The 56,326-nt window shown below is 62.0% G+C and carries 54 protein-coding genes (2 of these 54 only partly in view); 19 read left to right on the plus strand and 35 right to left on the minus strand.

Going from position 1 to position 56,326, the window contains the following annotated elements; genetic code table 11:
- The 12 genes from NRG23_RS26085 to NRG23_RS26140 form a co-directional block, all read right to left on the minus strand.
- On the minus strand, positions 1-51 hold the 5' portion of the coding sequence (locus tag NRG23_RS26085) for a hypothetical protein (RefSeq protein ID WP_009050571.1). The gene continues 870 nt to the left of window position 1, outside the view; only the first 51 of its 921 coding nucleotides appear in the window; its start codon is at positions 49-51; the stop codon falls past the left edge of the window.
- Positions 52-267: 216 nt separating this feature from the next.
- Positions 268-597, minus strand: a complete 330-nt coding sequence (locus tag NRG23_RS26090) for a GlpM family protein (protein WP_162096444.1) — start codon at positions 595-597, stop codon at positions 268-270.
- 30 nt (positions 598-627) lie between these two features.
- Positions 628-1,905: a sigma-54 dependent transcriptional regulator gene (locus NRG23_RS26095; RefSeq protein WP_231999343.1), complete on the minus strand. Its 1,278-nt coding sequence runs from the start codon at positions 1,903-1,905 to the stop codon at positions 628-630.
- A 44-nt stretch (positions 1,906-1,949) separates the two neighbouring features.
- Positions 1,950-3,851, minus strand: coding sequence for a sensor histidine kinase (locus tag NRG23_RS26100; protein ID WP_009050569.1), 1,902 nt, complete (start codon positions 3,849-3,851; stop codon positions 1,950-1,952).
- 177 nt (positions 3,852-4,028) lie between these two features.
- The gene (locus NRG23_RS26105; RefSeq protein ID WP_009050568.1) at positions 4,029-4,763 is read right to left on the minus strand and encodes an amino acid ABC transporter ATP-binding protein; all 735 of its coding nucleotides are present in this window, start codon (positions 4,761-4,763) and stop codon (positions 4,029-4,031) included.
- The gene (locus NRG23_RS26110; RefSeq protein ID WP_009050567.1) at positions 4,760-5,431 is read right to left on the minus strand and encodes an amino acid ABC transporter permease; all 672 of its coding nucleotides are present in this window, start codon (positions 5,429-5,431) and stop codon (positions 4,760-4,762) included. Before NRG23_RS26110 ends, NRG23_RS26105 begins: the two co-directional genes overlap by 4 nt.
- Positions 5,431-6,177 (minus strand): amino acid ABC transporter permease, encoded by a 747-nt coding sequence (locus NRG23_RS26115; protein WP_009050566.1) that lies wholly within the window; start codon positions 6,175-6,177, stop codon positions 5,431-5,433. Before NRG23_RS26115 ends, NRG23_RS26110 begins: the two co-directional genes overlap by 1 nt.
- 189 nt (positions 6,178-6,366) lie before the next feature.
- On the minus strand, positions 6,367-7,281 hold the full coding sequence (locus NRG23_RS26120; RefSeq protein ID WP_257372827.1) for a glutamate/aspartate ABC transporter substrate-binding protein: 915 nt from the start codon (positions 7,279-7,281) through the stop codon (positions 6,367-6,369).
- Positions 7,282-7,719: 438 nt separating this feature from the next.
- Complete coding sequence (glpD, locus tag NRG23_RS26125; RefSeq protein WP_016703438.1) at positions 7,720-9,258, minus strand: glycerol-3-phosphate dehydrogenase; 1,539 nt, start codon at positions 9,256-9,258, stop codon at positions 7,720-7,722.
- A gap of 411 nt (positions 9,259-9,669) precedes the next feature.
- The gene (locus NRG23_RS26130) at positions 9,670-10,425 is read right to left on the minus strand and encodes a DeoR/GlpR family transcriptional regulator (protein ID WP_009050563.1); all 756 of its coding nucleotides are present in this window, start codon (positions 10,423-10,425) and stop codon (positions 9,670-9,672) included.
- Positions 10,426-10,520: 95 nt separating this feature from the next.
- Complete coding sequence (gene glpK / locus NRG23_RS26135; RefSeq protein WP_009050562.1) at positions 10,521-12,026, minus strand: glycerol kinase GlpK; 1,506 nt, start codon at positions 12,024-12,026, stop codon at positions 10,521-10,523.
- Positions 12,027-12,104: 78 nt separating this feature from the next.
- Entirely contained in the window at positions 12,105-12,956 is an 852-nt protein-coding gene (locus NRG23_RS26140) for an MIP/aquaporin family protein (RefSeq protein WP_009050561.1), read from the minus strand.
- Between the two features lie 381 nt (positions 12,957-13,337).
- Here NRG23_RS26140 and ybaK point away from each other — a divergent pair, with 381 nt between their 5' ends.
- Complete coding sequence (gene ybaK, locus NRG23_RS26145; protein ID WP_016703437.1) at positions 13,338-13,808, plus strand: Cys-tRNA(Pro) deacylase; 471 nt, start codon at positions 13,338-13,340, stop codon at positions 13,806-13,808.
- A gap of 96 nt (positions 13,809-13,904) precedes the next feature.
- Here ybaK and NRG23_RS26150 read toward each other — a convergent pair whose 3' ends face one another.
- Both NRG23_RS26150 and argF read right to left on the minus strand, forming a co-directional pair.
- On the minus strand, positions 13,905-15,014 hold the full coding sequence (locus NRG23_RS26150) for an ABC transporter ATP-binding protein (protein WP_009050559.1): 1,110 nt from the start codon (positions 15,012-15,014) through the stop codon (positions 13,905-13,907).
- Positions 15,011-15,931: an ornithine carbamoyltransferase gene (gene argF / locus NRG23_RS26155; RefSeq protein ID WP_009050558.1), complete on the minus strand. Its 921-nt coding sequence runs from the start codon at positions 15,929-15,931 to the stop codon at positions 15,011-15,013. The genes NRG23_RS26150 and argF overlap by 4 nt, the downstream gene beginning before the upstream one ends.
- Positions 15,932-16,440: 509 nt before the next feature.
- Here argF and NRG23_RS26160 point away from each other — a divergent pair.
- The 4 genes from NRG23_RS26160 to NRG23_RS26175 all read left to right on the plus strand — a co-directional run bounded on the left by NRG23_RS26160 (position 16,441) and on the right by NRG23_RS26175 (position 20,804).
- Positions 16,441-16,731, plus strand: a complete 291-nt coding sequence (locus NRG23_RS26160) for a hypothetical protein (RefSeq protein WP_009050556.1) — start codon at positions 16,441-16,443, stop codon at positions 16,729-16,731.
- Positions 16,732-16,857: 126 nt separating this feature from the next.
- Entirely contained in the window at positions 16,858-18,966 is a 2,109-nt protein-coding gene (locus NRG23_RS26165; protein WP_257372828.1) for a molybdopterin oxidoreductase family protein, read from the plus strand.
- 96 nt (positions 18,967-19,062) lie between these two features.
- Positions 19,063-19,401, plus strand: a complete 339-nt coding sequence (gene grxD, locus NRG23_RS26170) for a Grx4 family monothiol glutaredoxin (protein WP_007922425.1) — start codon at positions 19,063-19,065, stop codon at positions 19,399-19,401.
- A 197-nt stretch (positions 19,402-19,598) separates the two neighbouring features.
- Positions 19,599-20,804 (plus strand): ISL3 family transposase, encoded by a 1,206-nt coding sequence (locus tag NRG23_RS26175; protein ID WP_257372830.1) that lies wholly within the window; start codon positions 19,599-19,601, stop codon positions 20,802-20,804.
- 34 nt (positions 20,805-20,838) lie between these two features.
- Here NRG23_RS26175 and bfr read toward each other — a convergent pair whose 3' ends face one another.
- Together bfr and NRG23_RS26185 are read right to left on the minus strand one after the other, a co-directional pair.
- The gene (gene bfr, locus NRG23_RS26180; RefSeq protein WP_009050554.1) at positions 20,839-21,312 is read right to left on the minus strand and encodes a bacterioferritin; all 474 of its coding nucleotides are present in this window, start codon (positions 21,310-21,312) and stop codon (positions 20,839-20,841) included.
- Between the two features lie 201 nt (positions 21,313-21,513).
- Positions 21,514-21,732 (minus strand): bacterioferritin-associated ferredoxin, encoded by a 219-nt coding sequence (locus NRG23_RS26185; protein ID WP_016703434.1) that lies wholly within the window; start codon positions 21,730-21,732, stop codon positions 21,514-21,516.
- A 326-nt stretch (positions 21,733-22,058) separates the two neighbouring features.
- Between NRG23_RS26185 and NRG23_RS26190 the strand changes: the two genes are divergently transcribed.
- Positions 22,059-22,661 (plus strand): peroxiredoxin, encoded by a 603-nt coding sequence (locus NRG23_RS26190; protein ID WP_007922432.1) that lies wholly within the window; start codon positions 22,059-22,061, stop codon positions 22,659-22,661.
- A 70-nt stretch (positions 22,662-22,731) separates the two neighbouring features.
- On the opposite strand, the gene rnt is transcribed toward NRG23_RS26190, so the two are convergent.
- Positions 22,732-23,406 (minus strand): ribonuclease T, encoded by a 675-nt coding sequence (gene rnt, locus NRG23_RS26195; RefSeq protein WP_009050553.1) that lies wholly within the window; start codon positions 23,404-23,406, stop codon positions 22,732-22,734.
- Positions 23,403-24,449: a dihydroorotase gene (gene pyrC / locus NRG23_RS26200; RefSeq protein ID WP_009050552.1), complete on the minus strand. Its 1,047-nt coding sequence runs from the start codon at positions 24,447-24,449 to the stop codon at positions 23,403-23,405. Before pyrC ends, rnt begins: the two co-directional genes overlap by 4 nt.
- Positions 24,450-24,605: 156 nt before the next feature.
- On the opposite strand from pyrC, the gene NRG23_RS26205 reads away from it, so the two are divergent.
- The 3 genes from NRG23_RS26205 (at position 24,606) to NRG23_RS26215 (ending at position 27,836) form a co-directional block, all read left to right on the plus strand.
- Entirely contained in the window at positions 24,606-25,514 is a 909-nt protein-coding gene (locus NRG23_RS26205) for an OmpA family protein (protein ID WP_009050551.1), read from the plus strand.
- A 129-nt stretch (positions 25,515-25,643) separates the two neighbouring features.
- Entirely contained in the window at positions 25,644-26,861 is a 1,218-nt protein-coding gene (locus NRG23_RS26210; RefSeq protein WP_009050550.1) for an argininosuccinate synthase, read from the plus strand.
- Positions 26,862-27,209: 348 nt separating this feature from the next.
- Entirely contained in the window at positions 27,210-27,836 is a 627-nt protein-coding gene (locus NRG23_RS26215; RefSeq protein WP_007922442.1) for a response regulator transcription factor, read from the plus strand.
- Between the two features lie 165 nt (positions 27,837-28,001).
- On the opposite strand, the gene NRG23_RS26220 is transcribed toward NRG23_RS26215, so the two are convergent.
- The 8 genes from NRG23_RS26220 to metG form a co-directional block, all read right to left on the minus strand.
- Complete coding sequence (locus NRG23_RS26220) at positions 28,002-28,181, minus strand: PA3496 family putative envelope integrity protein (protein WP_007922443.1); 180 nt, start codon at positions 28,179-28,181, stop codon at positions 28,002-28,004.
- A gap of 107 nt (positions 28,182-28,288) precedes the next feature.
- Positions 28,289-28,927 carry an endonuclease III gene (gene nth / locus NRG23_RS26225; protein ID WP_007922445.1) on the minus strand — a complete coding sequence of 213 codons (639 nt, stop codon included), beginning with the start codon at positions 28,925-28,927 and terminating at the stop codon, positions 28,289-28,291.
- 7 nt (positions 28,928-28,934) lie between these two features.
- Positions 28,935-29,531, minus strand: a complete 597-nt coding sequence (locus NRG23_RS26230; protein ID WP_124314288.1) for an Rnf-Nqr domain containing protein — start codon at positions 29,529-29,531, stop codon at positions 28,935-28,937.
- Entirely contained in the window at positions 29,524-30,135 is a 612-nt protein-coding gene (locus NRG23_RS26235; protein WP_009050548.1) for an RnfABCDGE type electron transport complex subunit G, read from the minus strand. Before NRG23_RS26235 ends, NRG23_RS26230 begins: the two co-directional genes overlap by 8 nt.
- Complete coding sequence (locus tag NRG23_RS26240; protein ID WP_257372838.1) at positions 30,132-31,127, minus strand: RnfABCDGE type electron transport complex subunit D; 996 nt, start codon at positions 31,125-31,127, stop codon at positions 30,132-30,134. The genes NRG23_RS26235 and NRG23_RS26240 overlap by 4 nt, the downstream gene beginning before the upstream one ends.
- Positions 31,114-32,334, minus strand: a complete 1,221-nt coding sequence (gene rsxB, locus NRG23_RS26245) for an electron transport complex subunit RsxB (RefSeq protein ID WP_103331141.1) — start codon at positions 32,332-32,334, stop codon at positions 31,114-31,116. The genes NRG23_RS26240 and rsxB overlap by 14 nt, the downstream gene beginning before the upstream one ends.
- Positions 32,331-32,918 (minus strand): Rnf-Nqr domain containing protein, encoded by a 588-nt coding sequence (locus tag NRG23_RS26250; RefSeq protein ID WP_103331140.1) that lies wholly within the window; start codon positions 32,916-32,918, stop codon positions 32,331-32,333. Before NRG23_RS26250 ends, rsxB begins: the two co-directional genes overlap by 4 nt.
- A 132-nt stretch (positions 32,919-33,050) precedes the next feature.
- On the minus strand, positions 33,051-35,102 hold the full coding sequence (gene metG, locus NRG23_RS26255) for a methionine--tRNA ligase (protein ID WP_103331139.1): 2,052 nt from the start codon (positions 35,100-35,102) through the stop codon (positions 33,051-33,053).
- A 195-nt stretch (positions 35,103-35,297) separates the two neighbouring features.
- Here metG and apbC point away from each other — a divergent pair, with 195 nt between their 5' ends.
- Entirely contained in the window at positions 35,298-36,392 is a 1,095-nt protein-coding gene (apbC, locus tag NRG23_RS26260) for an iron-sulfur cluster carrier protein ApbC (RefSeq protein ID WP_009050543.1), read from the plus strand.
- Between the two features lie 71 nt (positions 36,393-36,463).
- Here the strand turns inward: apbC and NRG23_RS26265 are convergent, their stop codons facing one another.
- Positions 36,464-37,222, minus strand: a complete 759-nt coding sequence (locus tag NRG23_RS26265; RefSeq protein WP_257372845.1) for an SDR family oxidoreductase — start codon at positions 37,220-37,222, stop codon at positions 36,464-36,466.
- A 163-nt stretch (positions 37,223-37,385) separates the two neighbouring features.
- Here NRG23_RS26265 and NRG23_RS26270 point away from each other — a divergent pair, with 163 nt between their 5' ends.
- From NRG23_RS26270 to groL, 4 genes are all read left to right on the plus strand, one after another.
- Positions 37,386-38,117: a HugZ family protein gene (locus tag NRG23_RS26270; RefSeq protein WP_016703426.1), complete on the plus strand. Its 732-nt coding sequence runs from the start codon at positions 37,386-37,388 to the stop codon at positions 38,115-38,117.
- Positions 38,118-38,183: 66 nt separating this feature from the next.
- The gene (locus tag NRG23_RS26275; RefSeq protein WP_007932702.1) at positions 38,184-38,660 is read left to right on the plus strand and encodes an FxsA family protein; all 477 of its coding nucleotides are present in this window, start codon (positions 38,184-38,186) and stop codon (positions 38,658-38,660) included.
- A 253-nt stretch (positions 38,661-38,913) separates the two neighbouring features.
- On the plus strand, positions 38,914-39,207 hold the full coding sequence (locus tag NRG23_RS26280; protein ID WP_009050540.1) for a co-chaperone GroES: 294 nt from the start codon (positions 38,914-38,916) through the stop codon (positions 39,205-39,207).
- Between the two features lie 49 nt (positions 39,208-39,256).
- Positions 39,257-40,900: a chaperonin GroEL gene (gene groL / locus NRG23_RS26285; protein WP_009050539.1), complete on the plus strand. Its 1,644-nt coding sequence runs from the start codon at positions 39,257-39,259 to the stop codon at positions 40,898-40,900.
- 159 nt (positions 40,901-41,059) lie between these two features.
- On the opposite strand, the gene NRG23_RS26290 is transcribed toward groL, so the two are convergent.
- Positions 41,060-41,803, minus strand: coding sequence for a phosphatase PAP2 family protein (locus NRG23_RS26290; protein WP_101283353.1), 744 nt, complete (start codon positions 41,801-41,803; stop codon positions 41,060-41,062).
- A gap of 219 nt (positions 41,804-42,022) precedes the next feature.
- On the opposite strand from NRG23_RS26290, the gene colR reads away from it, so the two are divergent.
- From colR to NRG23_RS26315, 5 genes are all read left to right on the plus strand, one after another.
- Positions 42,023-42,706: a two-component system response regulator ColR gene (colR, locus tag NRG23_RS26295; RefSeq protein ID WP_009050537.1), complete on the plus strand. Its 684-nt coding sequence runs from the start codon at positions 42,023-42,025 to the stop codon at positions 42,704-42,706.
- Positions 42,696-43,976 (plus strand): HAMP domain-containing sensor histidine kinase, encoded by a 1,281-nt coding sequence (locus NRG23_RS26300; RefSeq protein WP_257372851.1) that lies wholly within the window; start codon positions 42,696-42,698, stop codon positions 43,974-43,976. The genes colR and NRG23_RS26300 overlap by 11 nt, the downstream gene beginning before the upstream one ends.
- Positions 43,977-44,169: 193 nt before the next feature.
- Positions 44,170-44,850 carry a class I SAM-dependent methyltransferase gene (locus NRG23_RS26305; protein WP_009050535.1) on the plus strand — a complete coding sequence of 227 codons (681 nt, stop codon included), beginning with the start codon at positions 44,170-44,172 and terminating at the stop codon, positions 44,848-44,850.
- Between the two features lie 4 nt (positions 44,851-44,854).
- On the plus strand, positions 44,855-45,568 hold the full coding sequence (locus NRG23_RS26310) for a lipopolysaccharide kinase InaA family protein (protein ID WP_016703354.1): 714 nt from the start codon (positions 44,855-44,857) through the stop codon (positions 45,566-45,568).
- A gap of 2 nt (positions 45,569-45,570) precedes the next feature.
- Positions 45,571-45,798 (plus strand): hypothetical protein, encoded by a 228-nt coding sequence (locus tag NRG23_RS26315; protein WP_016703355.1) that lies wholly within the window; start codon positions 45,571-45,573, stop codon positions 45,796-45,798.
- 61 nt (positions 45,799-45,859) lie between these two features.
- Here the strand turns inward: NRG23_RS26315 and NRG23_RS26320 are convergent, their stop codons facing one another.
- From NRG23_RS26320 to NRG23_RS26350, 7 genes are all read right to left on the minus strand, one after another.
- A complete protein-coding gene (locus NRG23_RS26320) occupies positions 45,860-48,883 on the minus strand; it encodes a multidrug efflux RND transporter permease subunit (protein ID WP_009050532.1) in 3,024 nt (1,007 codons plus the stop codon).
- Between the two features lie 13 nt (positions 48,884-48,896).
- Positions 48,897-50,048, minus strand: a complete 1,152-nt coding sequence (locus tag NRG23_RS26325; RefSeq protein WP_009050531.1) for an efflux RND transporter periplasmic adaptor subunit — start codon at positions 50,046-50,048, stop codon at positions 48,897-48,899.
- Positions 50,049-50,183: 135 nt separating this feature from the next.
- Entirely contained in the window at positions 50,184-51,281 is a 1,098-nt protein-coding gene (locus NRG23_RS26330) for a DUF1513 domain-containing protein (protein ID WP_124355356.1), read from the minus strand.
- Positions 51,282-51,283: 2 nt separating this feature from the next.
- On the minus strand, positions 51,284-52,348 hold the full coding sequence (locus tag NRG23_RS26335; RefSeq protein ID WP_028683269.1) for an imelysin family protein: 1,065 nt from the start codon (positions 52,346-52,348) through the stop codon (positions 51,284-51,286).
- Positions 52,349-52,378: 30 nt separating this feature from the next.
- Entirely contained in the window at positions 52,379-53,806 is a 1,428-nt protein-coding gene (locus NRG23_RS26340; RefSeq protein WP_257372856.1) for a di-heme oxidoredictase family protein, read from the minus strand.
- A gap of 269 nt (positions 53,807-54,075) precedes the next feature.
- Positions 54,076-55,419, minus strand: coding sequence for an imelysin family protein (locus NRG23_RS26345; protein ID WP_009050527.1), 1,344 nt, complete (start codon positions 55,417-55,419; stop codon positions 54,076-54,078).
- Positions 55,420-55,582: 163 nt separating this feature from the next.
- Positions 55,583-56,326, minus strand: the end of a protein-coding gene (locus NRG23_RS26350; RefSeq protein WP_009050526.1) for a bifunctional diguanylate cyclase/phosphodiesterase. It continues 1,308 nt past the right edge of the window; only the last 744 of its 2,052 coding nucleotides appear in the window; the start codon falls outside the window, past its right edge — the gene reads right to left on this strand; the stop codon is at positions 55,583-55,585.

Raw genomic sequence — 56,326 nt, forward strand, 5'->3', positions numbered from 1 at the left:
CTGGACAGGCTCCTGGGCGGTCAGGCTGTGGTCGAGATCGAGAATGTTCAAAGCAGGATTTACCCATGGCAGCGCCCCTCGAAAAAGCCGGCGTCACAGGTCGCAAACGCAGGCAGAGCGGGCTTTACAGGGTAAATGCAAGGGACGGGCCAGCACCTCGGCGAGGCAGGTCGGACGTCATCGCGAGCAAGCTCGCTCCTACATGGACCCAGCGTCACCTGTAGGAGCGAGCTTGCTCGCGAAAAAAACGCATGGGCACCGCAGGCTTCAGGCGTGGACGCGGACCCAGACGCTGACCAGCACGGTGGCGGCCATCAGCCAGGCCACCGCGGCCACCGCCAGGGAGGCTTCCAGGCGCAGGCGGTCGACCATTACGTAGAGGGTTGCCAGGTACACGAAGTAGGGAATGATCGACCACATGCCGAAGACGATGGTGGTCTTCAGGTCGTCGATGGAACGGCCCTTGCCGACGATGTAGTGGGCGATCAGGGCGAAGGTCGGGAACAGCGGCACCAGGCCGGCGATGTAGTAGTTCCTGGTCTTGGCCAGGGCGGCGAGGATCACCACCACGGCGGCGCCCAGGCAGGCTTTCAGCAATAAATCCACGGTACTTCTCGCAGATGTCGGTTAGTGGCTCAGGCCGTATTTCTTGACCTTGTCGAACAGCGTGGTCTTGGCCATGCCCAGTTCCTGGCTGGCCTGGGTCAGGTTGCCGCCGCTGCGTTGCAGGGCGTCGTTGAGCAGGTTGCGCTCGAAGGCCTCGACCGCTTCGGCAAAGCCCAGGCCTTGCGCAGCGTTGCCGCTGGACTTCTTGAACGCCGGCAGGCCCAGGGCAAAACGTTCGGCGACGTTGCGCAGCTCGCGCACATTGCCCGGCCAGTCGTGGCTCATCAGGTTCGACAGGGTCTGGTTGTCCAGCTCCGGCGCGGCGCGGTCGAAACGCAGGGACGACTGCTGCAGGAAGTGCTCGAACAACTGCAGGATGTCCTCGCGCCGTTCGCGCAGCGGCGGCAGCTCCAGGGTCACCACGTTCAGGCGGTAATACAGGTCGCTGCGGAACTGGTTGGCGCGCCCCAGCTCGTCGAGGTCGGACTTGGTCGCCGCGATCACCCGGCAATCCACCGCCACGCTCTGGTTCGAGCCCAGGCGCTCCAGGGTGCGCTCCTGCAACACCCGCAGCAGTTTGATCTGCAGGTTCATCGGCATGCTTTCCACTTCGTCGAGGAACAGCGTGCCTTCGTGGGCATGCTCGATCTTGCCGATGCGCCGCTTGCCGGCGCCGGTGAAGGCGTTGGCCTCGTGGCCGAAGATCTCGCTTTCGAACAGGTTTTCCGGCAGGCCGCCGCAGTTGAGGGCGACGAACTGGTGGGTATGGCGGCGGCTGAAATCATGCAGGCAACGGGCGACCAGTTCCTTGCCGGTGCCGGTCTCGCCTTCGATCAGCACGTTGGCCGAAGTGTCGGCGACGTTGGCGATCAGCTCGCGCAGGTGCTGCATGGCCGGCGAGCGACCGATGATCCGTCCTTCGAGGGAGTCGCGCTCGGCCAGCTGGCGGCGCAGCGACGACACTTCCCGGGCCAGCCCGCGCTGCTCCAGGGCGCGCCGGGCGACCTCCACCAGGCGCTCGGGGGAGAAGGGCTTTTCCATGAAGTCATAGGCGCCTTTCTGCATCGCGCCGACGGCCATGGAGATATCGCCGTGACCGGTGATCAGCACCACCGGCAGGCTGCGGTCGCGGGCCTTGAGGCGGGTCAGCAGTTCCAGGCCGTCGATGCCCGGCAGGCGGATGTCGCTGATGACGATCCCGGCGAAGTTGTCGCCGACCCGCTCCAGGGCTTCTTCGGCGCTGCCGACGCCGACGCAGGGAATGTCTTCCAGGGCCAGGGCCTGCTGGCAGCCGAGCAGGACATGGGGGTCGTCTTCGACGATCAGGACGGTAAGGTCGTTGTTCATAGCGGCTCGGCTTGTGTAGGGCTGACCAGGGGCAGGCTGAGGACGAAGGCGGTGCCGCCGTCGGCCGGGTGCTCGACGCCCAGGTTGCCACCCGTGGCGGCGGCCAGGCTGGCGGACAGGGTCAGGCCGAGGCCCAGGCCCTGTTCGCCGGGTTTGGTGGTGAAGAAGGGTTCGAACAGATGCTTGCGCGCCTCGGCGTCGATGCCGTGGCCATTGTCGCGCACCCGCAGGCGGTATTTGCCTTCGACGCTTTCGCCTTCCAGCCACAGCTCCGGCCGCGGCTGCGCCTGCATGGCGTCCAGGGCGTTGCCGATCAGGTTGACCAGGATCTGCTCCAGGCGGGTCTGGTCGATCTTGACCTGGACCTCGCTGAAGTCGCGGTGCAATTGCAGCGGCAGGTTTTCCAGGCGTGCGTTGAGCAGTTGCAGGGCGGCGTCCACGGCCTTGCCGAGGCTGGCTTCGCCCTGATCTTCGCCGCGGCGGGCGAAGGAGCGCAGGCTGGCGGTGATGCGGCCCATGCGGTCGATCAGTTCGTTGATGGTCTTGAGGTTGGTGCTGGCGGTGTCCAGGGCGCCGCGCTCGAGGAAACGCACGGTATTGCCGGACAGGGTGCGCAGGGCGGCCAGCGGCTGGTTCAGTTCATGGGCGATGCTGGTGGACATCTGGCCGATGGCGGCGAGCTTGCCGGCCTGGACCAGTTCGTCCTGGGCGCGGCGCAGGGTTTCCTCGGCCTGGCGGCGCTCGCGGATCTGGCCCTTGAGCCGTTCGTTGCTGGCGCGCAGGTCGCTGGTGCGTTCGGCGATCCGCCGCTCCAGCTGGTTGTTGGCTTCCTGCAGGGCTTCGCGGGCGGCGAGGCGGGTGGCGATGACCTTGCGCCGCTCGTTCCAGGCGATCAGCAGGAAAGCCACCAGGGCGAAGGCCACGGCCACCAGGATGCCCTGGTTGATGGCTTCGCGGCGCAGGTCCTTGAGCGGGGTCAGCAGGGTGAAGTTCCAGGGCGTATCGCTCAGGGGCCGGGTCTGGGACAGGTAGCTGATTTCCTTGTCGTCGGACACCAGCTCGGTGTTGGCCGGGAAGGTCAGCTTCTCCACGCCTTCGGCCAGGCGCTCGCGGGCCAGCGGCTCCAGTTCGTTGAGGGTGAACCAGTAATATTGCAGGCTGCGCGCCAGGCGCTCCTTGGTGTCGTCGCTCAGCGGGCGTACCGACCGCAGGCGCCGGGCCGGATCGCTGGAGAGGATGATGATGCCGTTCTCGTCGCTGACGAAGCCTTCCAGGCGGGCGCGTTGCCAGCGCTCTTCCAGGGCCTCCAGGCGCACCTTGACCACTGCCACGCCGATGATCTTGCCCTGTTCTTCCAGGCCGTGGGCCAGGTAGTAGCCGGGTTCGCCGTTGGTACTGCCGATGCCGTAGAAGCGCCCGGGCTGGCCGCGCACGGCATTCTGGAAATAGGCCCGGAACGACAGGTCTTCACCCAGGTAGCTGTCGACGTCGCGCCAGTTGCTGGTGGCCAGCACGCGGCCGGTGGTGTCCATCACATAAATGGCCCGGCTGCGGCTGCGCCGGTTCAGGCCTTCGAGGTAATTGTTGACGGTCTGCCGGTGTTCCGGCGTCGGCTCGTTGAGCAGCAGCGAAACGCTGGATTCGAGTTCCAGCAGGCTGGGCAGGTAGGTGTATTTGCTGATCTCGCTTTCGACTGCGCGGGCGTGCAGTTCCAGCTGGCGTTCGCCGTTCTCGCTGAGGCTGCGGATGCCGTAGTGCTCGCTGACCCAGAAGCCGACGTAGCCCAGGCCGATCATCAGCAGGATGACCAGGGGCGGCAGGAACAGGTGACGGATCAGACGGGGTTTCACGGCGAGTGATGGCGGCGCGGCGCGATAGAGAGTGGGGTCGCATTTCATCACAGTGGTCCCGGGTGTACCAGTTGTCCGTCCATGGTGACGTCCCCGTGGTATTGCGAGCTGTAGCCGCTGCCGAAGGCTGCGATCGCCCACAAGGTGGGCGCCCGATCTTGAGATCGCTGAAGGCCTTCGGCCTTATCGCAGCCTGCGGCAGCGGCTACAGGGATTGCATGGTTTTTAGTGCTGCAGGATTTTCTCGAGGAAATGCTGCGCACGCTCGGAGCGGGCGTTGATGTCGCCGAAGAATTCCTCTTTCGGGCAGTCTTCGATGATTTTGCCGGCGTCCATGAAGATCACCCGGTCCGCGACCTTGCGGGCGAAGCCCATTTCGTGGGTCACGCACATCATGGTCATGCCTTCGTGAGCCAACTGCACCATCACGTCCAGCACTTCGTTGACCATTTCCGGGTCGAGCGCGGAAGTCGGTTCGTCGAACAGCATGACGATCGGGTCCATCGCCAGCGCGCGGGCGATCGCCACACGTTGTTGCTGGCCGCCGGACAACTGGCCCGGGTGCTTGTGGGCGTGGGCGGCCAGGCCGACCCGGTCGAGCAGTTGCAGGCCTTTCTTGGTGGCTTCTTCCTTGCTGCGGCCCAGCACCTTGATCTGCGCGATGGTCAGGTTCTCGGTGATGGTCAGGTGCGGGAACAGCTCGAAGTGCTGGAACACCATGCCCACGCGAGAGCGCAGTTTCGGCAGGTTGGTCTTCGGGTCGGCGATGGACGTGCCGTCGACCACGATGTCACCTTTCTGGAACGGCTCCAGGGCGTTGACGCATTTGATCAGGGTGGATTTGCCGGAGCCGGACGGTCCGCACACCACGATCACTTCGCCTTTCTTGACCTCGGTGCTGCAATCGGTCAGCACCTGGAAGTCCCCATACCACTTGTTGATGTTCTTGATAGAGATCATACGGCAAACCTTTTTTGCAGACGCTTGACCAGCACCGAGGCGGCAAAGCTGATTGTGAAGTACACCAGACCGGCAACGATCAGGAACTCATTGGAGCGGCCGATGATGTCGCCGCTGGAGCGCGAAGCATTGAGGAAGTCCACCAGGCCCACGGTGTATACCAGCGAGGTGTCCTGGAACAGGATGATGCTCTGCTGCAGCAGCAGCGGGGTCATCTTGCGGAACGCCTGGGGCAGGATGATCAGGCGCATCATCTGGCCATAGCTCATGCCCAATGCCTGGGCAGCGCCCATCTGGCCCTTGGGAATCGACTGCACGCCGGCGCGGACGATTTCGCAGAAGTACGCCGCTTCGAACATCATGAAGGCCACGATGCACGAGCCGAACGCACCGATCGGGGTGTCTTCGCCGGTGATCCAGCGCAGCACGAAGGGCACCGCCAGGTAGAACCAGGTGATCACCAGCAGCAGCGGGATGGAGCGGAAGTAGTTGACGTAGACGCCGGCGATGTTCGACAGCAGCTTGCTGTGGGACAAGCGCATCAACGCCAGGATGGTGCCGAGGATGATCCCGCCGACGACGCCCAGGGCCATCAGCTTGAGGGTCATCAGCATGCCGTTCCACAGGCCGGGAATGGCCGGGACGACGCCAGTGAAATCGAATTCCATTATTTGCCCCCCACGGAGATCAGGCCGGGCACTGCGACTTTCTTCTCGACCATGCGCATCAGCAGCATCAGGCTCATGTTCAGGGTGAAGTAGATCAGCGTGGCCAGGGTGAAGGCTTCAAACAGGTTGGCCGAGAACTCGGCGGTCTGCTTGGTCTGCGCCAGCAACTCCATCAGGCCGATCAGCGAGGCCACGGAGGAGTTCTTGAAGACGTTGAGGAATTCCGAGGTAAGCGGCGGAATGATGATCCGGTAGGCCTGGGGCAGCAGCACGTTCCAGTAGATCTGCGGCAGCGAAAAGCCCATGGCGCGGGCCGCGGATTCCTGGCCGCGTGGCAGCGCCTGGATGCCGGTGCGCACCTGTTCGCAGACGCGGGCGGCGGTGAACAGGCCCAGGCACACGACGACGCTCAGGTAGGCCGAGGTGGTCGGGTTGAGGTCCTGCTTGTACCAGTCCTGCAGGTTTTGCGGCAGCAGGTCCGGTACCAGGAAGTACCAGATGAACAGCTGAACCAGCAGCGGTACGTTACGGAAGATCTCCACGTAGACGGTGGCGATGCCCGACACCAGGCGGTTCGGCACGGTCCGCATGACGCCCAGGATCGAGCCCAGCAGCAGCGCGACGATCCAGGCCACCACGGCAATGGCGATGGTCCAGCCCAGGCCCGCGATGAACCAGTCGAGATAGGTCTCGCTGCCCACGCCGGTGGACTTGAAGAACACGCCCCAGTCCCAGTTGTAATTCATTAGGGTCTCCCCTCTGATCGATCGATGTACAAGCACCCGCTTGGGGAAATCCGTTCCCGCCTGGATGACGCCCAGGCACACGCGATCGGCTCGACAACCACCGGTTCGAGTGTTTCCAAAAAAAGCCAGCAGGTAGTGACAGGCTCCTGAAAGGGCCGGGCCCTTTCAGGAGACAAGGTTAGTCAGGAATCAGGACTTTTTATCGTCAGCCGCTTTGTCGGTCGGGTTGGCGATCAGGGCCTTGAGCTCGTCGCTCATCGGGAACATCAGGTTCAGGCCTTTTGGTGGAATCGGCGACTGGAACCATTTGTCGTAGATCTTGTTGATCTCGCCCGACTTGTAGGTCGCGATGATGGCGTCGTCCACGGCCTTCTTGAACGATGCGTCGCCCTTGCGGACCATGCAGCCGTAGATTTCGTAGGATTGCGCGGTACCGGTCACGGCCCAGTCGGTCGGTTTGCGGGCCTTGGCCATTTCACCGGCCAGCAGCGCGTCGTCCATCATGAAGGCGACGGCGCGGCCGCCTTCGAGCATGTTGAAGGACTCGCCGTGGTCCTTGGCGGAAATCACGTTCATGCCCATCTGTTTGTCGGCGTTCATCGCCTTGAGGATGCGCTCGGACGTGGTGCCGGCGGTGGTCACGACGTTCTTGCCTTTGAGGTCCGGGAAGTCCTTGTAAGGCGAATCTTTCTTGGACAGCAGGCGGGTGCCGATCTCGAAGATGCCGACGGAGAAGTCGACCTGCTGCTGGCGCTCGACGTTGTTGGTGGTGGAACCGCACTCGACGTCCACGGTGCCGTTCTGCACCAGCGGGATACGGGTCTGCGAGGTAACCAGGTTGTATTTGACCTTGAGATCCGGCATGTCGAGGTCTTTTTTCAGGGCTTCGACGATTTTCAGCTGGATGTCGTGGGAGTAGCCGACTGGAACGCCGGATGCATCCGCGATGTAGGAGAACGGAATGGAAGCGTCGCGATGTCCGAGGGTGATGGTGCCGGAGTCTTTGATTTTCTTCAGCGTGCCGGTGAGTTCGGCGGCGACCACTGGAGTGCTAATCAGAGCAGCAGCAATGGCTGCGCCCAACAGATGGGGAACGATGCGCATCAATATTTCCTCGACATTTGTTTTTTTTATGAAGCCAGTTCGACGGCTCTCTTATACAGCGAATGCCTTGACGGCTCCTGATGTGTGTTGGCGCATCAGGCATTCGTCGGAGAGTGTAGAGCATGAGTCGTGCCAGGCCAGCTGATCCGTATCAAGGCCTTGATTTGAAAGGCTATTAAATATTTATGGCGAATATTGTCGGCGGTCTTTATCCGGTTATCCGAATCGACCCGAAAGTCGCGTTCGGAAAACCGAATGTCCAGCAAAGCCGGGCCTACCCCCTGTAGGAGCGAGCTTGCTCGCGATAGCGATCCGACTGTCGACACCTATGTCGAATGTCACGCAGTCATCGCGAGCAAGCTCGCTCCTACATAAAGCGGTGGCCATGAAAAAGCCCCCGGGCCGTGCGACGCGGGGGCTTCTTTATAGAAGGGGCGATCAGGCGGCTTCGATCTTTGCCCGGTTCTGCTCGACCTTCTGCAGGTAGTGCTGCAGTTTTTCCTGCTCGGCCGGTGTGGTGAACAGGCCCAGCTTGCTGCGGCGCCAGAGGATGTCCTGGGCATTGACCGCCCATTCTTCGCTGCACAGGTAATCGACTTCACGGGTGTACAGGCCGCCGCCCAGGTGTTCGCCCAGGTCGTTCAGGCTGTGCACGCCTTCCAGCAGGCGCCAGGTGCGGCTGCCGTAGCTGGTGGCCCAGCGGCGGGCGATTTCGCTGGGTACCCAGTCGAACTTCTGGCGAATCGCTTCGGCCAGCGCCTGCGGCGTGGTCATGTCTTCGCCGCCGGGCAGAGTCGAGTGGGCGGTCCAGCTCGGCTTGATGTGCTTGAAGAACGGCGTCAGCTGGGCCATGGCCGATTCGGCCAGCTTGCGGTAGGTGGTCAGCTTGCCGCCGAACACCGACAGCAGTGGCGCTTCGTCGGCATTGCCGGACAGCGCCAGGGTGTAGTCGCGGGTCACGGCCGACGGGTTGTCGGACTCGTCGTTGCACAGCGGGCGCACGCCGGAGTAGGTGTGCACGATGTCCTGGCGGCTCAGCTGTTTCTTGAAGTGGGCGTTGACCACTTTCAGGATGTAGTCGGTTTCGCCTTCGGTAATCGCCACTTTCGCCGGATCGCCGGTGTACTCGCGGTCGGTGGTGCCGATCAGGGTGAAGTGGTTCAGGTACGGAATGGTGAAGACGATGCGCTGGTCTTCATTCTGCAGGATGTGCGCATGTTCGCCTTCGTACAGCTTCGGCACGATCAGGTGGCTGCCCTGGATCAGGCGGATGCCGTACGGCGAGTCCAGTTTCAGGTCGTCCTTGATGAACTTGGCGACCCATGGGCCGGCGGCGTTCACCAGGGCCTTGGCTTGAATCGAGAACAGGCTGCCGTCGGCGCGCTCCAGGTGCAGGTGCCACATGCCCTTGCCGCGGCGGGCGCTGATGCAACGGGTCTGGGTGTGCACGTGGGCGCCTTTTTCGCGGGCGGCCATGGCGTTCAATACCACCAGGCGCGCGTCGTCTACCCAGCAGTCGGAGTATTCGAAGCCTTTGGTGATCTCGGCTTTCAACGGGCTGTCGGGACCGAACTTGAGGCTCTTGGAACCGGCGAGCTTTTCCCGCTTGCCCAGGTGGTCATAAAGGAACAGGCCGGCACGGATCATCCAGGCCGGACGCAGGTGCGGGCGGTGCGGCAAGACGAAACGCATCGGCTTGACGATATGCGGGGCCTTGGCCAGCAGTACTTCGCGTTCGGCCAGGGCTTCGCGCACCAGACGGAATTCATAATGTTCGAGGTAGCGCAGGCCGCCGTGGATCAGCTTGCTGCTGGCCGAGGAGGTATGGCTGGCGAGGTCGTCTTTTTCGCAAAGGAACACGGACAAGCCACGCCCGGCGGCATCGGCGGCGATACCGACGCCATTGATCCCACCGCCGATCACGGCAATGTCATAAATCTCGGCGAGAGGGGGCGCGGGCAAGGTGGAAGTGGGCATCGGCTGGCCTCGTGTTCTTCTGATATTTGAAATCGAACATTAATGTTCATTTGCGAAAATACTAGCGCAGAAACACGTCGACAGCCAGTGGACTTCGATTGAAAAAACTCATCGAAAGTCGGGCAAAGGAAAATTTACGAACATTGTCGGACGCAAGGCGGGTGAGGCCGGGGAGCGCGATATGTAGTCGCTGCCGAGCCCCGACGAGGCAGCGGCTACAGGGAATAGGTTCCGGCAGGTGTAGCCGCGGTCGAGCACCAACGAGGTTGCGCTCGATCTGGGCGGCACTCCGACGCAGCGGGCGCCAAACCGAACGACACCATCGCTCAGACATATCGCGTCGCCTGGTTTTACGGGGCTGCGCCCCGATCGCAGCCTCGCCAGGGCTCGGCAGCGGCTACGGGAGAGGGGTCAGACGACTTCCAGGCGAATCTTGTGTTGCTGCAGCAATTGGGTCAGCGCCGGAACCGGCTGCTGGTCGGTGACCAGGCAATCGATCAGGCTGATGGGGCCGAGGCGGATCATGGCATTGCGCCCGAACTTGCTGGAGTCGGCGGCCAGGATCACCTGGCGGGCATTGGCGATGATCGCCTGGGACACCCGTACTTCCTGGTAGTCGAAGTCCAGCAGGCTGCCGTCTTCGTCGATACCGCTGATGCCGACCAGGGCGAAATCGACCTTGAACTGGTTGATGAAATCGACGCTGGCCTGGCCGACCACGCCGCCATCGCGACGCACATTGCCACCGGTCAGCAGCACGTCGAAATCGTCCTTGGCGCTGAGCATGGAAGCCACGTGCAGGTTGTTGGTGATGATCTTCAGATGGTTGTGATTGAGCAGCGCCCGGGCAATGGATTCGGTGGTGGTACCGATGTTGATGAACAGCGAGGCGTGATCGGGGATCTGCGCGGCGATGGCTTCGCCGATGCGTTGTTTCTCATCGCGCATCTGATCGGCGCGCATGGCGTAGGCGGTGTTTTCGACACTGGAGTCGTAGGCTGCGCCGCCATGGTAGCGACGCAACAGGTTCACTTCCGCCAACTGGTTGATATCGCGGCGGATGGTTTGCGGTGTAACGACGAACAGCTGGGCCATTTCCTCGATGCTGACATAGCCGCGTTCGCGGACCAGCTCGAGGATTTGCTGCTGACGGGGAGGCAGATTCATGGGGCTTCCTTTGGGCTGCCGTGCAAAATTTGCCCATGATGCCGCAGGAATCCGCTCCCGACCAGTTACAACCCGATACGAATCCGCGACTTGGCTTATTCAGCGCCTTCGTGCGGTTCCCAGTCGCGGGTACGGCTGACGGCTTTTTTCCAGCCGGCGTAGAGCTTTTCCTTCTCGGTTTCGGCCAGCTGTGGTTCGAACTCGCGTTCGATCACCGCCTTGCCGCGCAACTCTTCCAGGCTGCCCCAGAAACCGCAGGCCAGGCCAGCCAGGTAGGCCGCGCCCAGGGCCGTGGTTTCACGCATTTGCGGGCGTTCGACCTGGGTGCCGAGGATGTCGGCCTGGAACTGCATGAGGAAGTTGTTGGCCACTGCGCCACCATCCACGCGCAGGGCCTTGAGGCGTTCGCCGGAGTCCTGCTGCATGGCGTCGAGGACGTCGCGGGTCTGGTAGGCGATCGACTCCAGCGCGGCGCGGATGATGTGGTCCACACGCACGCCGCGGGTCAGGCCGAACAGCGCGCCACGGGCGTAGGGGTCCCAGTACGGAGCACCCAGGCCGGTGAAGGCCGGGACCAGGTACACGCCGTTGCTGTCCTTGACCTTGCTGGCGAAGTATTCGGTGTCGTGGGCGTCGTTGATAATCTTCAGCTCGTCGCGCAGCCACTGCACGGTGGAGCCGCCATTGAACACCGCGCCTTCCAGGGCGTAAGCCACTTCGCCGCGGGGGCCGCAGGCGATGGTGGTGAGCATGCCGTGCTTGGACTTGACCGCCTTGTCGCCGGTGTTCATCAGCAGGAAGCAGCCGGTGCCATAGGTGTTCTTCGCCTGGCCCGGCTCGACGCACATCTGGCCGAACAGCGCGGCCTGCTGGTCGCCGGCGATCCCGCCGATGGCGATGCCGCTTTTGGTACGGCCGTAGATTTCCGAGGACGACTTCACTTCCGGCAGCATTTCCCGCGGGATATCCAGCACTTCCAGCATCTTCGCATCCCACTCCAGGGTGTGGATGTTGAAGAGCATGGTGCGCGAGGCGTTGGTGTAGTCGGTGACGTGGGTCTTGCCGCCGGTGAATTTCCAGATCAGCCAACTGTCGACGGTGCCGAACAGCAGTTCACCGTTGCGCGCGCGTTCGCGGCTGCCTTCGACGTTGTCGAGGATCCACTTCAGCTTGGTGCCGGAGAAATACGGGTCGGTGACCAGGCCGGTGGTATCGCGGATGTACTCTTCCAGGCCGTCACGCTTGAGCTGCTGGCAGATCTCGGTACTGCGACGGCACTGCCAGACGATGGCGTTGTAGATCGGCCGGCCGGTGGTCTTGTCCCAGACCACGGTGGTTTCGCGCTGGTTGGTGATGCCGATGGCGGCTACCTGGTCATGGTGCAGGCCGGCTTGCGCCAGGGCCTCGACCATCACTGCGCTCTGGGTGGCGAAGATTTCCATCGGGTCGTGTTCGACCCAGCCGGCTTGCGGGTAATGCTGGACGAATTCGCGTTGGGCGGTGCACACGACGTTGGCGTCGCGATCGAAAATGATCGCGCGGGAGCTGGTCGTACCCTGATCGAGGGCAATGATGTAGTTCTTATTCTGAATGTCGGTCATGTCGATTGCCTTGGACAAAAATAAGGAAGTGGGCAAGAGGCGCAGGTCAGGGTTGGGCAGGACCTTGCGCCACCGGTTTCAAGAAGTTCTTACTTTGCCGTCAATGGCTTTTTCGGCATCCGTTGGAGCAGGGGCGACGGTTGGCAGGTGACGGGCAATCAACCCGCGGTAGGCCACGGCGCCGAGGCAGGCACCGATAATCGGCGCGAAGATCGGTACCAGGAAGTACGGAATATCGCGGCCGCCGGTGAAGGAAACCTCGCCCCAACCCATGAAGAATGTCATCAGTTTAGGGCCAAAATCCCGCGCCGGGTTCATCGCGAAACCGGTCAGCGGACCCATGGCGCTGCCGATCACGGCAATCAGCAGGCCGATCAGCAGCGGCGCCATCGGGCCGCGTGGCAAGCCGTTGTTGTCATCGGTCAGGGACATGATCACGCCCATCAGGATCGCGGTAATCACCACTTCGACCAGGAACGCCTGGGCGGTGGACAGCGCCGGGTTGGGATAGGTGGAGAATACCGACGCCAGTTCAAGGCTGGCCTGGGAGCCGCGGACCATCTGGTGGGCTTGTTCGTAATCGAAGAACAGGTTGCTGTACAGCGTGTAGACCAGCAGCGCCGCGCAGAAGGCGCCGGCGATCTGGGAGAAGATGTAGAACGGCAGTTTGCGCTTTTCGAAGTCGGCAAAGATGCACAGGGCGATGCTGACTGCGGGGTTGAGGTGCGCGCCGGAAACGCCGGCGGTGAGGTAGATCGCCATGCTCACGCCGATCCCCCAGATGATGCTGATTTCCCACAGGCCAAAGCTGGCACCCGCGACCTTGAGCGCGGCGACGCAACCGGTGCCGAAGAAGATCAACAAGGCTGTACCCAGGAATTCGGCCATGCACTGGCCGGAGAGCGACGGTTGTTGTAACGCAGTTGTCATGGAAAACCTCGGTTTTTGTTGTTGTCTGGCGCTGGCGTGAAGCGCTGAGCGCGATTTTCACCGTCGGCAGGATCCCCATCCTGGGCGCGGCTTACTGCTGGTTACGGCTGCTGGATCTACAACATGATATTCGCAAACGAAAAAATATAGACAAGAAACATTACTGTCAAAGGTCGAAAGTGAACTATTGGTCATTTTATAACTATCAGTTGTGTGAATGATCTTGCGGGAAGCGCGCGGGTTTTGTGCAAAAGGCGCGGCCAGCCTGGTGCCGGCGGCTGCCTGGGTTGGGGGATGGGCCTTGGAATAGAGCCTTTTGCTGGCGGATATCCTAGAATCGCCGGCACTGTTTCTGTTCTTTTCCCTGCCTATGGAGTTGCCATGACCCCTGCACTGGATCTGCTGAAAAAAGTTCGCGCCGAACATCGGGTGCACAGTTATGAACACGACCCGAAGGCGGCCTCCTATGGTCTGGAGGCGGCGGAAAAGCTCGGCCTCGATCCGGCGCAGGTGTTCAAGACGCTGTTGGCCAGCAGTGAAAAGGGCGAATTGCTGGTGGCCGTGGTGCCGGTCGTCGGAAGCCTCGATCTCAAGGCCCTGGCACACGCCGCCGGGGTGAAAAAAGCCGAGATGGCCGACCCGGCTGCCGCGCAGCGCGCCACCGGTTACCTGCTGGGCGGGATCAGCCCGCTGGGGCAGAAAAAGCGCCTGCGCACCTTTATCGACAACAGTGCACAACCCTTTGCCAGCATCTTCGTCAGCGCCGGCCGGCGCGGGCTTGAGGTCGAACTCGCGGCCGCCGTGCTGGCCGAGCACACCCAGGCGACATTCGCCGATATCGGTCGCGACTGACTCGGCGTGCAGCCTGAGGTTTCAGTGTTGGTCGGGAAGGGAAGCGTTGAGGGGCATAACGACACAGGAGCCGGCGAACCGGCTCCTGCGGGATTGTCAGTGGGCGCCGCTGTAGCGACGAACGCCCGATTCAGACTGTGGCAGCTGCGCCGCGGTGCTGCCGGAGGCCTGGAACAGCACCAGGTGTTCGGCGGCCACGCGGATTCCCACATCAGCACCGACCTGGTGATCGGCGTGGCTTGGGAAGATCGACTCAAGCTGGCTGCCGGTCGGCAGTTGCAGGCGGTACAGGGTCGAGGCGCCCTGGAAGCTCTTGCCGACGATCCGCGCCTTGAGGGCGCTGTCCGGTGCATAAACGATATCGTCCGGGCGTAGCAGCACATCCACCGCGCCGCCGGGTGGCCAGGTGTAGGCACGGTTGCCGCGCAGTACGCCGAGTTCGGTCTGCACCGATTCCGGGCTGTCCAGCTGGCCACGGATGAAATAGCCCTGGCCGATAAAGCTCGCCACGAACGGCGTCAGCGGTTCGTGATAGAGGTTGTACGGCGTGTCCCATTGCTCCAGGCGGCCTTCCTTGAACACCCCGACGTGATCGCTGACGGCGAAGGCTTCTTCCTGGTCGTGGGTCACCAGGATCGCACTGGTGCCCCGCGCCTTGAGGATGTCGCGCACTTCGTGGCTGAGCTTGCGCCGCAGTTCGCCATCGAGGTTGGAGAAGGGCTCGTCGAGCAGCAGCAACTGCGGTTCCGGCGCCAGCGCCCGGGCCAGTGCGACGCGTTGTTGCTGGCCGCCGGACAGCTCATGGGGGAAGCGCTTGCCGAGGTTCTTCAGGTTGACCAGTTCCAGCAGCTCCTCGACCACCCGGTTCTTCTGCGGGTGCTTGCGGATGCCGAAGGCAATGTTGTCCGCCACGCTCAGGTGTGGGAACAGGGCGTAGTCCTGGAACACCATGCCGATCCGGCGGCGCTCCGGCGCCAGGGTGAAGCCGGCGCTGGAGATGGTTTCGCCGGCCAGCTGGATTTCACCTTCGTGCACCGGCTCGAAACCGGCAATCGCGCGCAGGGTGGTGGTCTTGCCGCAGCCGGAGGAGCCGAGCAGGCAACCGATATCGCCGGCGTTGAGGTGCAGGTTGAGGTTCTGCACGACCCGTTGGTCCTGGTAGCCGCAGGCGAGATTGCGCAGGTTAAGCAGTAATGGCTGGCTCATGCGTGGTGGTACGCCGGCTCGACCAGAAACTCGAGCAGGGCCTTTTGTGCGTGGAGACGGTTTTCTGCCTGGTCCCATGCCACGGAGCGTGGATCGTCCAGCAGGTCGAGGCTGATTTCTTCGCCACGGTGGGCAGGCAGGCAGTGCATGAACAGCACGTCTGCGGCGGCCAGGTCGAGCAGCGCGCGATTGACCTGGAACGGCGCGAACAGCTTGAGGCGTTCGGCGGTTTCTTCTTCCTGCCCCATGGAGGTCCAGACGTCGGTGCTTACCAGATGGGCGCCGATCACCGCGTCTTTCGGATCGCGCACGATGCTCACCCGGTCGCCGGCGCGGGCGACGAATTCAGGGTTGGGGTCATAGCCTTCGGGGCAGGCGATGCGCAGTTGGAAGTCGAACTGGATCGCCGCTTCTATATAGCTGTTGCACATGTTGTTGCCGTCGCCGATCCAGGCCACGGTCTTGCCCTGGATCGAGCCGCGGTGTTCGAGGAAGGTTTGCATGTCGGCCAGCAACTGGCACGGGTGCAGGTCGTCGGACAGGCCGTTGATCACCGGTACGCGGGAGTTGGCCGCAAACTCGGTCAGGGTGCGGTGGGCAAAGGTACGGATCATCACCGCGTCGAGCATGCGCGACATGACGATGGCGCAGTCGCTGATCGGCTCGCCGCGACCCAGCTGGGTGTCGCGCGGGGACAGGAAGATTGCCTGGCCGCCGAGCTGGATCATGCCGGCTTCGAAGGACAGGCGGGTGCGGGTAGACGACTTCTCGAAAATCATCCCGAGAACGCGATTTTTCAGAGGCTCGAAGAGTACGCCGCGATTACGCAGGTCCTTCAGCTCGATGCCTCGACGAATCACGCTGACCAGCTCTTCGGGCGTGCAATCCATCAGGGAGAGAAAGTGCCTTGCGCTCATCATTAACTACCTTTTTGCAACAGACCGCAGATACTCAAAGCCTTGTTTTATCGAGAAACGGGCGAGACCTGCGGCGAAAGCCGCACGGGGCGACGAAATAGGGGAAGGCGCGATCTTATAATTAAATGTCGCGTCTTACCAATAGCAGGCTTGGTTTCTAAGGCTTTCACCACGTGCAGCGAGTGGCCTGGGTCGAAAAAAACGGGCCATTCGTGACGTTGTACAGCGTGTTCAGATGGGCCCAGTCGGATGTGGAGTCGATCCACTTTGCATAGGCCTGCAGCAGCATTTGTACACTGCGTCTCGACCGCTTTGCAACGCGACGCGTGGCCCATGCCGCTATCAGGCATCTGGCTGGCGCGGGCTGGTTTTTTCTCTGCTCGGCTCCTGGGTACTTTGAGCGTGGCGGGAAATGGAACGGCTCGCGGCAGGGGATATCGGCCAGAAATATTTCCTAAGGCGAAGGGCTGGGGTTATAAATGCGCACCGGCAACAGGGAAGTGCTTGGAATGGACTCGAAAGAACAGCAACTGAAGACACTGTTGGGGTTGACGACGCGAACCCTGACCGACCTGACGGCATCGATCACCTCGATGTCCTTCGAGTTGCTGCGCAGCGAAGACAGCACGACGCGCAACGCCGCGCGACAGATGATCGAGCGCATGATGACCATCAGCAGCCATCTCGATGAGCACTGGCGATTGCTCGCCGAATTCAGCGGGCAGGGCAGCGAAGCACCGTTGGACGGCATGCTGCCGATCGCCCGTCAGGACGACCCTCCGAGGCTGCCCTCCAACTGAACCATCGGCTGGCTTGATGCTTGCCGATTCACAAGATGAACGTCCCTGGCGCTGATGTCGGTCTGGCACCATAGTTTTGTTCCCGCGGCCTGACGCTGGCCGCCCCGAATAAAATAGAGACTGGCCATGACCAAGACTCTCCATCACCGTGCCTGCCACCTGTGTGAAGCCATCTGCGGCTTGACCATCGAAACCACCGAAGTCGACGGCGCCGGCCCGCAGATCACCTCGATCAAGGGCGATGCCCAGGACAGTTTCAGCCGCGGCCATATCTGCCCCAAGGCAGTGGCGCTGCAGGACATCCAGAACGACCCGGATCGACTGCGTCAGCCCATGCGCAGGGTCGGCAGCGATTGGCAGGCGATCGAGTGGAAGGAGGCCTTCAACCTGGTGGCCGAGCGCCTGGCGGCGATCCAGGAGCGGCACGGCAATAATGCGGTGGCGGTCTATCAGGGCAATCCCAGCGTGCACAACTATGGGTTGATGACCCACAGCAACTATTTCCTCGGCCTGCTGAAAACCCAGAACCGCTTTTCCGCCACCTCGGTGGACCAATTACCGCAGCACTTGAGCAGTTACCTGATGTACGGCCACGGGCTGTTACTGCCGATCCCGGATATCGATAACACCGACTTCATGCTGATCCTGGGCGGCAATCCGCTGGCGTCCAACGGCAGCATCATGACCGTGCCGGATGTGGAGAAGCGCCTGAAGGCGATCCAGGCGCGTGGCGGCAAAGTGGTGGTGGTCGACCCGCGGCGTAGCGAGACGGCAGCCATGGCCGACCAGCATGTGTTTGTCCGTCCTGGCGGGGATGTGGCGCTGCTGTTCGGCATGCTGCAGACGATCTTCGCGGAAGGGCTGACGCGTGACAGCCATCTGCCGGTGGATGGCCTGGCCGAGGTGCGTGAGGCCATTTCCCGTTTCAGTGCCGAAGCCATGAGCCCTTTGTGTTCGGTGCCGGCGCAGCAGATCCGCCAGTTGGCGCGGGACTTCGCCGCAGCGGACAGGGCGGTGTGTTATGGCCGGATGGGCGTGTCCACCCAGTCGTTCGGCACCCTCTGTCATTGGCTGGTGCAACTGCTCAACCTGGTGACCGGCAACCTGGACCGGGTCGGCGGCGCCCTGTGCACCGAGCCGGCGGTGGATCTGGTGGCGGCGACTTCGGGTGGGCACTTCAATGCCTGGCAGAGCCGGGTTTCCGGACGCCCCGAATATGGCGGCGAGTTGCCGGTCTCGGCCCTGGCCGAGGAGATACTGACCAAAGGGGAGGGGCAGGTGCGGGCGCTGATCACGGTGGCGGGCAATCCGGTGCTCTCCACCCCCAACGGACGGCAGCTGGAGCAAGCGCTGGATGGCCTGGAGTTCATGGTCAGCATCGACCTGTATATCAACGAAACCACCCGTTACGCGGACTTGATCCTGCCATCGACTTCGGCCCTGGAGAACGATCACTACGACACCACGTTCAATATGTTCGCGGTGCGCAATGTCAGCCGCTTCAACCAGGCGATCCTGCCCAAGCCGGAAGGGGCATTGCATGACTGGGAAATCTTCGTTGGCCTGGCCAGGGCCTTCGCCGCGCGGACCGGCAAGGAGCTCAAGCCGACCGTGTCGCCGGCGCAGATGATCGATAGAGGGCTGCGAGCGGGACGGTACGGCGAGACGTCCGAGTTCAATCTGTCGCTGGCGACGCTGGCCAATCATCCCCACGGAATCGACCTGGGGCCGCTCAAGCCCAATCTGGCGGCGCGCCTGAAAACCGAGAGCCGCCGGGTGCAGGCCGCTCCCGCGGCGATCATGGCAGACCTCAAGCGCTTTGCCGCGTTGCAGGCGCCGACGGCCGATGAGTTGGTGATGATCGGCCGGCGCCATGTGCGCAGCAATAATTCGTGGATGCACAACTACCATCGGTTGGTGAAGGGCAAGCCTCGGCACCAGTTGCTGATGAATCCCGATGATCTGGCGCGGAGGGGGCTGGCTGACGGGCAGCGCGTGCGGGTCAGTTCGCGGGTCGGGGCGATCGAGGTGGAAGTCCTGGCCAGCAGCGAGATGATGCCCGGGGTGGTCAGCCTGCCCCATGGCTGGGGGCACGGTCGGCCGGGCGTACAGATGAGCATCGCGATGGCGCAACCGGGGTCGAGTGCCAATGACCTGACCGATGAGCGTCAGCTGGACGAGCTATCGGGCAATGCGGCGCTCAATGGCGTGCCGGTGACGGTGGAGGCGGCCTGAGGAGTCTGTCGGAGAGGCCGAGCATGGCGCTCGGCTTTCCGTTACAATGCGCCACCGTGTCGACAACAGAGTCGGAAAGTTCAGCCGAGGTGCTCCATGGATATCATCGAAACTATTAAAGAGCAGATTGCCAACAACACCATTCTGCTTTACATGAAAGGCTCGCCGAATGCCCCGCAGTGCGGCTTCTCCGCGAAAGCCGCTCAGGCCGTGATGGGTTGTGGTGAGAAGTTCGCTTACGTGGACATCCTGCAGAACCCGGAAATCCGCGCCAACCTGCCTAAATACGCCAACTGGCCTACTTTCCCGCAACTGTGGGTGGCCGGCGAACTGGTCGGCGGCAGCGACATCATGGCCGAGATGTTCGCCAATGGTGAGTTGCAGACCCTGATCAAGGCTGCCGCCGAAAAAGCTGCTGCCAAGACTGAAGCCTGATTTGCCCCTTGCAGGAGCGACACGTTCGCTCCTGCAAGTTGTGTGGATTTGTCCACGCAATAAAAAGCCCCGCCCTCGTGAGAGAGGCGGGGCTTTTTTATGGTTCTTCACGGAATTCCGGGAAACACAGAAACAAGAACGCCGATTTGATTGATGATGTTCGTGCGAGCAAACACATCTAAAAAACCGGCGTTCTTATGCACGATATTAATACTTTCCTTCCTTTTTGGGAGGGCTTTTCTGTCGTCACGATCAAGCCTGATGGCGATGCCCTACAGATCGATCTGACGCCCCACACCACCCGATTCCCTTCCTGTGGTGGATGCCAAAAGCCCTGCTCAACCACTCACGAGTATTGCGAGCGAGTCGTTCGTGATTTGCCCATTCTCGGCCGTGCAGTGCGCCTCAGCGTTTTGCTCAGACGTGTTGGCTGTCGTGACTGCGGCAAACGCATGGAGACTGTCAGTTGGCTGGATCGCTATGCCCGTATGACGCGCCGCTTGGCCGATGCGGTGATTCAAGCCTGCGAGCGCCTTCCCACGTTACACGTGGCTCAACTGTTTGGGTTGCATTGGGACACCGTTCGGCTGCTAGAGCGTCGCGCCTTGCAAACGGCATTGAGCGATCTGCCGAGGGCGCAACCACGGCGTCTGGTGATGGACGAGTTCGCTCTGTTCAAGGGCCATCGTTACGCCAGTGTGGTGCTGGATGCAGATACACGACGAGTGCTGTGGATCGGCGAAGGCCGCAGCCGTGCGGCGGTCAGGCCGTTCTTCGAAGAGTTGGGAACAGAGGGTTGCGCCCGAATCGAAGCGGTGGCGATGGACATGAACACCGCTTTTGACCTGGAGGTTCGCCGGCACTGCCCCAAAGCGCGCGTGGTCTATGACCTCTTCCATGTGGTGGCCAAATATGGCCGAGAGGTGATTGATCGGGTCCGCGTTGACGAGGCTAATCGGCTACGCCACGACAAGCCTGCTCGTAAGGTCATCAAGCAAGCGCGATGGCTACTGCTACGCAATCCACAGAATCTGAAAACGCCGGAACAACAGGTTCACTTGCAGGATTTGCTGGCGGCCAACCAAGCGTTGATGACGGTCTACTTGATGAAGGCTGAACTCAAAACGCTCTGGACGCCGAATACCGCTTGGAGCTGGAGATCGGCCTGGAAGCAATGGTTGCGCCATGCTCATGAAAGCGAAATACCGGCACTGATCCAGTTCGCCAAACGGCTAAAGAGTTACTGGCGGGGCATCGTCAGCCGCGTTCGCTGGCCGATGCACACCGGTCAGCTGGAAGGAATAAACAATCGCATAAAGGTCATCAAACGAATGGCGTACGGTTACCGGGATAGCGAATTCTTTTTCATGAAGATCAAGAGCGTCTTTCCCGGTAATCCGTGAAGAACCTTTTTTATGGGCTGAACCTTGAGAGAAGTTACTCGTCGCCCATCTGCGATTGCAGGTAGTTTTCCAGGCCGACTTTATCGATCAGGCCCAGTTGGGTTTCCAGCCAGTCGATATGTTCTTCTTCCGATTCCAGGATGTCTTCCAGCAGCTCGCGGCTACCGAAGTCGCCGACCGATTCGCAATGGGCGATGGCGGCTTTCAGGTCGGCGTGGCCGGTGCGCTCGATGCGCAGGTCGCATTCGAGCATTTCCTTGGTGTGTTCGCCGATGTGCAGTTTGCCCAGGTCCTGGACGTTCGGCAGGCCTTCGAGGAAGAGGATGCGCTTGATCAGCTTGTCCGCATGCTTCATCTCGTCGATGGACTCGTGGTATTCGTGCTTGCCCAGCTTGTTCAGGCCCCAGTCTTCATACATGCGCGCATGCAGGAAGTACTGATTGATCGCGACCAGTTCATTGGCAAGGATCTTGTTGAGATGCTGGATGACTGTGATGTCGCCTTTCATGATGGGGTCCTGCCCTGTAATTAGCGGTATATAAGGCAGAGTCTGAGCCGCACGATGATTAGTGTCAAACCTAAGTTATTGAATAATATATGAAAATTAATCGGAATAAGAATGTTTGTGTTCCGCGTTATGACGCTAAGCGATTGAATTACAGGCATAAAAAAGCCGGACATGAAGTCCGGCTCTTTTTTATGGCGTTAATTACGCAACATTAAATTCTACTGGGTAAGGAATCGCTGGCTGGCTGCTTTGCAGTTCGGTCAGGGTTTCACGTACCACCTGCTTGGCGAGGCAGGCGCATTTGCCACATTGACCGGCAACGCCTGTTGCTTGGCGTACTTCACGATAGCTGCAGCAACCGTCGTAGATTGCATCGCGGATTTGTCCGTCGGTGACGCCAGTGCAGAGGCAGACATACATAAGGTGAGAACCGTCGCTGGTTATGGCTCAATGCGACGGATCTTAATGTTAACGAGAATGATTGTCAAAGTGGTTTGCTGGGGCTTTTTGCCAGATGCGTGATTGGCAGACGAACGGTTTTTTCTACCACGGCCGACGAGCTATCCAGCAGGGCGGCTTTTTTGCTGCCTGAACCCGGGGGATGGAAAAACCACTAAAGACAGCTCAAAAACGCGGTGTATGATGTGCGGTCCTTACGAAGCGGGATCGAGTCACAGGGTTGTCGCTTGACGGCGGCACACTAGACTGGGTCCCATTCTTCATTCGATCACACCAGGAGATATCCAATGAGCGTACTCGTAGGCAAACAAGCCCCTGACTTCACCGTTCCCGCCGTTCTCGGCAATGGCGAAATCGTCGACAGCTTCACCCTGTCCTCGGCCATCAAAGGCAAATACGGCCTGGTGTTCTTCTACCCGCTGGACTTCACCTTCGTCTGCCCGTCCGAGCTGATCGCCCTGGACCACCGCATGGCCGACTTCAAGGCACGCAACGTTGAAGTGATCGCTGTTTCGATCGACTCGCACTTCACCCACAACGCCTGGCGCAACACCCCGATCAATGCCGGCGGCATCGGTCAGGTTCAGTACATCATGGCTGCCGACATGAAGCACGACATCGCCAAGGCCTACGACGTTGAGTCCGAAGGCGGCGTGGCTTTCCGTGGCGCATTCCTGATCGACGACAAAGGCGTCGTTCGTTCGCAGATCGTCAACGACCTGCCGCTGGGTCGTAACATGGAAGAGCTGATCCGTCTGGTCGACGCTCTGCAGTTCCACGAAGAGCACGGCGAAGTCTGCCCAGCCAACTGGAAGAAGGGCGACAAGGGTATGACTGCTTCGCCAGAAGGCGTTGCCGCTTACCTGAGCGAGAACGCCGGCAAGCTGTAAGCCGCGCTTCACGCATAAAAAAACCGGCCTCAGGGCCGGTTTTTTTATGCGCGGTCGATCAGCGACGGCATCAGTCGTTGAAGTCTTCCCAGCCGCCCATTTCCTTCCAGCGATTGACGATGCCGCAGAACAGGTCGGCAGTCTTCTCGGTGTCGTAGCGGGCGGAATGCGCCTCGCGGCCATCGAAGTCGATGTCGGCTGCCTGGCACGCCTTGGCCAGCACGGTTTGGCCATAAGCCAGGCCGGCAAGCGTCGCGGTGTCGAAGCTGGAGAACGGATGAAACGGGTTGCGCTTCATGTCCAGGCGCGCGACAGCCGCGTTGAGGAAGCCCAGGTCGAAGCTGCTGTTGTGCCCGACCAGGATCGCGCGTTTGCAACCGTTGGCCTTCAGCGCCTTGCGCACGCTGCGGAAGATATCGTTCAGCGCGGTTTCTTCACTGACGGCCATACGCAGCGGATGGTCGAGCTTGATCCCGGTGAACTCCAGCGCCGCGGCTTCGATGTTGGCGCCTTCGAAAGGCTCTACGCGGAAAAACAGGGTGTGCTCGGGGAACACGAAGCCTTTTTCGTCCATGCCGATGATGGTCGCGGCAATTTCCAGCAAGGCGTCGGTGGCCGAGTTGAAACCACCGGTTTCAACGTCGACGACTACCGGCAGGTAACCGCGAAAGCGTGCCGCCATTGGATGACGCGAGCCACCACCGTTGTGACCGTCCTGCTCGTCGTCGAAATGGTCTTCACTCACGCGTGTTCCTCCAGCAGGCGCCAGCGCAGTTTTTCACCGGCGCGCAGCGGGATGACGGTCAGCTCGCCGAAAGGCAGGCTGGCAGGGGCGGTCCATTCTTCACGAACCAGGGTGATGCGATCGGTGTTGGCCGGCAGGCCGTAGAAGCGCGGGCCGTTGAGGCTGGCGAAGGCTTCCAGCTTGTCCAGCGCATTGCGCTGTTCGAAGGCCTCGGCGTACAGCTCGATCGCGGCATAGGCGGTGTAGCAGCCGGCACAGCCGCAGGCCGCTTCTTTGGCGTGCTGGGCGTGGGGCGCGGAATCGGTGCCGAGGAAGAACTTCTGGCTGCCGCTGGTGGCGGCGTCGAGCAGCGCTTCCTGGTGCACGTTGCGCTTGAGAATCGGCAGGCAATAGAAGTGCGGGCGAATCCCGCCAACCAGCATGTGGTTGCGGTTGTACAGCAGGTGATGGGCGGTGATGGTCGCGCCGACGTTGGCCGAGGCCTCGTTGACGAACTGCACGGCGTCACGGGTGGTGATGTGTTCGAACACCACCTTGAGCGTCGGGAAGCGCTCGACGACGCGGCGCATGTGCTCGTCGATGAACAGCTTCTCGCGGTCGAACACGTCGACCTCACTGCGGGTGACTTCACCGTGGATCAGCAGCGGTAGGCCGACTTCGGCCATGGCCTCCAGCGCCGGGAAAATCTTGTCGATGCTGGTGACGCCCGAGTCCGAGTTGGTGGTCGCGCCAGCCGGGTAGAGCTTGGCGGCATGGACGAAACCACTGGCCTTGGCCGCGCGAATTTCTTCGGGCTGGGTGCGATCGGTAAGGTAGAGCACCATCAGCGGCTCGAAGCGGCTGCCGGCCGGCCGCACAGCGAGAATGCGCTGGCGATAGGCGTCGGCTTCAGCGGCGTTGCGCACCGGAGGTACCAGGTTAGGCATGATGATGGCGCGGCCAAAGGTGCGCGCGACATCCGCGACAGTATTGGTCAACACGGCACCATCGCGAAGATGAATATGCCAGTCGTCGGGACGCAGCAGGGTCAGGCGGTCGGACATTGGGGATTCCAGGCGGGTCAAACTCCAGTGAATGCTACCGGAAAAGACTCTTCCAGGCACTCGCTATCAAGTTTTGCGTGAAGCTTCCGATATCCCGAAGGTATGCCGTAAACAGGCATTTCGATTTTCGTGATGTACAAGTCAGTGGAGCCTCCCGTGCGCCAGCGTTATCTAGCCTTGCTCAGTGTGTTCGCCAGTCTTCCCGCGATGGCGCTGACTTTCCAGACCCGTCTGGAGAGCATTGAGTGGACGGTCGAAGGCGATAAATTCGAGTGCCGTCTGAGCCAGCCGATCACCGATTTCGGTTCCGGGGAGTTCGTGCGTCGCGCCGGCGAGCAGGCGACCTTCCGCCTCAAGGCCTACAACCCGATGCTCGCTGGCGGTTCGGCCACGCTGCTCGCAGCGGCCGCGCCGTGGCAGCCGGGGCGCGGCGACATCAACCTGGGTTCGGTGCGGCTCGGCAGCGGCGATGTATTGTTCAACAGCTCGCAACTGCAGGCCGGGCGACTGATCGGTGGATTGATGGATGGGCGCAGCCCGGTGGTTCGCCACTACTCCCGCGAGGGTGGGGTGTCCGAGGTGCGCTTGTTGCCGGTCAAGTTCAGCAAGGCGTATGGCGACTACCAACGTTGTGTCGCCAAGTTGCTGCCGCAGAACTTCGACCAGGTCAGGCAATCCGAGGTCGGCTTCCCTGGGGGCGGCATCGATCTGGATGCCAAGGCCAAGGCCAAGTTGCAGGTGATGCTGGAATTCCTCAAGGCCGATCCGACGGTCAATCACATCCAGCTCGACGGCCACTCGGACAACAGCGGCAACCGCTTGACCAACCGTGACCTGTCGCGCCGCCGGGCGCTGGCGGTGATGGAGTTCTTCAAGGCCAACGGCATTCCCGAATCGCAGATCGAGATGCGTTTCCACGGCGAACGCTATCCATTGGCACCCAACACCAACGCGGCGAACCGGGCGAAGAACCGTCGGGTCAACGTACAGCTGCAACGCGTCCCGGTCGCGGAAAAACCGGCACCCCAGGCTGCTGCTCCCGCCAACGCCGCGGCGACTTCCTGAAACGGCTGTCGTCGTCGCGCACTCGACATAATCTGTCGCTTCGTCGTCATAAGCTGTCGCGCCTCTGTAAATTATCCGCGTTGATCGGTAGACTTGATGGCTTTCCGTAGAACCCCGTGGAGTGATGGCATGGCGGACGTAAACAAGGTCGTTCTGGCGTATTCCGGCGGCCTGGACACTTCGGTGATCCTCAAGTGGCTGCAGGATACTTATAACTGTGAAGTGGTGACGTTCACCGCTGACCTGGGTCAGGGCGAAGAGGTCGAACCTGCACGTGCCAAGGCGCAAGCCATGGGCGTGAAAGAGATCTACATCGACGATCTGCGCGAAGAGTTCGTCCGCGATTTCGTTTTCCCGATGTTCCGCGCCAACACCGTCTACGAAGGTGAGTACCTGCTGGGTACCTCCATCGCTCGTCCGTTGATCGCCAAGCGCCTGATCGAGATCGCCAACGAAACCGGCGCCGACGCCATTTCCCACGGCGCTACCGGCAAGGGCAACGACCAGGTTCGTTTCGAACTGGGCGCCTACGCCTTGAAACCAGGGGTGAAAGTGATCGCTCCTTGGCGTGAGTGGGACCTGCTGTCCCGCGAGAAGCTGATGGACTACGCCGAGAAGCACGCGATCCCGATCGAGCGTCACGGCAAGAAGAAGTCCCCGTACTCGATGGATGCCAACCTGCTGCACATCTCCTATGAAGGCGGCGTGCTGGAAGACACCTGGACCGAGCACGAAGAAGACATGTGGCGCTGGACCGTCTCCCCGGAGAAGGCTCCTAACACCCCGACCTACATCGAGCTGACCTACCGCAACGGCGACATCGTGGCGATCGACGGCGTCGAGATGACCCCGGCCACCGTGCTGGCGACCCTGAACCGCATCGGCGGCGAAAACGGCATTGGTCGTCTGGACATCGTGGAAAACCGCTATGTCGGCATGAAGTCCCGCGGCTGCTACGAAACCCCTGGCGGCACCATCATGTTGCGCGCTCACCGGGCGATCGAATCGATCACCCTGGATCGCGAAGTGGCTCACCTGAAAGACGAGCTGATGCCCAAGTACGCCAGCTTGATCTACACCGGCTACTGGTGGAGCCCTGAGCGTCTGATGCTGCAACAGATGATCGACGCTTCCCAGGTTCATGTGAACGGCGTGGTTCGCCTGAAGCTGTACAAGGGCAATGTGATCGTCACCGGTCGCAAGTCCGATGAGTCGCTGTTCGATGCCAACATCGCGACCTTCGAAGAAGACGGCGGCGCCTACAACCAGGCGGATGCGGCTGGCTTCATCAAGCTCAATGCCCTGCGCATGCGTATTGCGGCCAACAAGGGTCGGACTCTGTTCTGATACTTTTTGAGCCGTTTTAAAAAAGCCCCGCCATGAGTGGGGCTTTTTTATGCCTGATGATTTAATCGATCAGGTGGGTGTCCGAAGACCATAACTAAAGTTTCCACTGGCCATTATTTCAATGGGCTCGACTATCTTTCAGTCTGTTCTTTTCAATACGAAATGTAGGAAAGTCAGGAGTAGTTATATATAGCGGGCGACGTTCAATTTTTCCTTGTAGGGCAAATCCGTATTGTTTGTAAGGAACTTCTCGGGGCGATGCTGGCTCGGGGCGTGGCCATGCCATGGGCCAAATGACTGGGTTATGGTGTTTGCTTGAAAAACCAATAGCGGACTCTGGACTTACCCATGAAGAAAGTTTTGATCGTAGATGATCATCCCGTTACTCGGCTGGCTGTGCGTATGCTGATGGAGCGGCACGGTTTTGAAGTAGTTGCCGAGGCGGACAATGGCATGGATGCCCTGAAACTGTCTTATGAACATGTTCCAGACATCCTTATTCTTGATATTGGTATTCCCAAACTCGATGGCCTGGAAGTTATCGCCAGACTTTCGTCAAAAGCCATGTCGACCAAAGTGCTGGTATTGAGCCTGCAAGTACCTGGCCCGTTCTCCATGCGTTGCATGCAGGCCGGCGCGGCAGGTTATGTGTGCAAGCAGCAAGACATCACTGAATTGATCAGCGCCGTCAGGGCAGTCTTGGCTGGCTATAGTTATTTTCCCAACGAAGCCTTGCATACCCTGCGCTCGAGCCTGGGCATCGCCAGCGAGGAGGGAATGTTGTCCAGCCTGTCAGGGCGGGAACTGATGGTCCTGAAGCAGCTTGCCGGAGGGCAGACCAACAAGGAGATTGCCGAGGGCCTGTGCCTGAGCAGTAAAACGGTGAGTACCTACAAGAGGCGGCTGTTGGGGAAACTCAACGCCCGCTCGCTGGTGGACCTGATCGAGTTTGCCAAGCGCCATCAGCTGGTATGAAGGTTGAGGGCTGCAACAAGGCATGCGAGCCTTCATTGCGTTGTGGGCTTGCCGGTCTGTCGACGATGTTGGATCCATCAGCCGCGCATGGCCTGGTTTGAGAAACCGATTTGGAGTGTTAGCTGGTGTAACAAAAAAGCCTCCGTAAAAGGAGGCTTTTTGTTACTAAAGATCAAAGTCGTAATCGGCCAGTTGCTTTTGCAAGCGCCGCTCTTCCAGAAGGTTGTCGATGGTCCGGCGTTTGCTCAAGTTGGTCTTGGCCACCTCTACCACAGGCTCCGCATCTTCTGTTTCAACAGGGGTGAAATCGTCTTCTACGTCCAGTTGTTCTTTACCAGTACTCATAAGGTTAACTCCAGGCTAAGACTGCCATTGGCGCTCCTTATATCGATATTCTCGGGACTGGTAAAAAAGATTTTTTCAATCGACCTATCATCAAAATCAATGATTGCTCAATCGTCAGAGGTCTTGTGCTTGTATTCGCACAGGTCCTCGATCCGGCAGCTGCCACAGCGTGGCTTGCGGGCCAGGCACACGTAGCGGCCATGGAGGATCAGCCAGTGATGGGAGTCGAGGAGATACTCCTTGGGCACGAACTTCATCAGCTTTTTCTCGACTTCCACGACATTCTTCCCGGGGGCCAGCCCTGTGCGGTTGCTGACCCGGAAGATGTGCGTATCGACGGCCATGGTCAGTTGGCGAAAGGCGGTATTGAGTACCACGTTGGCGGTCTTCCTGCCGACGCCTGGCAGGGCTTCGAGCTCCTCCCGGGTCTGCGGGACTTCGCTGTTGTGCCGCTCCACCAGCAGGCGGCAGGTCTCGATCACGTTTTTGGCCTTGCTGTTGTACAGGCCGATGGTCTTGATGTACTCGGACAGGCCTTCGACGCCAAGCGCATAGATGGCGGCCGGCGTATTGGCCACGGGGAAGAGCTTGGCCGTCGCCTTGTTGACCCCGACATCGGTGGACTGGGCCGAAAGAATCACGGCGATCAGCAGCTCGAAGGGCGACGAATAGGCCAGTTCGGTTTTCGGTTCCGGATTGTCTTCGTGCAGCCTGCGGAAAATTTCCAGGCGTTTTGCGGCATTCATGGGTGAGTCATTTCCTTGAAGGCGATCGGTTTGAGGTCGCAGCAGCCCAGGCCTGCCGGGCGGCCAGCAGCAGCCCCAGCAGGATAAAACCGCCAGGTGCGAGTGTAAGCAGGTGCAGGCCGCCCTGGGCGGACAGAACCCAGCCTGGCCAGTCGACGTCGTTCATCCCCAGCAGCCATTGCAGATGATTGCCGAGGGTGCCACTGCCGAAGGCTTCGCGCAGCGCGCCCAGGATAACCAGCAGCAGGCAGAACAGGCCGGCAAAACGCACGCGCACGGGGCGCTGGAAAAAATCCTGGTACTCCAGCACGACGCATTGCACGGCAATCAGGCCCAGGTAAAGGGCCAACTGTTGTTGCAGTTCGAATGCCCAGGCTTGCGCGGCCAGCATGGCACAACTGGTGAGCGTGGTGCTGAGCAGGATACTGGCGCCCAGGCGGCCCTGACCAGCCAGGCGTGGGCGCAGGGCATTCATGCACAGGCCGAACACGCCGCTCACGCAGAGAAACACCAGGGCGAGGCCCAGGGCCTTGACCAGGGAGTCGCTGGCACCGATCAGCGGCGCCAGCATCAGGGCGTTCTGCAGGGTCGAGGATTTATTCATGGGCGGGACTTCCCAGCAGTTGTTCGCGATGCTCGTCGAAGTAACGCAGGCTATCGTGAATCCCCTCGACCACCGCCCGTGAGGTGATGGTGGCCCCGGCCATCTGGTCGAATTGGCCATTGTCCTTTTTCAGCGCCCAGCCGGCATCGCCCGGATCGCCTACGGATTTGCCGATAAAACCCTGCAGCCAGGCATTCGGGCGTTCGGCGATACGCGCGCCCAGCCCGGGCGTTTCCGAGTGCCTGAGGGCCTTGCTGCCCAGCAGTTTGCCGTTGGCGGCGATACCGATCAGCAACTCGATCGGGCCGCCATAACCGCTGACCTGGCTGCGCAGCAGCACGGCGCTGGGCTGGCTGTTGCGAGTGGCGCGATAACCGCCGATCAGGGTGCTGTGGCTGAGTGGGATGTTATCGACGGCCAGGGGCTGATCCAGCGGCTGATTGTCGTAGCTGTCGGCGGGCAGGATATCCAGCAGGTTGCGTGCCTGGATGGCGCGTTGTTCGCGTTCGATGCGGGGGGCCGTGGCCTGATGGACGAAGAAAGTGCCGGCGGCACCGACAGCCGCCAGCAATGCCAGCACCCCCAGACTCATCGCGCGGTTCATGGCAGGGAAGGCTCGGGAGGCGGAGCAGCCAGGCGCTCCAGGGCAGGGACGGCGAGGTTCATCAGCAGTACCGCGAAGGCAACGCCGTCCGGGTAACCGCCCCAGGTCCGGATCAGGTAGGTCAGCAGCCCGACCCCGACCCCGAACAACAGGCGTGCCTTTGCGCTCTTGGGCCCGGAGACTGGCTCGGTGACGATGAAAAAGGCGCCCAGCATGGTCGCGCCGGTCAGCAGGTGGAAGAACGGCGAGCCGTGGGAGTCCGATCCGGAGCCGTTCCAGCACAGCAGGCTGATGACGAACAGGCTGCCGAGCATGCCGGCCGGTGCGTGCCAGCTGAACACCCGTTGCTGCAGTAAAAAGGCGCCACCGGCGAGAAAGGCCAGGTTGACCCATTCCACGCCCTTGCCGCCGAAATGGCCGAAGGCGGCGTTGCCGGCGAACAGTTCGTCGATGGTCAGGCTCTTGTTGATGCGCAGGCTGTCGAGTGCCGTGGCCTGGGCCCAGGCATCGGGTGCGCTGCTGTCGGAGGCTATGCCGAAGACCTGCTGCAGGCCGCCCAGCAGGTCCAGGCCATGGGAGGCCGGCCAATGAGTCATCTGCTGCGGGAAAGAGACGAGTACCATGGCATAACCGAGCATCGCCGGGTTGAACGGATTCTTGCCGACGCCGCCATACAGGTGCTTGCCGAACAGCAGGGCGCAGGCCGTCGCACTGACCGTCAGCCACCACGGGCAGTACGGCGGCAAGGCCAGGGCCAGCAGGGTGGCACTGACCAGGGCGCTACCGTCGCCAAGAAAGGGGCGCAACGGCCACTGGCGCAATCGGAGTACCGCGGCTTCGACGGCAAGGGCGGTGGCACAGGCCAGCAGCAGGTTGATCAGAATTCCCCAGCCAAACAGCCAGAACAGCACCAGCAGCCCCGGCAGGGTCGCCAGAAGCACACGCTTCATGGCTTGTTGCAGGCGTTCGTCCGGTTGCTCAAGGGGCGTCATGGGCTTGTACCTGGCGCTCGGCTTCGGCCAGCCGTTCGCGGGCCCTGGCCAACAGCGACGGCGGAGTGTCGCCGTGGCGTTCCAGCTTGCTGACTTCTGCTCGAGCGTAAGCCAGTTCGGTTTTCAGTTGCCGCAGGCGGGCGTCGATCGGGCGCTTCTCGACCCGTTCCAGATTGGGGGCCGGTTTTCCGCTGGCGTCTTCAGCCGCATGCAAGGCCTGTTCTGCGTCTTTCAGGGCCTGCTCCAGGCTGGCCAGCTGTTCGGCAGGCGCCTGGTTGTCCTGGGCCTTTTTCAGTTCGGCGCGGCGCATCGCCAGCTGGATTTTTGCGCGCTTGAGTTCGGCGTCTTTGGCGGGCGGCGGTGAGGTAGCGGGAGCGACAGTACTTTCGGCAGCGCTTTCGAGCTGGGCAAGAGCCTGTTCGGCGGCCTCGAACTGGCGCTGCAGGACGATCAGTTGCGACTGTTGCTCGAAGGTCGGCGGATGGCCGAAGGCTTTCAGCGATTTGTTCAACTGGGCCCGGCTCATCGCCAGATCGATCTTGGCTTTTTTCACCGCGGCATCGGCGGCCGCCGCCTTTTGCGCGCGTACCCGCTCGATGGCCGCCTGCACCGGGTTCAGGCTGGTTTCGCTGGGCTGCGCCGCACGTTGTGCGCGAGCAGCACGTTCGGCCTGCTTGTGCTGTTCCTCGCGTTGCAGCCGGGCGTTGCGGCGCTCGAAGCGCTGGCGCGCGTGATCGCGTTTGGCGGTCCGGGCGCGCAGTTCTTCGAGGCTGGTGGCCAGGCCACCGACGATCGGCAATACATCATTCAGCGGCAGCGGGTGCATCTCGATGCAGTCCACCGGGCACGGCGCCACGCAGAGATCGCAGCCGGTGCATTCGTCGATCAGCACCGTATGCATCTGCTTGGCCGCGCCGACTATGGCATCCACCGGGCAGGCCTGGATGCACTTGGTGCAGCCGATGCATTCGGCTTCGCGGATAAAGGCCACCTGGGCCGGCGCCGGGCCGCGGCTGATGTCCAGCTCCACGACCGGGACATTCAGCAACCTGGCCAGGCCGGCGATGGTTTCGTCGCCACCGGGCGGGCACTTGTTGATCGCCTCGCCGTTGGCGATGCCTTCGGCGTAGGGCCTGCATCCGGGATGGCCGCACTTGCCGCATTGGGTCTGCGGCAGCAGGGCGTCGATGCGTTGAATCAGACTCATGGGTTGAGCAGTCCGTTGAAACCGAGAAATGCCACGGCCATCAGGCCGGCGCTGATCAGGTCGATCGGCAGGCCGCGAAAGGGCAGGGGCACATCGTTGTTGAGAATGCGCTGGCGCAGGTCGCTGAACAGACTCAGCACCAGCCAGAAACCGAGGCCCGCGCCCAGGCCCAGGGCGAGGCTATGACCGATTCCCCGATTGGCCTGGACCGCCAGCAGCAACGCGCCGAGCACGCCGGCATTGCCCAGCAGCAGCGGCCGGAGGCCGTCGAACGGCAGCCCGGGCAGCATCCGGGTCAGCAGCTTGAGCAGCGGTGCGATCAGCAGCACGCTCAGCGGCAGGAACACGAACAGTTGCAGCGCGGTCAGGCCCAGCGGCACCAGCAGCACCTGATAGAGCCCATAGCCCAGCAGGCTGCAGAGCAGCATCAGGCAACTGGTGGCGATCCCCAGGGCATGGATCCGCCGCCGTGCCACCTGCGGTTCGGCACTGGCCTGCAACAGCGGATCGACACCCAGCGGCCACTGCAACACGAAGTTGTTGATCAGGGCAGCGCTGATGAGCGTGAGGACAATCTCGGTCATGTTCGTGGCCGGTGAGGGCGGGCGGATACCTGAAGACTAGGCAATTATCCGGCAAGGGCGCAGGCCCATCCAGATATGAAAATCCCCCCGCCACGCAGCGGCGCGACGGGGGGATCGATCCTGCGGGCAGATTTACTTGATCCGCTGACCCGGCTTGGCGCCGCTGTCCGGGCTCAGCAGGTAGATCTCTTCGCCGCCAGGGCCGGCCGCCATCACCATGCCTTCGGAAATACCGAATTTCATTTTCCGTGGCTTGAGGTTGGCGATCATCATGGTCAGGCGACCGTCGAGCTTGGACGGATCCGGGTAGGCGCTCTTGATCCCGGAGAACACGTTGCGTTGCTCGTCACCGATATCCAGGGTCAGGCGCAGCAGCTTGTCGGCGCCTTCCACGTGCTCGGCCTTGACGATCAGGGCCACGCGCAGGTCGACGGCGGCGAAAGTGTCGAAGTCGATTTCTGGCGACAGCGGATCCTTGGCCAGCTCGCCGTTGCCCGCAGGCTTGGCTTCGCCGGTATCGGTCTGGCTGGCGGTCAGGTCTTCTTTCGAGGCGTCGGTCATGGCTTGTACTTTTACTGGGTCGATCCGCGTCATCAGCGGCTTGAATTCATTCAACTGATGGTTGCTCAGCAGGCTCTGGTGGTCGTTCCAGGTCAGTGGGGCGACGTTGAGGAACGCCTCGGCGTCGGCAGCCAGCAGCGGCAGCACCGGCTTGAGGAAGATCACCAGCTGGCGGAACAGGTTGACGCCGGTGGCGCAGATGGCCTGGACCTCATCCTGCTTGCCTTCCTGCTTGTTCAACGACCATGGCGCCTTGTCGGCGATCCAGGCGTTGGCGCGGTCGGCCAGGGCCATGGTTTCACGCATGGCGCGGGCGAAGTCGCGGGCCTCGTAGGCGTCGGCGATGCTTGGCGCGGCTGCGAGGAAGGCGTCGGTCAGCTCCGGCGCGGCGTTCTGGTCCACCAGCACACCGGCGTTGCCTTTGTGGATGAAGCCGGCGCAACGGCTGGCGATGTTCACCACCTTGCCCACCAGGTCGGAGTTGACCTTCTGCACGAAGTCTTCGAGGTTCAGGTCCAGGTCGTCGACGCCACGGCCCAGCTTGGCCGCGTAGTAGTAGCGCAGGTATTCCGGCGACAGGTGGTCGAGGTAGGTCCGGGCCTTGATGAAGGTGCCGCGGGACTTGGACATCTTCTGGCCGTTGACGGTCAGGTAGCCGTGCACGTTGATGCCGGTCGGCTTGCGGTAGCCGGCGCCTTCGAGCATGGCTGGCCAGAACAGCGCGTGGAAGTTGACGATGTCCTTGCCGATGAAGTGGTACAGCTCGGCCGTCGAGTCCTTGCCCCAGAACGCGTCGAAGTCCAGCTCCGGCGTGCGATTGCACAGGTTCTTGAAGCTGGCCATGTAGCCGATCGGCGCGTCCAGCCAGACGTAGAAGTACTTGCCCGGCTCGTCAGGAATCTCGAAGCCGAAATACGGCGCATCGCGGGAGATGTCCCACTGCTGCAGGCCGACATCCAGCCATTCGGCGATCTTGTTCGCCACGGCGTCCTGCAGGGTGCCGCTGCGGGTCCACTCCTGCAGCATCTGCTGGAAGTCCGGCAGCTTGAAGAAGAAGTGCTGGGAATCCTTGAGCACCGGGGTGGCGCCGGAAATCGCCGACTTCGGATCCTTCAGGTCGGTCGGGGCGTAGGTGGCGCCGCATTTTTCGCAGTTGTCGCCGTACTGGTCCTCGGTGCCGCATTTCGGGCAGGTGCCCTTGATGAAGCGGTCGGCCAGGAACATTTGTTTTTCCGGGTCGAAATACTGAGTGATCGAGCGCGTGGCGATGTGCCCGGCGTCGCGCAGCTTCAGGTAGATCTGGCTCGACAGCTCACGGTTTTCTTCGGCGTGGGTCGAGTGGAAGTTGTCGAAGTCCACCAGGAAGTCGGCAAAGTCGGCGCTGTGTTCAGCCTGGACGTTGGCGATCAGTTGTTCCGGGGTGATGCCTTCCTTTTCCGCGCGCAGCATGATGGCCGAGCCGTGAGCGTCGTCGGCGCAGACATAGATGCATTGGTTGCCGCGGTGCTTCTGGAAGCGCACCCACATATCGGTCTGGATATATTCCAGCATATGGCCGAGGTGGATCGAACCATTGGCATAGGGCAGGGCGCTGGTGACGAGGATCTTGCGTGGCTCGGACATGGGGCTCGGCTACTTGATGAAACGGAGGTCGGCCACTATAAAGCGCCGAGAAATATATTTCACCCCGTGAGCCCGGTTTTCCACGGCCATCCTAGCCATCGGCGAGCGTGCTATATGATGCTTTGGCATCCCGCCCACGCCACGGAACAGGTAGGATAGCCGCCTGATTTTCCCGTCTTGTTATCGGAGTTGCCCATGAGCGCCGTCAATCGCGCAGCGGTGGAAGCCGTTCTTCGCCAATACACCGACCCTTACCTGAACCAGGACCCGGTCAGCGCCGGTTGTGTCCGTTCCATCGACATCCAGGGCGACGAGGTGCGTGTCGAACTGGAGATCGGTTATGCCGCCGGTCTGTTCAAGAGCGGCTGGGCCCAGTTGCTGAAGCTGGCCATCGAGAACATGGACGGCGTGGTCGTCGCTCGCGTCAATGTCACCAGCGTGATTGCCGCGCACAAGGCCCAGGCACAGATTCCGGGCCTGGCCAACGTCAAGAACGTGGTGGCGGTGGCGTCCGGCAAGGGTGGCGTGGGCAAGTCCACCACCGCGGCCAACCTGGCCCTGGCGTTGGCCCGCGAAGGCGCCAAGGTAGGGATTCTCGATGCCGACATCTATGGCCCGAGCCAGGGCATCATGTTCGGCATCGCCGAGGGCACCCGGCCGCAGGTCAAGGACCAGAAATGGTTCGTGCCGATCAAGTCCCACGGGGTCGAGGTCATGTCCATGGCTTTCCTGACCGATGACAACACGCCGATGGTCTGGCGCGGGCCGATGGTCTCCGGCGCCCTGCTGCAACTGGTGACCCAGACCGCCTGGGGCGACCTGGACTACCTGGTGATCGACATGCCGCCAGGCACCGGCGATATCCAGCTGACCCTGGCGCAGAAGGTCCCGGTGGCTGGCGCAGTCATCGTCACCACCCCGCAGGACCTGGCGCTGCTGGACGCGCGCAAGGGCGTGGAGATGTTCCGCAAGGTCAACATCCCGGTGCTGGGCGTGGTGGAAAACATGGCGGTGCACATCTGCTCCAACTGCGGCCACGCCGAGCACCTGTTTGGCGAAGGCGGTGGCGAGAAGCTGGCGACCCAGTACGGCGTCGAACTGCTGGCCTCGCTGCCGCTGTCGATGCTGATTCGCGAGCAGGCCGATGGCGGCAAGCCGACCGTGATCGCCGAGCCGGAAAGCCAGATCGCCATGGTCTACCAGGAACTGGCCCGCCATGTCGGCGCGCGCATCGTGCTGCAGGAAGCCGCGGCGCCGGCAATGCCGAACATTACCGTCAGCGACGACTGAGCCGGCTGGGCAAACAAAAAAGCCCGGTGCAGTGCACCGGGCTTTTTTATGGGTGTTTTAGGGGGCGGGGTTCAGACCCGCAGGCCGCCGTCCAGCTCGAGGATCCGACCGGTGTAGTAGTCGTTCTCGAAGATATAGGCCGCCGAGTGAGCGATTTCTTCCGGCTTGCCCATGCGCTTGAGCGGGATGCCGGAGGTCATTTTCTCCAGGGCTTCGGGTTTCATGCCCAGGGTCATTTCGGTTTCGATGAAGCCCGGTGCGATGCCGGCCACGCGAATGCCGTAGCGCGCCAGCTCCTTGGCCCAGGTCACGGTCGCCGCGGCGACCCCGGCCTTGGCGGCGGAGTAGTTGGTCTGGCCGATATTGCCGGCACGGGAGATCGAGGAAATATTGATGATCGCGCCACTGGTTTTCAGCTCGATCATCTTCGCCGCGACTTCGCGGGTGCAGAGGAATACGCCGGTGAGGTTGACGTCGATCACCGACTGCCACTGGGCCAGGCTCATCTTGGTCATTTCGCCGTCCTTGACCTTGAGCAGCAGGCCGTCGCGCAGGATGCCGGCGTTATTGATCAGGCCGTGAATGGCGCCGAAGTCGGCGGCGACCTGGGCGACCATGTGTTCCACCTGCTCTTCATTGGCGACGTTGCACAGGTAGGCGCGGGCCTCGACTCCCGCGGCCTGGCAGGCGGCAACGGCCTGGTCGAGTTTTTCCTGGTTCAGGTCGACCAGCGCCAGCCTGGTGCCTTTGCTGGCGAAATACTCCGCCATGGAGCGGCCCAGACCCTGGCAACCGCCGGTGATAATGATTACTTTGTCATTGAGTTGCATTCGCATGCTCCGAAAGCAGAACTGGAGTGGTGTCCTTTAAGGCGCCTCTCTTGTGCGTCGGGCATGGCCTGGCTGCAGATTGAGAATTGCCCCGATGGCGTCGCTGGAACTTTGCTCCAGACGCCCGTCCGTTTTAGACGGATTCTATATAAGGAGTCATAAATTGAGCGTTGAAGCTGCGAAGCATGCACGAGAATTACTGCTCAAGGAATACCGTGGCGTGCTGTCGACGCACTCCAAGGCCATGCCGGGTTTTCCCTTTGGCTCGGTGGTTCCTTATTGCCTGGACGAGCAGGGGCGGCCACTGATCCTGATCAGCCGTATTGCCCAGCACACCCATAACCTGCAGAAGGATCCCAAGTGTTCGCTGCTGGTGGGCGAGCGCGACGCCGAGGACGTCCAGGCGGTGGGCCGCCTGACTTATCTGGCCGAAGCCGAAAAGCTCGAGGACGCCGCGGCGATCGAGGCGGCAGCCGAACGCTACTACCGGTATTTCCCGGAGTCGCAGAATTACCACAAGGCCCACGATTTCGATTTCTGGCTGCTCAAGCCGGTGCGTCATCGCTACATCGGCGGCTTTGGCGCGATCCACTGGATCGACCAGGTAACGCTGGCCAACCCGTTTGCCGGCAAGGCCGAGCTGAGCATGGTCGAACACATGAACAGCGATCACGCCAAGGCCATCGCCCATTACGTCGACCTGGCCGGGTTGCCGAAAACCGCGGCGGCGCAACTGGCCGGCATCGATACCGAAGGCATGCACCTGCGGATCGGCCAGGGGTTGTACTGGCTGCCGTTCCCCAGCCCTTGTAATACGCCGACACAAGTGCGCGAGGCCTTGGTTTTTCTGGCTCACGCCGAGCAATGGCCGAAAAATGCCGGGGCCGAGGCTTGAATTCACGAATTGCCGACGTCATCTAGGGTCTACTGGAAGGCATTCTTCCGTAGAGGAAACCATTTGATGCGCCCTTTTCTGTTGCTCTTTCTGCTGTTCCCGGTGCTAGAGCTGTTCGTATTCGTCAAAGTCAGCGGTGCGATCGGGTTTTTCCCGGCGTTGCTGCTGATCATCCTGGGCTCGATGCTGGGTGTGCTGGTCCTGCGCGTCGCGGGGCTGGCCACGGCATTGCGTGCCCGTGAAAGCCTGAACCGCGGCGAGCTGCCGGCCCAGACCATGCTCGAAGGCCTGATGCTGGCCCTGGCGGGCGGCCTGTTGATCCTGCCTGGCTTCATCAGTGACGTATTCGGCCTGTTCATGCTGTTGCCGATCACCCGTCGCCTGCTGGCCAACAAGATGCGCCAGCGTGCCGAAGAACAGGCCATTCGTCAGCGTGCCTTTGCCGACGATATGCAGGCCGCCCGTGGCGGACCCGCGCCGCAGCGCCCTCTGGGCCGCGAGCCGAATGTGATCGAAGGCGAGTTCGAGCACCGCGATTCCTGAGTCTCTCAATGATCGACACGGCACCTTCGGGTGCCGTGTTCGTTTTGCCCGGCTGAAAATCTAAAAAATTTCACTGGGCAGCCCTTGTAATAAGCATATGCGCCCACATGTATCGGTCACCGCAAGGTTTCTGGTGGCAACACCAGACAGACTTCCGCGTCTCGCTCGTCGAGCCGCAACCGGCCACGCCGGATTTGTTAACCCGCCGGTAACGACACCGGCCGCTGAAAACCATAATTAGGAGAGATCGACAATGAAGCTTCGTCCTCTGCATGACCGCGTCGTCATCCGTCGCAGCGAAGAAGAATCGAAAACCGCTGGCGGTATCGTTCTGCCAGGTTCGGCCGCTGAAAAACCTAACCGTGGCGAAATCGTCGCTGTAGGTACCGGTCGTATCCTCGACAACGGTGAAGTACGTGCGCTGGCCGTGAAAGTGGGTGACAAGGTTGTGTTCGGCCCTTACTCCGGCAGCAACACTGTGAAAGTAGACGGCGAAGACCTGCTGGTAATGGCTGAGAACGAAATTCTCGCCGTTATCGAAGGCTGATTACCCGCTCATTTTCCCGTTACTACAAAGTATTTAAGGAATATCGATCATGGCTGCTAAAGAAGTTAAATTCGGCGACTCCGCCCGCAAGAAAATGCTCACCGGCGTTAACGTCCTGGCTGACGCGGTAAAAGCGACCCTGGGCCCGAAAGGCCGTAACGTGATCATCGAGAAGAGCTTCGGCGCTCCGACCATCACCAAGGACGGCGTTTCCGTCGCCAAAGAAATCGAGCTGAAAGATCGCTTCGAAAACATGGGCGCACAGCTGGTAAAAGACGTTGCTTCCCGTGCCAACGATGACGCCGGCGACGGTACCACCACCGCTACCGTACTGGCTCAGTCGATCGTCAACGAAGGCCTGAAAGCCGTCGCTGCCGGCATGAACCCGATGGACCTGAAGCGCGGCATCGACAAGGCGACCATCGCCATCGTCAAAGAGCTCAAAGGTCTGTCCAAGCCATGCGCCGATTCCAAGGCGATCGCTCAGGTCGGCACCATCTCCGCCAACTCCGACAACTCCATCGGCGACATCATTGCCGAAGCCATGGAAAAAGTCGGTAAAGAAGGCGTGATCACCGTTGAAGAAGGCTCGGGCCTGGAAAACGAACTGTCTGTCGTTGAAGGCATGCAGTTCGACCGTGGCTACCTGTCCCCTTACTTCATCAACAAGCCGGACACCATGGTCGCCGAGCTGGACGGCCCGCTGATCCTGCTGGTGGACAAGAAGATCTCCAACATCCGCGAAATGCTGCCAGTGCTGGAAGCCGTTGCCAAAGCCGGCCGCCCACTGCTGATCGTGGCTGAAGACGTTGAAGGCGAAGCCCTGGCGACTCTGGTTGTGAACAACATGCGTGGCATCGTCAAAGTTGCTGCCGTCAAGGCACCAGGCTTCGGCGACCGTCGCAAGGCCATGCTGCAGGACATCGCCGTCCTGACCGGCGGTACCGTTATCTCCGAAGAGATCGGCCTGAGCCTGGAAAGCACCACCCTGGAGCACCTGGGTAACGCCAAGCGCGTGATCCTGTCCAAAGAAAACACCACCATCATCGACGGTGCTGGCGTTGAAGCGGACATCCAGGCTCGTGTGACCCAGATCCGTCAACAAGTGGCCGACACTTCGTCCGACTACGACCGTGAAAAACTGCAAGAGCGTCTGGCCAAGCTGTCCGGCGGCGTTGCGGTGATCAAGGTTGGCGCCGGTTCCGAAGTTGAAATGAAAGAGAAGAAAGCCCGCGTTGAAGACGCCCTGCACGCTACCCGTGCAGCCGTTGAAGAAGGCGTGGTGCCTGGCGGTGGCGTAGCCCTGATCCGTGCTCTGCAATCGATCAGCGGCCTGAAAGGCGACAACGCCGACCAGGACGTGGGTATCGCTGTTCTGCGTCGCGCTGTCGAAGCGCCTCTGCGCCAGATCGTTGCCAACTCCGGCGACGAGCCAAGCGTAGTGGTCGACAAGGTCAAGCAGGGTTCGGGTAACTACGGTTACAACGCTGCTACCAGCGAATACGGCGACATGATCGAAATGGGCATCCTGGACCCAACCAAGGTGACCCGTTCGGCGCTGCAAGCGGCATCCTCCATCGGCGGTCTGATCCTGACCACCGAAGCGGCTGTTGCTGAAATCGCTGAAGACAAGCCTGCAGCTGGCGGCATGCCAGACATGGGCGGCATGGGTGGCATGGGCGGCATGATGTAAGCCAGCCTTACCCCGTACGAAAAAGCCCCGCCGGCGAAAGCCGGCGGGGCTTTTTTATGGGCGGGATATTTTGCTGCCGGTGCGCTTGTTATCGCGAGCAAGCTCGCTCCTACAAAGAGTGCATGGTTCTGTAGAAGCGAGCTTGCTCGCGAAAAGACCTCAGGCGTTGACCGCTTCCGCCTCCACCACCGGTTCAACCTTGGCTGCCGGTCGATAGAGAATGAAGTAGTACGCCCCCAGGCAGATCAGCCAGCAGAAGATCGCGGTCCAGACGTTGTGGGAGAAGAAGTGCGCGCCCTGCAGCATGCGCCCGACCGAGAACACCGTACCGAGGGCAAAGGCGAACACCAGCGCCTTGCGCGCCAGGCGTGGGCGGCGGTCACGCAGGACAAAAAACAGCGCGAACAGGGTGAAACCGGTGGCGGCATGGCCGCCTGGCCAGCAGCGACCGGGCTTGTCGGTCGCTGGCCGGGGGCTGAGCAGTTCGCTGTAGGTTTCCTTGCCGCCGAACTCCTTCAGGCTCCACGGGCACTGCACGGCGGTGACCGCCTTGACCGGGGTGACGAACGCGGTGGCCAGGCCCAGGGACAGCACCAGGCAACCCAGTTCGCGCTTGAACGGCTTGAGACGCGGGACGAAGAAGGCGCCGATGAAGCCGACGATGGCCAGCACCGAAAAGACGATGACCGCCTGCTTGGCCCGGTCATGCAGGATATTTTCCAGGAAATAACTGTGGCCGCCGATGAAACCGCCAGCGGCGGGGTCATAAAAGTAATGGGCCAGGTCCATGTCCAGGGAGGTCAGTTCAAGCAGCAGCAAGCTGACGGCAGCCAGGGCGGGAACGCCCAGGCAGATCCACCAGTTCAGCGCTCTGGAGGCGGGGCGGGCGAGGGTCGGAGCCATGGAAAGTCCTTCGAGGGAAGCGTTGCGGTCGCGGGTTCCCGCGGAGTCTGGAGCCGCCCTTGTCGTCGGCGTGTGAACCCTGGGTGAAAAACTCGTCAAGGCCCTGGAACCCTGCGGCGGCGTTCGCCGCGGGAGATTGAACAACCCTAGCCGTCAGCCACGCTTGGCCTTAAGCTGCGCGAGCCAAGACGGCCGTAACTGTGTGCGGAGAGAGTGCCCATGCGAATTCTACTGGTTGAAGACAACCGCGATATTCTGGCCAACCTGGCCGACTACCTGGGGCTTAAAGGCTACACCGTGGACTGCGCCCAGGACGGTCTGTCGGGCCTGCACCTGGCCGCCACCGAACATTACGACCTGATCGTGCTCGACATCATGCTGCCGGGGATCGATGGCTACACCCTGTGCAAGCGCCTGCGCGAGGATGCCCGCCGCGATACGCCGGTGATCATGCTCACTGCCCGCGACCAACTGGACGATCGCCTGCAAGGCTTCAAGTCCGGGGCCGACGATTACCTGGTCAAGCCCTTCGCCTTGTCCGAGCTGGCCGCGCGGGTCGAGGCAGTCATGCGCCGCACCCAGGGCGGCGGGCGCCGGGCCCTGCAGGTCGGAGACCTGAGTTATGACCTCGACACCCTGGAAGTCACCCGCGAAGGGCGCCTGCTCAAGCTCAACCCGGTGGGCCTGAAGTTGCTGGCGGTGCTGATGCAGAAGAGCCCGCATGTGCTGCGCCGGGAAATTCTCGAAGAAGCGCTGTGGGGCGACGACTGCCCGGACAGCGACAGCCTGCGCAGCCACGTCCACCAATTGCGCCAGGTGATCGACAAGCCGTTCGGCAAACCGTTGCTGCATACCGTGCACGGTGTCGGTTACCGCCTGGCCGAGGGTCGTGATGGAGTTTAAGCAAAGCCTTTCCCAGCGGATCATCATCGCCTTTGCGCTGATGAGTGCGCTGGTCGCTGGAGCCTTCGCCCTGGGTATCGTGGCGACGGTGCACCTGGTGGAAGAGAAGCTGATTTCCGCGGGCCTGGGGGGCGACCTTCAGCGTCTGCTGTTGATGGACAACGTTTCCGACTGGAGCCACCGTCCCGAGCCGGACCAGCTGTTTTACTTCAGCGGCGGGCGCGGCGACTTCGAGCTGCCCAAGGATCTGCGGCACCTGGATCCGGGGTTTCATGAGGTATTCCGCGAACAGCTGTCGTACCACGCCATGGTCGAAGTGGTCGACGGTAGGCGCTACGTGCTGCTGCAGGATCAGAGCGATTTCGAAGAGCGCGAACGGGTGCTCTTCGCGGTGGTGCTGGTGGGCTTCGTGCTGAGCCTGGCCTTGGCGGTGTTCCTTGGCTGGGTGCTGGCGCGCCGGGTCATGGCGCCGGTGGTGAGGCTGGCGCGCCAGGTGCGGCATCGCGACCAGTTGCTGGGGCTGGCGCCGCCGTTGGCACCGGACTACGCGGCCGACGAAGTCGGGGAGTTGGCGGTGGCCTTCGACGCCACCCTGGGGCGCCTGCGCCAGGCCCTGAACCGCGAGCGCCTGTTCACCAGCGATGTCAGTCACGAACTGCGTACGCCGCTGATGGTACTGGCCAGCTCCTGCGAGCTGTTGCTGGAAAACCCGGCGATCGATCAGCGCGGTCGGGCCCAGGTCGAGCGCATCGCCCGGGCATGCGGCGAGATGCGCGAGCTGGTGCAGACCTTCCTGATGCTGGCCCGCGCCCAGCGCGAAGACGGCGGTATGTCGCCCCAGGCGACCTTGAGCCAGGTGGCCGAGGACCTGGTAGGCCTGTGGGGCGGACCGATCCGGCAAAAGGGCCTCGAGCTGATCTTCGACGCCGGCCAACCGCTGGACACCCGCTATAACGCCACCTTCCTGCACGCGGTGATGGGCAACCTGCTGCGCAATGCCTTGCACTACACCGAGCAGGGCTTCATTCGCTTGAGCCTGGAACCCCGCGGTTTTGTGGTCGAGGACAGCGGTGTCGGCATTCCCGAGGAGAAACGCGAGGCGATGTTCGAGCCCTTCGTGCGCGGCAACGAGAAGCGCGGCGAGGGCCTGGGCCTGGGCTTGTCGCTGGTGCAGCGGATCTGCGAGGACCAGGGCTGGAGCGTCAGCCTCAGCACCATGGAGCCCAACGGTTGCCGGTTTCATGTCGAGTTGAACCACCGCACGGCATGACGGGTCTCTATGGCTTCAGCGTGGGCCGTCAGGTCGGGAAATTTCCTGGTTGATGGCCCCAGGCCACCCGTGAGAGCCTGTAAAACCCTGAAATATTTCCACTCTGGACCGGACGAAGTTTTCACAAAGACATGACCTGACGCTGACAAGCCGCTGCCTAAGGTGGGGGCCATCAGATTCAGGAGACTGTGTGATGGCGACCCCGATCAAGCTGGAATTTTCCGAGAAGTACGACGAACAACACGCTCAGGAGTACCTGCTCAAACATCAGGATGGCGTAGCGCGCCGAATGTCCCACAAGCGTGACGAGCAGTTGGCGCGTGCGGCGCTGGCCATGGCCGGAGAGCCGGGCCTGGTGCTTGACCTGCCCTGTGGTGCCGGGCGTTTCTGGCCGTTGCTGGCGGAGAAACCCAATCGCGTGATCATCGGGGCGGACAACTCCGCGGCGATGTTGAGGATCGCCACGGTGGCGCAACCGGCCGAGGTGGTGAAACGGGTACAACCCTTGCAGACCTCTGCCTTTGACATCGACTTGCCGGACAACGCCGTCGACAGCATTTTCTGCATGCGCCTGCTGCATCACATCGGCGAGTCGTCCCATCGCCTGGCTCTGCTCCGGGAGTTCCAGCGGGTTACCCGGGACAGCGTGATCGTTTCACTGTGGGTCGATGGCAACTTCAAGGCCTGGAAGCGCAAGCGCATGGAAGTCCGGCGCAAGGAGGAATCCGGGCAGGAAGGTTACCAGAACCGTTTTGTGTTACCGGCTGCCACGGTTGAAGAAGAATTCAAGCAGGCCGGGTTTCGCGTTCAGGATCATCTGGACTTTTTTCCGCTCTACGCCATGTGGCGAGTCTACGTATTACGCAAGAGGTAACAGGATGGCCGTTGAATGTGCACCGGGAATGGAAGTCGCTGCTGCGGACCGTTTCGACTACTTCTGGAATCAGCAGGGGGAGTGGGTCGAAGAGCCCAATCAACGTCGAGGCGGGGAAAGTGGCGTCCAACGTCTTCCGGGCACTGACGGGCGTGTGCTGTATGCCAAGCGCCAGGTCGGCCATATCTATCGCAGCTGGTTGCACCCCTTCGGCCGTCCTACGGTGCTGCGCGAGCAGGATGCGCTCAAGGGCCTGAGCCAGCTCAATGTGGAGGTGCCGCACCTGGTGTTCTGCGGTGCGCAACGTGATTCCCAGGGCCAGTGGCGTGCCTTGCTGGTGACCGAGGCGCTGGACGGCTTCGTGGAAATCGACCACTGGTACGCCGCTGGCGAACGCGAGCGCCACGGCGAGGCCCTGCACGAGCGTGTGCTCAAGGAGCTGGCGGCCACGCTGGCGCGCATGCACCGGGGCCGCTGGCAGCATGGCTGCCTGTATAGCAAGCATGTGTTCGTGCGGGTCATGGGCGAGGGCGAAGCGGCGAAGGTGGATATCGCACTGCTGGATTTCGAGAAATGCCGCCAGCGCCTGACCGCTAAACGGGCTGCCGCCCATGACATGAAACAATTACGTCGCCACTCGTCGTGGAGTACCACGGACTGGGACAAACTCAACTATTTTTATAGGACGGCGTTTGGCAGCGCTATCAAAGGCTTATAGTGATGAAGCTCGAAATTGCACGAGGTTTGTTTTTAGTAGGAGCCTTGGCAGTTGCATCCTTGGCTGTGGCTGCCTGGGAGCAGCCACGCATGGAAGTTCTCAGCACGGCGCAGGGTGATGCGCATTGCCCGTTGCCACGGGTCGTCAAGACGACCCAGGCAGCCCAACCCGATCGTGATCTTTTGTTGTTCATGTTCGGCCTGACTCAGGGAATGAGGCCGCAAAGTTGAAGACCATCAAGCCCGATAAAAAGGCCTCGCATCGCGAGGCCTTTTTTATTGCCTGTGTCCTTCACTTGTCCGGTCTGGCCAGCAGGGTGTAGATGCAGGGCAGCACGAACAGGGTGAACAGGGTGCCGATCGACATCCCCGTGGCGATCACCGTGCCGATGTCGAACCGGCTGACCGCGCCGGCACCGGTGGCCAGGATCAGCGGCACCATGCCGAAGACCATCGCCGCGGTGGTCATCAATACCGGCCGCAGGCGAATGGCCGCGGCGGCTTCCACGGCCTCGCGCGGCGTCAGTCCCTGGTCCTTGCGCAGCTGGTTGGCGAACTCGACGATCAGGATCCCGTGCTTGCTGATCAGGCCGATCAGGGTCACCAGCCCGACCTGGGTATAGATGTTCATGCTCGACCAGCCGAGAAACAGTGGGATCAAGGCCCCGCAGATCGACAGCGGCACCGTTACCAGGATCACCACCGGATCGCGGAAGCTCTCGAACTGCGCCGCCAGCACCAGGAAAATGATCGCCAGCGCCAGGCCAAAGGTCACCCACAGCGCGCTGCCTTCCTGGACGAACTGTCGCGAGGCCCCGGCATAGTCGAAGGCGTAGCCCGGCGGGGCTTCTTCCTCGGCGATCTGGCGCACGGTATCGATCGCTTCACCCATGCTCACGACCGGGAACCCGGAAATGGTGGCGGCGTTGAGTTGCTGGAACTGGTTGAGCTGCCGTGGCCGGGCCCGATCATGGACGCTGATCAGGGTCGACAGCGGCAGCGCCTCGCCCTTGGCGTTTTTCACGTAGTAGTTGTTCAGCCATTCGGGGTTGTCGCGATAAGGCCGTTCGACCTGGGCGATGACCTTGTAGCTGCGGCCCTCGATGGTGAAGCGGTTGATTTCCGCCTCACCGAGCAAGGTGGCCAGGGTCCCGCCCAGGTCCAGCATCGACACGCCCATCTGCGCCGCCTTGGCGCGGTCGATGTCGACCACCACTTCCGGCTTGTCGAAGGCCAGGTCGATATCGACGAAGGCGAACTTTCCCGACTCCATGGCGCGCTTCTTCACTCGGTCGGACAGTTCCAGCAACGACTCGTAATCGTTGGGGCTGTTGATGATGAAGGCGAACGGCAGCCCTTCGCCGGTGCCCGGCAGGGACGGCAGGTTGAAACCGAAGACCTGCAGCCCGGCAATGCCCGCGAGCCGGGCCTGGACCTCGGGCAGGATCTGCATCTGCGTGCGGTCGCGCTCGTTCCAGGGCTTGAGCAGGAAACCGCCGATACCCGATTGCACGCCGTTGAAGCCGTTGATCTGGAACGAGGAGTAGTACTCGGGGAACGTCTTGAAGATCTCCAGGAACTCGTCGGTATAGGCGTTGAGGTAATCCAGGTTGGCCGGCTGGGGCGCGGTGGCCATCATGAAAATGATGCCCTGGTCCTCGTCCGGGGCCAGTTCCGATTTGGTGAACATGAGCAGGACCGGGATCAGGCACAGCACGATCAGGGCGAACACCAGCACCACCGGCCGGGTGTTGAGGGTGCCATGCAGCAGGCTCTGGTAGCGGCGCTTGAGGCTTTCGAAAATCAGGTCGAGACGGTGGGCCAGGCCGCTGGGGTTTTCGTCGTGGCGCAGCAGCAGGGCGCACATCATCGGCGACAGGGTCAGGGCGACGATGCCGGAAATCACCACCGCGCCGGCCAGGGTCAGGGCGAACTCCTTGAACAGCGCCCCGGTGAGCCCCTGCAGGAAGCCGATGGGGGCGTAGACCGCGGCCAGGGTGATGGTCATCGACACCACCGGCATGGCGATTTCCCGGGCGCCTTCGAGGGCCGCGTCCAGTGGCGTCTTGCCTTCCTCGATATGGCGGTGGATGTTTTCCACCACCACGATGGCGTCGTCCACCACCAGGCCGATGGCCAGCACCATCGCCAGCAGGGTCAGCAGGTTGATCGAGTAGCCCATCAACTGCATGAAGAACATCACGCCGATCATCGACAGAGGAATGGTCACCACCGGGATCACCACCGAACGCAGCGCGCCGAGGAACAGGAACACCACCACGATCACGATCAGCACGGCTTCGAACAGGGTCTTCACCACCTCGTTGATCGAGGCCTGGATGAACAGCGTGGCGTCGTAGGCGATCTCCAACTTGAGGTTGGGCGGCAGCTGGGCCTCCAGCTCCGGCATGATCTTGCGCACTTCCTTGATCACGTCCAGCGGGTTGGCATTGGGGGTCGCCTTGATGCCGATGTAGACCGAAGGGATGCCGCCAAAGGAGCTGATCGCGTTGTAGTTCTCCGCGCCCATCTCGACCCGTGCCACGTCGCTGAGCAGTACCCGGCTGTCGCCCTCGGTCCGCAGGGGAATGGCGGCGAAGGCTTCGGCGGATTTCAGCTCGGTGCTGGCGTTGATGCTGGTGACCACGTACTCGCCCTTGACCTCGCCGGCCGCGGACAAAAAGTTGTAGCGGCGCACTGCGCTGGTCACGTCGCTGGCGCTCAGGCCGTAGCCGGCGAGCTTGACCGGGTCCAGCCACAAACGCATGGCGAACACCTGGTTGCCGAGGATCTCGGCCTCGGCCATGCCCGGCAGGGTCGCCAGCTTCGGCTGGATCACCCGCGACAGGTAGTCGGTGATCTGCGGGTTGTTCAGCTCCTGGCTGAAGAAGCTGATGTACATCAGCGCCGAGGCGTCGGCGGCTTCCTTGCTCAGCACCGGGTCCTCGGCGTCCTGGGGCAGCTTGTTTTTCACCTCGTTGGCCTTGGCCAGCAGCTCGGTGAACAGGCGGTCGCTGTTGGCGCCGATACGGGCGTAGACCGAGATCACCGAGAAGTTCTGGCGACTCACCGAGGTCATGTAGTCGATGCCCTCGGCACTGGCCAGGCTCTGCTGCATCGGCTGGGTGATATAGCCCTGGATGGTCTCGGCGTTGGCCCCGGGGTAGGCGGTGGTGACCGTGATCAGGGCGTTCTCCATCTGTGGGTACTGGCGCAGCGGCAGTTTGCTCCAGGCCTGGAAACCCAGCAGCACGATCAGCAGGCTGACCACGGTGGCCAGCACCGGACGACGGATGAACGGATCTGTAAAAGCCATGAGGATTCCTTGATCAGTTCGTGCGTGGCTGGCCGCTCTGTTCGGTGGGCAGCATCTTGTCCGGGGTGATGGCGATGTGCGCGCCATGGTCCAGCTTGATCTGCCCGCCGCTTACCACCTGTTCGCCGTTGCTCACGCCCTTGTTGATCAGCACCAGGCCGTTGCGCCGTTCGCCGGTTTCGATGAAACGCCGCTCGGCGATCAGCACCGGCTGGCCCTTGTCGTCTTTCTCGGGGCTGCCATCGGCGGCCTTTTTCTCGGCCACCACGTACAGCGAGTTACCGTACAGGGTGTAGGTGATGGCGCTTTCCGGTACCACCACCCGGGGCTGCGGATCGGGCAGCAGCACCTGCAGGTTGGTGAACATGCCCGGCAGCAGCTTGCCGTCGGGGTTGGCCAGGGTGGCGCGCACCTGCACGTTGCGCGTGGTGTCTTCGACCTTGGGGTTGATGGCGCTGATGGTGGCGGTGAACTGTTCCGCCGGGTAGGCGGCGACCATCACGCTGACCGACTGGCCCAGGGCGATTTTCGGCACTGCCTGTTCCGGGACGAAGAAGTCCACGTACAGGCTGCTGAGGTCCTGCAGGGTGGCGATCACCGTGCCGCTGGCCAGGTAGTCGCCGACGTCCACATGGCGAATGCCGATGGTGCCGCTGAAGGGTGCGATCAGGCGTTTTTTCGCCAGCGCCGCCTTGAGCTGATTGACCGTGGCCTTGTTCTTTTGCAGCACCGCCGACAATCGATCGTATTCGCCGCGGGAAATCGCCTGGCTGCCCACCAGCTGGCTGCCGCGGCCATAATCAAGCTGGGACAGGCCCAGGTCGGCCTTGGCGGTTTCCAGCAGGGCGCTTTCCACGTCGCTGTCGAGTTGCAGCAAGGGCTGGCCGGCCGTGACCTTCTGCCCGGATTCGAATTGCAGTTCCTTGACGGTACCGGCCACTTCCAGGCTGAGGTTGACCCCCTGCAGGGCCTTGAGGGTGCCGACCGTGGGCAGGCGGGTTTGCCACGGTTGTTCGCGAGCCGTGGCCACGGCCACGCTGATCGGCGGCTTGGGCACCGAGAAGAGCTTGACCTGCTGATAGATGGAGAAGGCCTTGTAGCCTGCCAGCAACAGCACGATCAGCAGGACGACACCCAACATGATAAACATGCGGCGACGCAGCATATTCCGGTTCCTTGGAAAACGAAGCTGGGAAAACCAAGCTGATTGCCGGAGACATTACTCCGACTTTCCGGGGGCTTCCAGATGACAATCCGGTCATCCGGAGTCCTGTTTTCCAATCCTGCGTGGCGGTGAAAACTAGACCAGGTGCAAATGGTTGTCCCAGAGCCCTGCCGGCAAATCCAGGGGCTTTGCCACCAGTTGTTTCTGGCGGCAGTCGTAGAAGCGGCAACGCCCCTGGCCCGAGGTCACGACAAAACCATCGGCCACCGCACCGACTCCGGCACAGTCCGGCAAGGGCGCGTCCAGGCGCACTTCGGCGCTGTCCAGGTCCCAGATGAAAAAGCGATTGCCGCGCGGAGCGGTGAGGGCCACCAGGCGCAGTTCGCTGTGCACCGCGACGCTGGCGGTGTAATGCCCCATCGCCTGCAACTGGTGCTCGGCCACCGGGAAGGCCTGGAACGGCTGCCCCGGGCGCTTGATCGCCAGCAACTGCGAGGACTCATGGGTATCGCCCATGAACTGCTGGCCGGTGACTATGGTGCCGTCGCCGGCGATGCCCATGTGGCGCACGCTGTTCATCTGCTGGGCCAGGGTTTCCTTGCTCAGCAGGCTGCCGTCGCGCTGCATCAGCACCAGGCTCGGTTCCATGGCGTTGAGGTTCATCTCGACGCGGCTTTCCGCTTCGGTGCGAATCCCGCCGTTGGCCACCACCAGGGTTTCGCCGTCCGGCATCCACGACACCTGGTGCGGGCCGATGCCGTGGGTCGGGATCTCGCCGCTGTGCACCAGGCGTTCGCCCTCGAACCGGTACACCCCGAGCAGGCCGCGACCCGGATCGCTTGTGTCGTTCTCGGTGGCGTACAGCCAGTCGCCGCTCTTGTGGATCACCGCGTGGCCATAGAAATGCCGGTTGGGTTGCGAGGCCAGGGTTTGCAGCAAGGCGCCGTCACGCAGGTCGATCAGGTAGCTTTCGGTGCCCGGGCGGCGGGCGACGAACAGGGCGATCGGCAGCGTCGGGTGGTTGACGATGTCATGGCAGCGTTGACCGACCTGGGTGGCGAACACTGGCTGGCCATCCAGGCGATAGCCGACGGCGTAGTGCTTGCCGTCGCCGTCATCCCGCGCCGAGAGCAGCAGCGGGCCCTGGTCCTTGTGCTTGAACAGCGTCCAGCCACCCAGTGTGACGGCGCTCAGCAGCAGGCTGCCGAGTGCCAGAGCCTGACGTCGCAGCATGATCAGTCACCGTCGTTGGCGTTGAAGCCCAGTTGGATGCCCAGCGCCTTGGCCAGTTCGCCTTCGTGCAGGCGGTGGACGACGTTGAGGCTGTCGTAGATATCGTTCAGTTGCTGGCGGCCGGCGTCGTCGGCCAGCAGCTCGGTCAGCGAGCGCTGGGTGCTGGCGAACAGCTTCAGCGAGGCGGCGTAGGCGGCGTCGATCTTGTCGGCCAGCGGCTTCTGCTCGGCCGGCAACAGGCCGCGCAGGCCCTTGTTGTCGACCCCGGCCCAGACGGTCTGGGCCGCGGCGAGGCTGGCTTCCAGGCTCTGCATGGACGACTGGCTGCGCCAGGCGTCGGCCTGGAACGGCTGCGGAATGCCCTTGCTCTGACGGCCCATCGGCGTGCCGAGCTTCTTCTTCAGGGTGTCCAGCGCGGTGACCTGGACCCGCAGCAGATCGGCGATGGCCTCATGGGAGTCGGCGTAACGCTGGTTGGGGAACTTGCTCAGCTGCGCGAGCATGCCGTCGCTGGTGTTCCAGCGCGACAGGATCTCTTCGGCGAGCTGTTTCTGGCGCTCGCCAATGGCGCTCAGCAGTGGGCAGTAGCGGGCTTTCTGCGCGCTGTCGGCCATGTCGATCTTGGCGTCGAACAGGATGTACTCGTAGGCCGAGAGGCCCTGTACCACAACACTGGATTTGGCCAGGGCGGCGGCGTCGATCTGTGGCGTGGCGGTGACCAGCTGTTCGACCTGACGGCCGACCAGGTTCTTCTTGTCCGGCCAGAACTGCACCTGCCAGGAGCGGTTGCCCTCGGCCAGCGGGCCGATCAGCAAGGGTTGCAGTTCGGCCCAGGCTTTCTGCGCGTGCAGGAAGTCGGCACGGGCGGTGTCCAGGCTTTGCTTGCCCTCACAGAAGGCCAGGGCGCTGATCGCCAGCTGGCGGTCGGCTTCGACCCAACGGCTGTAGGTCGGCAGGATCACCTGCTTGGCGATGGCCGCCGAGGTCACGGCTTGTGGGTCCTGCGGCGAGCAGGCGCCCAGGGCGAGCGCGGCAAGGCTGGTGAACAACAGCTTGGGACGGAACATGTTCGGGCTCCCGGTTCTTGTAGGAAGGCGTTAAAGAGAATTCAGGAATGCCAGCAACGCAGCGCGCTGCTCGGCATTGAAGGATAAAACCTGTTGCTGCGCCGCCCGGGCTTCGCCGCCATGCCAGAGCACGGCTTCGAGCAGGTTGCGGGCGCGGCCGTCATGCAGGAACTGGGTGTGGCCACTGACCGTTTGCGTCAGGCCGATCCCCCACAGCGGCGGCGTGCGCCAGTCGCGGCCGCCGGCCTGGAATTCGCTGCGATTGTCGGCCAGGCCTTCGCCCATGTCGTGCAGCAGCAGGTCGCTGTAGGGGCGGATCACTTGATTGGCCAGCTCGGGTTCCGCGGCATCGACGGCGGTGGTGAATTGGGGGGTATGACAGGACTGGCAGCCGGCCTGGTAGAACAGGTTCTTGCCGGCCAGGACTTGTGGCGAGCCAACATCGCGGCGCGCCGGCACCCCGAGGTTGCGGCTGTAGAACAGCACCAGGCGCAGGATGTTGTCGCTGACTTCCGGTTCGCCATCCGGCCCGTTGCCATTGGGGGCTTGCTTGCAGGCGGTCTGGGCGTCGGTGCAGTCATCGAAGGGTCTCAGGCTGGTGGTCAGGCCCATATCACCAGAGAACGCGTGAACATTTTGTTGATTGAGGTTGGGTTGTCCGGCTTTCCAGCCAAAACGCCCGAGTACGGTCTTTTGCTGGGCGTCGTCCCAGACCCGGTTCGGCCGGCCGGCGATGCCGTTGCCAGCCTTGGCCTGCGCTTGGGCATTGGCCAGGATCGCCGCCTCGGGGATGGCTTCGAGCAGGCCCAGGCCGATCATCGGTGGGGCCACGCGCGCCGAGAAACGGGTGTCGGGATGCATCGGGCCATAGCCGAGCTGGGTGATCTGCAGCTTCGGCTTGCGCAGTTCGACTTCGCTGCCGTCCTTGAAACGCACGGTCAGCGGTTCGTACTCGACCCGCACCTTGCCTTCCGGGGCGACGCCAGGCACCGCCATGTCCTGGAACTGCCCGCCGTACACCGGCTCGGGCACTATGCCCAGCTGCTCGATGACCTTGGCGTAGGCCGGCTCATTGGGGATCGACAGGCGCACCAGCATCGACACCGCGTTGTCCGAGTCGGGCGTCGGCGGGTGGCCGCGGCCGTCCTTGATATGGCAGTTCTGGCAGCCGTTGGTATTGAACAGCGGGCCCAGGCCATCGCGGGCGGTGGTGGTCGAGGGGGCGATCACCCAGGGGCTGCGAAAGAAACTGTTGCCGACGCTGAAGTCCAGGCGCCGGGTCGGCGACAGGTTGGCCGACGGCATGGAAAAGGCGTTCTGGTCGCTCTTGCGCACGGTCGCTTCACCGCCGGAACGCGCTTCGCCCGGCTCGGCCTGGGTAAAACGCGGGGCGTCATCGCAGGCGCTCAGGCTCAAGGCCATGAACAGCGCAGACCAGCGAAGCAGCGATCGGGGCATCGGATATCCTGCAGGACGAGCAAAACAAGGGCGCAAAGTCTAACAGGGCAGGGGAGTTTGAATAAGAGGAATTATCGTTCCGCTTGACCTGAGGCAAGCGCGGAGCACCCGCTTGTAGCCGCTGCCGAAGGCTGCGCTCGCCACCGAAGGGGGCGCAGGGTTTCAAGATCGCTGAAGGCCTGCGGCCTTATCGCAGCCTGCGGCAGCGGCTACAGGCCAGGCACAAAAAAGGCGACCCGAAGGTCGCCTTTTCATTCCCGCAACGCTGATCAGAACTCGTGATCGGCGTTGTCCGGGTTCAGGTCGCTGATGCCCAGCTTGCCCGCAGCCTGTTCGATCGAACCGGTCTGCTTGACCAGCGCGGCGATGGCGTCACGCACGATCTGGTTGCCCGCGTCGTTGCCGGCGGCGATCAGCTGGTCGTAGTGCTCACCCTTGTTGGCGTGATCGACCATGACCTGGATCTTGGCTTCGGTGGCGGCCAGGTCGGCTTTCAGCGTGGTATCGGCGGCCGGGTCGATTTTCGCTACCAGCGACGACAGGCTGGCGCCGGTCAGCTTGGTACCGTCGACGCGGGTGTACTCGCCCAGGTACACGTTGCGAATGCCCTTGGCATCGTAGAAGTGCGAGTTGTGGGTGTTGTCGCTGAAGCAGTCCTGCTCGTCTTCAGGGGAGTTGGCTTCCAGGGACACCTTCATGCGCTCGCCCGCCAGTTCGCCCAGGGACAGGCTGCCCATGCCGAACAGCATTTTGCGCAGGCCGCTTTCAGCCGGTTCGGCTTCCAGGGTGGCGCGGTAGTTGTCGGCCACGTTCGGTTTCCAGTTGCCGACCATTTCCTCCAGGTCGTTGACCAGCAATTGGGTCACGGCTTTCAGGTAGGCACGGCGACGGTCGTTGTGGCCACCGGTGGCGCCGGCGCCTTCCAGGTAGTCGGAAGCCGGGCGGTTGCCGGCGCCAGGGCCGGTGCCGTTCAGGTCCTGGCCCCAGAGCAGGAATTCGATGGCGTGGTAGCCGGTGGCGACGTTGGCCTCGGAACCGCCCAGCTCGTTGAGGCTGGCGAGTTTTTCCGGGGTGATGTCTTTCACGTCGACCTTGTCTTCGCCGACCTGGACTTCGGTGTTGGCGATGATGTTGGCGGTGGCGCCCGGGTTACCCAGTGCGTGCTCGTAGGACTTGTCGACGTAGTCGATCAGGCCTTCGTCCAGCGGCCAGGAGTTCACCTGACCTTCCCAGTCGTCGACGATGGTGTTGCCGAAGCGGAACACTTCGCTCTGCAGGTAAGGCACGCGAGCGGCGACCCAGGCAGCCTTGGCGGCTTTCAGGGTGTCGGCGTTGGGTTTGGCGAGGAAGGCGTCGATTGCGGTCTGCAGGGTCTTCGCGGTGGATTCGGCATCGCTGTATACGGCGAAGACCATGTCGGCGTAATGCGCGACAACCGCCTTGGCCGCCGCTTCATCGACCTTGCCGGCCGCAGGAGCGGTGGCCGGGGCTGCGGTGCTGGCGGCTGGAGCAGCGGCTTGCGGCGCGGCAGCCTTGTCTTTGCCTTCGCCGCAACCGGCGAGGGAAATAGCGATGGCCAACAGACTGGCGGTAGCCAGAGGCATACGAATCATGGCGAACATCCTGCTTCGAGAGAGGGGTGGACTGGCGCGAGGGGCGCGCAAAACTGCGACATAATGCGAAAGATTTGCATTATGTGTAAAGGGTTGTGGTTGTAAATATTTCCTATTCAGGAAGCGATTGCGCTGGATCAGGCTTAGGCGCGCAATCGTGCTTTCAGAGGATGGCCGCGTTACTGCGCTGGGCCTGTTTCAGGTAGGCGCTCAGCTCCCGTGCCGGCAGGGGTTTGCTGTAGTGATAACCCTGACCTTCGTGGCAGCCTTCGGAGATGATGTAGGCCTCCTGCTCGGCGGTTTCCACGCCCTCGGCGATCACCTGCATGCCCAGGCTTTTGCCCAGCTGGATGATCGCCCGCACGATGGTCGCATCGTCGTCGTCATCCAGCAGGTCCTGGACGAAGCTCTTGTCGATCTTGATCTTGTCCAGCGGCAGGCTCTTGAGGTAGCTCAGGGACGAGTAGCCGGTGCCGAAGTCGTCGATGGCGATCAGCGCACCCGAGCGGCGCAGGCTCAGCAGGTGCTGGGCGGCGGTGCTGATGTCTTCCATCAGGCCGGTTTCGGTGACTTCCAGCTCCAGGCTGCGCGGCGGCAGGCGGTAGATCTGCAGCAGGTTGTTGACCACCCGTGGCAGTTCGGCGTGGTGCAGTTGCACGGTGGACAGGTTGACCGCCATGCGCAGGTCGCTGAAGCCCAGGTCATGCCATTCGCGCAACTGGCGGCAGGCCTGGTCCAGCACCCATTCGCCGATGGCGATGATGGTGCCGTTCTGCTCGGCCAGGGGGATGAACAGGTCCGGCGGGACGAAGCCGTGTTCCGGATGCTGCCAGCGCAGCAGCGCCTCGACCCCGACCACCCGATGATCGCGGTAGCTGATCTGCGGCTGGTAGACCAGGTGGAACTG

This window comes from Pseudomonas sp. T8 (assembly GCF_024610635.1).
GTDB lineage: Bacteria > Pseudomonadota > Gammaproteobacteria > Pseudomonadales > Pseudomonadaceae > Aquipseudomonas > Aquipseudomonas chlororaphis_I.

Excerpts from the sequence above, each read along its gene's own strand:
- NRG23_RS26100 (WP_009050569.1), bottom strand. The coding sequence starts at position 3,851 with ATGAAATGCGACCCCACTCTCTATCGCGCCGCGCCGCCATCACTCGCC.
- NRG23_RS26105 (WP_009050568.1), bottom strand. The coding sequence starts at position 4,763 with ATGATCTCTATCAAGAACATCAACAAGTGGTATGGGGACTTCCAGGTG.
- NRG23_RS26110 (WP_009050567.1), bottom strand. The coding sequence starts at position 5,431 with ATGGAATTCGATTTCACTGGCGTCGTCCCGGCCATTCCCGGCCTGTGG.
- NRG23_RS26115 (WP_009050566.1), bottom strand. The coding sequence starts at position 6,177 with ATGAATTACAACTGGGACTGGGGCGTGTTCTTCAAGTCCACCGGCGTG.
- NRG23_RS26120 (WP_257372827.1), bottom strand. The coding sequence starts at position 7,281 with ATGCGCATCGTTCCCCATCTGTTGGGCGCAGCCATTGCTGCTGCTCTG.
- glpD (WP_016703438.1), bottom strand. The coding sequence starts at position 9,258 with ATGCCCACTTCCACCTTGCCCGCGCCCCCTCTCGCCGAGATTTATGAC.
- NRG23_RS26130 (WP_009050563.1), bottom strand. The coding sequence starts at position 10,425 with ATGAATCTGCCTCCCCGTCAGCAGCAAATCCTCGAGCTGGTCCGCGAA.
- glpK (WP_009050562.1), bottom strand. The coding sequence starts at position 12,026 with ATGACCGACATTCAGAATAAGAACTACATCATTGCCCTCGATCAGGGT.
- NRG23_RS26140 (WP_009050561.1), bottom strand. The coding sequence starts at position 12,956 with ATGACAACTGCGTTACAACAACCGTCGCTCTCCGGCCAGTGCATGGCC.
- ybaK (WP_016703437.1), top strand. The coding sequence starts at position 13,338 with ATGACCCCTGCACTGGATCTGCTGAAAAAAGTTCGCGCCGAACATCGG.
- NRG23_RS26150 (WP_009050559.1), bottom strand. The coding sequence starts at position 15,014 with ATGAGCCAGCCATTACTGCTTAACCTGCGCAATCTCGCCTGCGGCTAC.
- argF (WP_009050558.1), bottom strand. The coding sequence starts at position 15,931 with ATGAGCGCAAGGCACTTTCTCTCCCTGATGGATTGCACGCCCGAAGAG.
- NRG23_RS26160 (WP_009050556.1), top strand. The coding sequence starts at position 16,441 with ATGGACTCGAAAGAACAGCAACTGAAGACACTGTTGGGGTTGACGACG.
- NRG23_RS26165 (WP_257372828.1), top strand. The coding sequence starts at position 16,858 with ATGACCAAGACTCTCCATCACCGTGCCTGCCACCTGTGTGAAGCCATC.
- grxD (WP_007922425.1), top strand. The coding sequence starts at position 19,063 with ATGGATATCATCGAAACTATTAAAGAGCAGATTGCCAACAACACCATT.
- NRG23_RS26175 (WP_257372830.1), top strand. The coding sequence starts at position 19,599 with ATGCACGATATTAATACTTTCCTTCCTTTTTGGGAGGGCTTTTCTGTC.
- bfr (WP_009050554.1), bottom strand. The coding sequence starts at position 21,312 with ATGAAAGGCGACATCACAGTCATCCAGCATCTCAACAAGATCCTTGCC.
- NRG23_RS26185 (WP_016703434.1), bottom strand. The coding sequence starts at position 21,732 with ATGTATGTCTGCCTCTGCACTGGCGTCACCGACGGACAAATCCGCGAT.
- NRG23_RS26190 (WP_007922432.1), top strand. The coding sequence starts at position 22,059 with ATGAGCGTACTCGTAGGCAAACAAGCCCCTGACTTCACCGTTCCCGCC.
- pyrC (WP_009050552.1), bottom strand. The coding sequence starts at position 24,449 with ATGTCCGACCGCCTGACCCTGCTGCGTCCCGACGACTGGCATATTCAT.
- NRG23_RS26210 (WP_009050550.1), top strand. The coding sequence starts at position 25,644 with ATGGCGGACGTAAACAAGGTCGTTCTGGCGTATTCCGGCGGCCTGGAC.
- NRG23_RS26215 (WP_007922442.1), top strand. The coding sequence starts at position 27,210 with ATGAAGAAAGTTTTGATCGTAGATGATCATCCCGTTACTCGGCTGGCT.
- NRG23_RS26220 (WP_007922443.1), bottom strand. The coding sequence starts at position 28,181 with ATGAGTACTGGTAAAGAACAACTGGACGTAGAAGACGATTTCACCCCT.
- nth (WP_007922445.1), bottom strand. The coding sequence starts at position 28,927 with ATGAATGCCGCAAAACGCCTGGAAATTTTCCGCAGGCTGCACGAAGAC.
- NRG23_RS26230 (WP_124314288.1), bottom strand. The coding sequence starts at position 29,531 with ATGAATAAATCCTCGACCCTGCAGAACGCCCTGATGCTGGCGCCGCTG.
- NRG23_RS26235 (WP_009050548.1), bottom strand. The coding sequence starts at position 30,135 with ATGAACCGCGCGATGAGTCTGGGGGTGCTGGCATTGCTGGCGGCTGTC.
- NRG23_RS26240 (WP_257372838.1), bottom strand. The coding sequence starts at position 31,127 with ATGACGCCCCTTGAGCAACCGGACGAACGCCTGCAACAAGCCATGAAG.
- rsxB (WP_103331141.1), bottom strand. The coding sequence starts at position 32,334 with ATGAGTCTGATTCAACGCATCGACGCCCTGCTGCCGCAGACCCAATGC.
- NRG23_RS26250 (WP_103331140.1), bottom strand. The coding sequence starts at position 32,918 with ATGACCGAGATTGTCCTCACGCTCATCAGCGCTGCCCTGATCAACAAC.
- metG (WP_103331139.1), bottom strand. The coding sequence starts at position 35,102 with ATGTCCGAGCCACGCAAGATCCTCGTCACCAGCGCCCTGCCCTATGCC.
- apbC (WP_009050543.1), top strand. The coding sequence starts at position 35,298 with ATGAGCGCCGTCAATCGCGCAGCGGTGGAAGCCGTTCTTCGCCAATAC.
- NRG23_RS26265 (WP_257372845.1), bottom strand. The coding sequence starts at position 37,222 with ATGCAACTCAATGACAAAGTAATCATTATCACCGGCGGTTGCCAGGGT.
- NRG23_RS26275 (WP_007932702.1), top strand. The coding sequence starts at position 38,184 with ATGCGCCCTTTTCTGTTGCTCTTTCTGCTGTTCCCGGTGCTAGAGCTG.
- NRG23_RS26280 (WP_009050540.1), top strand. The coding sequence starts at position 38,914 with ATGAAGCTTCGTCCTCTGCATGACCGCGTCGTCATCCGTCGCAGCGAA.
- groL (WP_009050539.1), top strand. The coding sequence starts at position 39,257 with ATGGCTGCTAAAGAAGTTAAATTCGGCGACTCCGCCCGCAAGAAAATG.
- NRG23_RS26290 (WP_101283353.1), bottom strand. The coding sequence starts at position 41,803 with ATGGCTCCGACCCTCGCCCGCCCCGCCTCCAGAGCGCTGAACTGGTGG.
- colR (WP_009050537.1), top strand. The coding sequence starts at position 42,023 with ATGCGAATTCTACTGGTTGAAGACAACCGCGATATTCTGGCCAACCTG.
- NRG23_RS26300 (WP_257372851.1), top strand. The coding sequence starts at position 42,696 with ATGGAGTTTAAGCAAAGCCTTTCCCAGCGGATCATCATCGCCTTTGCG.
- NRG23_RS26305 (WP_009050535.1), top strand. The coding sequence starts at position 44,170 with ATGGCGACCCCGATCAAGCTGGAATTTTCCGAGAAGTACGACGAACAA.
- NRG23_RS26310 (WP_016703354.1), top strand. The coding sequence starts at position 44,855 with ATGGCCGTTGAATGTGCACCGGGAATGGAAGTCGCTGCTGCGGACCGT.
- NRG23_RS26315 (WP_016703355.1), top strand. The coding sequence starts at position 45,571 with ATGAAGCTCGAAATTGCACGAGGTTTGTTTTTAGTAGGAGCCTTGGCA.
- NRG23_RS26320 (WP_009050532.1), bottom strand. The coding sequence starts at position 48,883 with ATGGCTTTTACAGATCCGTTCATCCGTCGTCCGGTGCTGGCCACCGTG.
- NRG23_RS26325 (WP_009050531.1), bottom strand. The coding sequence starts at position 50,048 with ATGCTGCGTCGCCGCATGTTTATCATGTTGGGTGTCGTCCTGCTGATC.
- NRG23_RS26330 (WP_124355356.1), bottom strand. The coding sequence starts at position 51,281 with ATGCTGCGACGTCAGGCTCTGGCACTCGGCAGCCTGCTGCTGAGCGCC.
- NRG23_RS26335 (WP_028683269.1), bottom strand. The coding sequence starts at position 52,348 with ATGTTCCGTCCCAAGCTGTTGTTCACCAGCCTTGCCGCGCTCGCCCTG.
- NRG23_RS26340 (WP_257372856.1), bottom strand. The coding sequence starts at position 53,806 with ATGCCCCGATCGCTGCTTCGCTGGTCTGCGCTGTTCATGGCCTTGAGC.
- NRG23_RS26345 (WP_009050527.1), bottom strand. The coding sequence starts at position 55,419 with ATGATTCGTATGCCTCTGGCTACCGCCAGTCTGTTGGCCATCGCTATT.